Here is a 57,671-nt window from a genome sequence, read left to right as displayed (position 1 = left end):
CGGCTGCGGGAGCCACGGTCGCGGCCGCGCGAGGCGTGTCCGCATCCCTCCGGGAGGACGGACGAGTCAGCCCAGGAAGCTCAGGCGGACCTGACGGTCCGGGTTGTCGGTGTTGGTGTCGACCAGGCAGACCGACTGCCAGGTGCCCAGTTCCAGCCGGCCGCCGAGCACCGGCAGGGTGGCGTGCGGCGGCACGAGTGCCGGCAGGACATGGTCCCGGCCGTGGCCGCGTGTCCCGTGCCTGTGCTGCCAGCGGTCGTCACCGGGAAGAAGCGACCGCAGGGCCGCCAGCAGGTCGTGGTCACTGCCCGCGCCCGTCTCGATCAGGGCCAGGCCCGCCGTGGCGTGCGGGGTGAAGACATTGAGGAGGCCGTCGCGGCCCCGGGCCACTTCTCGCAGGAACGACGAACATGCCTCGGTCAGGTCATGAACGGTCTCCGCGGAGCCGGTCGTCACGTTGATGGTTCGCGTACTGAAGGTGTCACTCATAGATCCATCTTGGCGCCAAGACCCTTCCTCGCGTGCGTGGCCCGGTCGTTCCCGCGGGTATGTCGCGTGTGAGGTCCGGCAGCCCTTCATGGAGCCGGCCTGGAACTTCCCGCTCACGCATGAGGAGAGAGCACATGAGCCGTTCCCCGGCCGCCGTCGAGCCGTTCCCGCACTTTCTCGCCCGGCTCGAAGCCGTCCCGGCGGACCCCGGCGACAAGGGCCCGGCGGCCCATCCGCCGGCGGAAACGCCGCCGTGGCTGACACAGGTGGTCGCCGCGCTGTTCGAGGGACAGGAGCCCGCCGTGTCGAAGGACTGGGCGCGACGTGTCCACGGCGAGCTCGAACGCCTCGGCGGCCAGGTGCCGTTCACCGTGGTGCACGACTGGCACGCCCGTGTTGTCGTACCGATGCTGGCGGAGGCGAGCGCCCGGGACGGCGCGGACACGGGCCCGCAGCGGGCCGTGCGGCTCCTGCACGCGAAGGCGCTGGCCGGCGAGCGGATCGAGGAAGCCCGGTGGACGGCGGCGCTCGGACCGGTGGTACGGGACGCCTATCGCCTCGCCTACGCCTACGCGGACGCCTTTGCCACGGCGTATGCCGGTGCTCATGCCTATGCGACGGCCAACGGTTTCGACGAGAGCGCGGCCGTCGAGTACGCCGACACCTACGCCACGATGAACACCGGCGCCAACGTGGAGTCCTACGCCGACGCCAACGCACTGGCCAACGCGAAGGCCATGGCGCGCGCCTACGCGTCGGGAGACGCGCGGGCCTATGCCGGGACATATCCCTTCGCCCAGGTGCGGGTGTGTGCCCACGCCCATGCCGACCAGCGGCAGGCGGCAGGCCGGTCCGAGCGGCGCCGGGCGGCCTACGAGCGGCTTGCCGACGGACTGGCCGAGAGCCTGGCCCGCGCCGCGGCCTGAACACACCGCTGCCGTGGTGTGTGGTGAGAGTGGCGCCGTCCGCCCGGCGGCCAGGTGGCACTGTCACCACACACCACAGGTCCCTTACGGCGCCACCGTGCCTCCGGGCTGGGGCCGGTGACCGTTGATGGCGACCCGCTGGCCGTAGCGCGAGTGCGGATAGTAGTCCCAGGTCGCATGGTGCTGGACACAGCGGTTGTCCCAGAACACCAGTGTGTTGGGCGTCCAGCGGACCCGGCAGTTGAGCATGGGCACACGGGCGATATGAGCGAACAGCATGTCGAGTACGGCCCTGCTCTCGTCGCGCGAGAGCTGCACGATGTGCGAGGTGTAGGCGCCGTTGACGAACAGCAGCTTGCGGCCGGTCTCGGGATGGCGCGCCACCACGGGATGTTCGGTCCTGGGCACGACATACTCCGGCGGCGGGGTCTGGCCCTGCCAGGCGAGCAGGCCGTCATGGACCGCGGTCAGGCCGTCGAGGAATGTCCTCATGGCCGGCGACAGCAGCTCGTAGGCGAGATGCATATTGGCGAACAGTGTGTCGCCGCCGCTGCCGATCTCCGGCGTACGGGTGATGTAGAGCATCGAGCCGAGCGAGGGCTCGGCGTCGGCCGTGCCGTCGGCGTGCCAGCCGGCGCCGGCCACGGCGCGCGACTCCCGGGTGGCGCTGATTTCGAGGATGAACTCGTCGGAGCCGTCGGCGGCCAGTGCGACGGGATGCAGTTCGCCGAAGTGCGCGGCGAGGCGTTTGTGGTCCTCGCCCGACAGCGTCTGGTCGCGGAACACCAGCACATGGTGTGCCAGAAAGGCGCGCTTCACCTCGTCCAGTTGCTCGTCCGTCAGTTCCTTCGAGAGGTCGAGGCCGGACACCTCGGCACCGAGCAGCGGTGTCAGCGGATCGACCGCGATGGTGTCGTAGACCTCCGGCTTCCTCGTGGTGATGCGCTCGACCGCATCCAGTGCGAACTGTTCCATTGCGTCCTCCTGCGGTTGGTGTGACATCGGTCGTACGCGGCCGGCGGCCCGGCGCCGGCCGGCGGTGTCGCGGTTTCGTTCACAGCCCTCGCGCCAGCAGGTCGGCCAGGATCAGCCGGCCGAACGCCAGGTTGCCGTGGATCGCGTCGTCCGCCTCGCACAGCTCGGGACGCTGGAAGCCCGTCTCGTCAGTGACCCGGTCGCGCAGATCGACGATCTCCACACCGAGTGGGACGAGCGCGCGGCGGACGGAGTCCTGCGCCGCCATGAAGACCACCGGATCGGACTGGGCGGGCACCCGCTGCGGTGGCATCACCGCCAGCACCCGCAGGCCGAGGCCACGCGCGTGCCGGTAGAAGGCCAGCGCGTCGCGGACCATGGCGCGGACGATGTCGTCGAACAGCCGGCTCGTCAGGAATCCCGGCGCGAACCCACCACCGCGGATCCGGTAGACCTGCCAGTTCTCCGTGGTCGCGACGAAGTGGGCACTGAAGCCGAAGGTCGACACCAGCGGAACGCCGATCCGCCCGAGGCCGGACACACCCAGCTCGCCGAGAAAGCGTCGATAGAGCGTGTCCGCCTCCGGCTTGCGGAAGACGAGATCGTGCGCGGCGACGTCGAAGAACCCGGCCGTGAATTCACGCCCGGCGCCGATCGGGCCGCCGCTGAACGGGATGCCGGCCGCCCGCGCCGCCCGGCCCACCGGACCGGCGTGCGAGTCGCCCAGCAGCAGAAACCTAGCCGTGGTTGTAGTAGTCGAGTACGGCGTCTTCACACCAGAAGTCCTCTCCGCTGAAATGCCCGGCACGGCGGGACGGCCGCGGTTCGGCCGGGCGCCGGTCGAGCGCGCCGAAGAACTGGCGCATGACGAAGGCGACGCCCTCCGGTGTGACGGCGCGCAGATTCGGCTCGAAGAACACCGCCTTGAAAGGGAAGCCGGTGATGAGCTCGTACGAAGGGAAGTAGTCGACATGGTCGTGTTCCTGGGCCAGTTGACCGGCCACGGCCCGCAATACGGACTTGGAGTAGGTGGTGGCGGTGAGCGCGTGGCCGCCGGTGGCGGTCGCGGTGAGCGGTACCGGCGACACCGTGAGCAGGACGCGGAGCCCTGGATTGGCGGTGCGGGCCAGCGCGATGGCGGCCGAGAGATCGCGGTACACCTCGTCGAAGGTGTAGTTGTGGAAGACATGCCGCTCGGCGTCGAAGGTGCCGCGCACGGTGCCGGGACAGACCGGGTGGACGGTGCCGTCGGCGCGGTCCTGCCAGGCTTCGGTCAGTCCCAGAGTGAAGATCAGGCAGCTCGCCTCGGCGACGGCGCCGCGAATCGCCGCCAGGGTCGCCTGCCGGGCGGCGGACAGCGCCTCGGCGGATTCGTACCCGTCGGGCTCGACGGCCGGACGGTACGCGTCGAAGTGGCGTCCGTCCTCGCTCCAGATCCCGTCAGGCGGTGTGGCGTTGCCATAGGCCCAGGTCAGCCACTGGAGCAGGGTGGCGGCGGTGTAGATGTTGCCGGTGCGGAAGGAGAACACACCATAGTGCCGGGCCTGGCGCTCGGCCTCGGTGAGCCCCGGTGGAGCCGGTTCCGCGTCACGCCAGTTCATGCCCTGTTCGAGCAGGGCGCGGCCGATGTGGCGGGCGAAGCAGGAACCGGCGGTCAGGATGAGGTCGTCCTGCCCGATGGCGAAGGCGGGTGTCCACAGATCGCCGATGCCGAGCATGTCCGGCTCGGCGACGGCTGAGCGCCAGAACGAGCGCGGTGGCAGCGACTGGTAGGGATTCATGGTGAAGGGCCTCGGCTCGTCGGTCGAGTGGCCGCGGTGTGACGCGGCCCGCTGTCGGTGGTGGTCCGGACGGTGTCCCGGGAAGGCGGCGGACCGGCCGGCGCCGGAGAGCACCGGGGCCGGGCCGGACCATCGGGTGGGGCGTGTCCACGGCGGTTTCTTCCTGGTGTGATCCGCGTGTGCGCGTCAGTGGGTTTCGAGGACCGGCAGCGATGCCGCGTTGATGGCCTCGGCCACCGCCTGTATCCGCGGCGGCCTGACGATGTCGTAGTGCGTGGTGTCGAGGCACTGCCAGCCCGCCAGTCCGGGCAGATGCGCCTGCCACAGCCGGTGTTGCGCTTCCGGTGTTCCCAGCGCCGGCAGACCGGCCACCGGCCGGCTCGCCAGCCACAGCCGGCCGGTGGTTTCGGCCAGCCGAGGCAGCTCGTACTGAGCCATGCCGGCCAGATTGGCCCGGCAGCAGTGCGCCAGCCGCTCGGCGTAGGACCTGGCCTCCGGGCCGGTCGCCGCTCCTTCCGGGCCCTGGCCCAGCTCATGGGCGAAGACCGCTTCGAGCTGGGCCTCGTCGTAGCTCTGGAAACGCGGCCCGGCTCCCGGTGGCGGCGGGTCGAGCAGATAAAGATCGTCGACCGGCCGGCCCGCCGTCTCCGCTTCGGCGGCCATCGCTGTCGCCACCCAGGCACCGAAGGACCAGCCGGCCAGCCGCCAGCGCCATTCGCCGTGCGGGAAGCGGTTCTGGAGCGCCGCGCGGTAGCGCACGGCCCGTTCGGTCAGCGACCAGGCCGGCAGCTCCGGCCGTCGCAGCGCCGGGTCGGCGATCAGGCAGACGGTGAGCCCGGGATCGAGCGCCGACACCAGAGCGCGGTAGGCCTGGATGTCGCCGCCGACGGGATGGACCAGGCACAGCAGGTCGCGTCCCGTGCCCGCCTGCCAGACCTCCAGCGTCACCGGGTCCGCGTCGGACGGCTCCGTGGGCGCCTGTTCGGCCAGCCGCGCCAGTACCTCCGCCAGGCTGACCCGGTGGCTCAGTTGGGACAGTTCGAGGTCGACGCCGAAGCGGCGCTTCACCTCTCCGATCAGGTCCAGCAGGGTCAGCGAATCGGCGCCCAGATCGTAGAGCGAGGCGTCCGGGTCGAGCAGTTCCAGCCCGAGCCAGTGACGCAGCCAGTCGGCGAGCTGCTCGGTGGCCGACGCGGTGGCCGGGCCGGGCTCCGTGATGACCGCCGGTGCCTCGGCCGGCGCCGTGTAGAAGTCGCGGGCCCGCTCGATGGCGGTGGTGGAGACCAGCAGTTGCGGGAGTTGCAGCCGCAGCGCCTGAGCGAACAGCCGCTGTCCTTCCTCCACCGTGAGGCCCACCGCGAGATGGGCCTGGTGGCGGGTGTCCGTCGGCAGCGCGTGCCGTGCCATGCCGGCCTCGCTCCAGATGTCCCAGTCGATGCCGAGTCGCAGTGTGGTCTCGGCGTCGCCGGGCCGGTGGCGGGCGAAGCCGTCCAGGAGACCGTTGGCGGCGGCGTAGTCGAGCTGGCCGACACCGCCGAACAGCGCCGACATCGAGGAGCAGTAGACGGCGAAGGCCGGCCGGTAGCGCTCGATCAGCCGCTCGGTCAGCAGAGCGCCGCGCAGCTTCGCCGCTGTCGTATGCCGCGTCGCCGCCGCGTCGCGCCGCACGATCAGGCCGCCGGCCGCCACGCCCGCGGCGTGGATCACACCGTCGAGGCGTTGAGTGAGCCGGTCGAGCCGGGCCAGGATCGTCTCGGCCGAGGTCTCGGCCAGATCGGCCTCGATCAGCTCGACGCGGCCCGCCCATGGCGCCAGCTCGGGCGGCAACTGCGCGCGCCGCGCCAGCAGGATCACCCGGCAGTCGGCCCGCTCCCGCAGCAGCCAGGCCGCGATGGCCCGGCCGATACCGCCGGTGCCTCCGAGGATGAGATGGACGCTCCGACCGGCCGGGAGTACGGACGGAGCCGCCGCGGTGGGCGCGGTCACCGGCAGCAGCGTCGGCTGCCACCAGTAGCCCTGCCGCAGCGCCAAACGCCGGAGCGGGTCCGCCGGGACCTCGGGATCGGCCAGTATCGCCGGCAACAGCGGCGCCCAGTCGGCGAGTTCGCGGCCCGGCAGGTCCAGCCAGCGGCCGTCGAGGCCGCGTTCCTGCGGCGCCACCTCACAGACGCCGGCCAGCAGCGCCAGTTCCGGCCGCTGTACGGCGCCCTCCACCGGCTGGGCCCGGTGCGACAGCCACCAGGCCCGTACGCGCGGAGCCTGTTCCAGGCCGGCCATCGCCTGGAGCAGCGCGGCGGGCGAGTCGAGACAGGCCCAGCGGGCGAGGGTCAGCGTGTCCTCGCCCACCGGTCCGTCGACCGTCAGCGGCAGCGCGTGCAGCCAGTCGATACCGGCCCGGCCCGCGTCGGCCAGCGCGTCGAGCAGAAGCCGCAGCGAGACCGGATCGGCCGGATCCACCTCGTAGACATCGTCCGCCAGCCTCGCGAAGGTGTCGGCCGCGCTGACCCGTACGACCCGGGCCCAGCCCGTCTCGAACGGCCGCAACGCCTCCGGTGCCAGCGGCCGCGCCGTCATCACGACCAGCAGGCCGGCTGTCCGGGAGCCGGTGTCCGCGACGGCGCGGCGCAGCCGCACCCAGTGCGGCTGGTGCAGCCAGTCGGCCTCGGCCAGCCGCCGCGGACCCTGCTCTTCCGCCGGCTCCTTCTCGGGCTCCGGCGCGGCCGGCGGCGCGGCGCGCTCGAAGTCGTAGTCGGCCAGTTCGAAGGCGGGCGGCGGGAAGTCCCACGGCGCCTGCGCCGGTCCGGCCGGCCAACGGATCTCCTCACCGGCCAGCCAGGCGGCCGCCAGTGCCTCGGCCGTACGGCCTTCGGCGGAGCGGGTCACCTCGCTCGGCCGGACCGCGACGCCGGCCGCCGTACGCAGCCAGCGCACCGCGGCCGCCGCGTCGGCGCAGACCGCCGCCGCCCGTCGGCGGTGCGACGGACGGCCCGCCTGAAGGTGGCGCAGCACCTGGCCGTACGCCTCGGGCCGGGCCTCCAGATAGTCGGCGACGCGGTCGGCGTCGGCGCGCAGCCCGGCCGCACTGCCGCTGGAGAGCATCAGACACGGTACGGCGGTGGGCCGCGCGGCCGGCTCGCCCGCTTCGAGTACCACATGGGCGTTGGTGCCGCCGATACCGAAGCTGCTCACCGCCGCCACCCGCTTCCGCCCGGCGGGCCAGGGCCGGGCCTCGGTCGGTATGTAGAACGGCGTCGGGTCGGGTCCGATCCGCGGATTGAGACCGTGGAAGTCGACATTGGGCGGGATCAGGCCATGGTGGACCGCGAGCGTGGCCCGAACCAGTCCGACCACTCCGGCGGCGGCGCCCAGATGGCCGATCTGGCTCTTCACCGATGCCAGTGCGCAGCGGTCCGACTCGGCGAGGTCGAACGCCTGCCGCAGCGCGCCGACTTCGACCGGGTCACCGAGCTGCGTACCGGTGCCGTGCGCCTCGACATAACCCAGGTCGGCGGCGGCGCGGCCACTGCGGCGCAGCGCGGTCCGGATCACCTCGCGCTGGCCGGCCAGCGACGGCGCGCTGTAACTGAGCTTGTCGGCGCCGTCGTTGTTGATGGCGGAGCCCGTGATCACCGCGTACACCGTGTCGCCGTCGCGTCGCGCCGCGCTCAGCGGCTTCAGGACGACCACGCCGACACCGCTGCCACCGACGGTGCCACTGGAGTCCTCGCTGAAGGGACGGCAGTGTCCGTCCTTGGAGAAGATGTGCTGTGGCCGGTACCGGTAGCCGCCACCGAGCTGCGTGTCGACCAGCACACCGCCGACGAGCATCAGCCCGGCGTCGCCCTGGCGCAGCAGACCGGCCGCGACATGGACCGCCACCAGCGAACTGGCGCAGGCCGCCTGCACGGTGAAGGCGGGGCCCTTCAGCCCGAGGTGGTAGGCGGCCTTGGTGGCGAGGAAGTCCTTGTCGTGGTGGAGGGCCATCTGGAAGCCGTCGGGCAGTCGCGCCGGGTCGGCCTCGCGCAGCATGGCCTGGAAGTAGGTGTTCTCACCGCAGCCGGCGACCAGTCCGATGCGCTCCCGCGCCGGGTCGGCGATTCCGGCGTGCGCCAGCGCCTCCACACAGCTCATCAGCAGATGGCGCTGCTGCGGATCCATCAGCCGCGCCTCCTGCCGGCTGATGCCGAAACGCTCCGGGTCGAAGGCCAGCAGCCCGGCCATCTGGCTGCGGGCGCCGACCAGGCCGTCGGCGGCGTCGAAGTGCTCGATGCCACGGCCGCCGGCTTTCACCATCTCCCAGAAGGCGGCCAGGCCGTCGGCGCCGGGCAGCCGCACCGACATGCCGATGACGGCGACCGGCTCGTCGGCCGGGCCCGGCGCGGACGCGTCCGGCTTCGCTGATACGTCCTGGTCCGTGGTGGCAGGCCGTCCTTCGAGGAAGCGGGCCAGCCGTCCGACGGTGACATGCTCGAACAGGTCGGGGATCGTGAACCGCATCCCCAGCTCGGCGGTGCAGCGCAGATGGAAGCGCATCAGGCCGAGGCTGGAGGCGCCGGCGTCGAAGAACCGCTGCTCGGGCCCGATGGGCTTGCCGATCACCGCTTCGAACACCTCGGTGAGCTGTGCCTCGCGCGCCGAGAGGACCGGCGCGGCGGCGCCGCGCGGGCGCAGTTCCTCGCCCGGTGCGGTCAGGGCCAGGCGGCGGTCCAGCTTGCCGCTGGGAGTACGGGGCAGGGCCGCCAGCCGGCGGAAGCGGCTGATCCGTACGTAGGCGGGCAGCAGTGGCGCGAGATGGCTCGCCAGCTCCTCCGGCGCCGGAGACGCGCCACGGCATTGCAGACAGGCCACCAGGTGCTCGCCGTCGCGCACCACGACCGCGTTGACGATCCCGGGATGCCGCAGCAGCGCCGCCTCGACCTGGCCCAACTCCAGCCGGTGGCCGCTCAGTTTGATCTGCTGGTCGTCGCGTCCGAGATAGTGCAGCAGGCCCTGCCGGTCGAAGCGGGCCCGGTCACCGCTGCGGTAGAAACGCCCGAGGCCGGGCAGCTCGACAAAGCGGGCCCGGTTGAGCTCCTCGTCGTCCAGGTAGCACGGCGCGGCCATCGGTCCGCCGATCAGCAGCCGGCCGGGACAGCCGGGCGGGACGGCCTCATCGGCATCGTCGACGACCCGGAGCCAGGCGTTGGCCACGGGCCGGCCGATGGCCGGACGGTCGGGCCAGCGCGCCGGGTCGCCGTCCAGGCGGAGAGCGCTGACCACATGGGTCTCGGTCGGGCCGTAGTGGTTGAACAGACGCGCTCCGGGCAGCCCGGCGAACCAGCGCCGGATGGCGTCGGTGCACACCAACTGCTCGCCGGCGGTGACCACCTCCCGCAGCCGCGACGGGTAGCGGCCCAGGTGGACGCCGTGCTCGGCCAGGAGCTGCAGAGCGACGTACGGCATGAACACGCGCTCGACACCGGCCTCTTCGAGCTGGTCCAGCAGCGCCGGTCCGTCCTGCCGCCAGCCGGGCCGCACCAGGTGCAGCCGGCCGCCGCCGCAGAGCGTGCCGAAGATCTCCTGGAAGGAGACGTCGAAGGACAGCATCGAGAACTGCTGTGTGACGGCGGACGCAGCGAGACCGCCGGACTCGCGCTGCCACTGCAACAGATCGCACAGGGTGCGGTCGGGCACCTGCACGCCCTTGGGGGTGCCGGTGGAGCCGGAGGTGAACAGTGTGTAGAGCGGCCGCCGGCCGTCGTGCGGAGGCAGCGCCGGTGCGGTGGCGGTCGACAGTGTGACCGGATGGCGTGGGTGGCCGCTCGGCGCGATGGCGTCGAGCGCCGCCTCACCGCCGGGCGCCAGCAGGACGCACAGCGGCTCCACCTGGTCCAGGATCTGCCGCAACAGCGCCGGAGGATAGGCGGGATCGAGTGGCACGATGGTGAGGTTGAGCCGGGCCAGCGCCAGCAGTGCCACCACATGCTCCACCGACGGGTCGAAGTGGAGCGCGACACAGCGCGGACGGTCGTCCTCCGGCGGCAGTGGATGACGCGCCCGCAACTCGGCGGCCAACGCGGCGGCGTACGCGTCGAGTTCCGCGTAACTCACCTCGCGGTCGCCGGCCACCAGCGCCGTCGCGCCGGGCGTCAGAGCCACCTGGCGGGCGAAGCCCTCGGCGACCGTGGTGAATTCCGGCGCCGCCGACGGGCCCCGGCCGGGCTCGGCCAGGCCGCGCCGGTAGGGCGCCACCAGCTCGGCGAGAGTGGTCGGCGCGCCCTCGGCCAGCCGGTCCAGTCCCTGCCGGAACAGGTCGGCCATCGCCGCCACCTCGGCGGCGTCGAAGTGGTCGTCGGCGTACTCCCACAGGCAGTCGAAGCCGGCCTCGTGCTCGACCACCGACAGGGTCAGAGGGCACTTCGCCTCGGCCGGCACCAGCCATTCGGGCCGTGTCTCGCAGCCCGGCAGCGCCAGCGCGGCGAAATCGGTGTTCTCCAGAACGAACATGAAGTCGAACGGCGGTCCCTCGACGCGGAATCGCTGGTCGGCGAGTACGTCGGCCAGCGCCACGTCCTGCCGGTCCAGCACCGCCTGAACGCCGGCGCTTTGACTCCGCAGCCGCGCGCGCAGCTCCTCGTGCGGCGCCAGCTCCACCGGCAGCAGCACGGTGTTGGCGAACATGCCGACGGCGGCGTCGAAATCCTGCACCGGCCGGTTGGCCACGGGACCCGCGATACGCGGATGCGTACGGCCGGTCACGCCGTAGAGGCTCCAGGCGAAGACGCCCAGCAGCACCTGGAAACGCGTGAGCCCCAGCTCGGTGCCCAGCCGGTCGAGAGCGGCCCGGCGGACCAGGTCCAGCGAGGTGTGCAGCAGCCGGCCCTCGGCGCGGCCTCCGGTGCGGACCGGCTCCAGCGGCGCGGCCACCTCTTCCAGGCCGCCGTAGTGGGCCCGGAGGGCGGCGCGCTGCGCGAGATAGTCCGGGCGGCCGAACCACTCGGCCTGCCAGGCGGCGTAGTCCAGCGGCGTCGGCGCTCCGGCGGCCGCTTCCTCCACGCCTTCCTCCCGCGCGTCCCCGTCCAGCGCGGCCGCGTAGTCGGCCGAGATCGCGCGGAAGAGCACATTGAGCGACCAGCCGTCGACCGCGATGTGGTGCAGACGCAGCAGCAGGATTCCGCCGTCGTCCCGTGGCAGCCAGTACGCCTGGAACAGCCGTGGATCCGCCAGGTCGAAAGGCGTGGCGAGGAGCAGGTCGGCGACGGCACGCCACCGCGTCTCGTCATGGCCGGAGTCCGCGCCGGTCTCCGTCCACGGGTCGTAGGGCTCGGCCACCGTCTGGCGCAGTCCCTCGGCCGTGGCTTCGAAGGAGGTGCGCAGCGCCGGATGGCGCACCACCAGTCGCCGCAGTGCCCGCCGCAGCGCGGCGATGTCGACCGTGCCGCGCAGCCGGAAGGCCAGTCCGACGTTGTAGGCGCGGGAGTGCGGCGCCTGTTGTTGCAGGAGCCACAGCCGCTGCTGCTCGGAGGTGGCCGGCGCCGAGCGCGCTCCCGCCGGGACCGGCGGCGCCGGGTAGGGCGAGCCGCCGGCCGCCGGGTCCGCCTCGATCGCGGCGGCCAGCTCCGCGAAATCCTCTCGCAGGACCAGCGCCTGCGGCAGTTCGCGGCCCCAGCGCCGGCGGACCTCGAAGCGCAGCCGCAGGGCCTTGAGAGAGTCGCCGCCGTTGGCGATCCAGCGGTCGCCCAGACGTAGTTCCGGCACTCCGAGAATCCCGCTCGCCAGTTCGAGCAGCTCGCGCTGGCGGGTGGTGACGGCGGTATCGGCCGGTGCGGCGCTCCGCCAGGGCGGGTCGTCGCGGTCCAGCAGCGCCGTCCGGTCGACCTTGCCGTTGGCGTTGAGCGGCAGAGCCGCGACGAGATGGACCCGGTGCGGCCGCATGTACGACGGCAGAGCGGCGGCGAGATGGCGGTCGAACTCGTCGAACGACAGATCGGCACCCAGCACCAGATAGGCCAGCAACTCGTTCACTCCCGGCGCCTCGTCGCGCCGGGTGCACACATACGCCTGCCGCACCGCGGGATGGGCCAGGATCTGCCGTTCCACCTCGCCCGGCTCGATACGGAAGCCGCGGACCTTGACCTGGCGGTCGGCGCGTCCGACGTACTCGACACGGCCCGTGGCGTCGCGGCGCACCAGATCGCCGGTGCGGTAGTAGCGGCGCCGGCCGCCGTCGTGCCAGGGCAGCCGTACGAAACCGCGCGCCGTCTCGTCCGGCAGATCGCGGTAGCCGGCCGCCAACGCCTCTCCGGCGAGGTGGAGTTCGGCCACCTCACCGGGTCCGGCCGGCCGCGCGCCCTCGGCCACCAGCAGCGCCTCGGTGCCCGGCAGCGGCCGTCCGATCGGCACCACCTCGCCGTCGAAGTCGCGCGGGACGGGATGGCAGAGGGCGAAGGTGGTGGCCTCGGTGGGCCCGTAGACGTTGTAGAGCTGAGTGGCGCTCGTGGCGTTGTCCCGGTACCAGCGGCGGATCAGCCGGGCGTTGAGCTGCTCGCCGCCGACCAGCACCTGGCCGACGCCGGCGAAGCAGTCCGGCACCTTGTCGACCACCGCGTTGAACAGCGCCACGGTGATGAACAGCGTGTCGACACGCTCACGCGACAGCGCGGCCGACAGCGCGTGCGGCGACTGCGTATCGCCGTCGCCGAGGATCACACAGCAGCCGCCGGTCAGCAGCGGCACCCAGACCTCGAAGCTCAGCGCGTCGAAGGCCGGATTGGACAGACAGGCGTAGCGGGCGGCCTCGCCGAGCCGGATGTAGCCGGGCCTGGCCAGCCGCAGGATGCCGGCGTCCCGTACCTCGACACCCTTGGGCCGGCCGGTGGTCCCGGAGGTGTAGAAGAGGAACGAGACCGGTGGGGCGGCGAAGTCCGGTGCGGGACCGGCGTCGGGAGCCGGGGCCAGCAGCGCGTCGACCGCCAGCGGCCTTACGCCACCGGGCAGGCCGTCGGGCACCGCGGCCGCGTGGACCAGCGCCACACTGGCCGAGTCGGTCAGGACATGGCTCCGGCGCTCCGGCGGGCTCTGCGCGTCGAGAGGTACGACCACCGCGCCGAGCCGCAGGATGCCCAGCATGGCGCAGACAAGCTGCCAGGAACGCGGCAGACAGACCGCCACCGCCTGGCCCGGTCGCACACCATGACCGCGCAGCGCACGGGCGACGGCCGCGCTCGCGGTGTCCAGCTCCGCGTAGTCGAGAGCGCGCCCGCCGTCGGTCAGCGCGACGGCGGCGGGCGTGCGGCGGGCCTGAGCGAGCACGCTCTCGGCCAGTCCGGCGGCCGGAGATCCGGCCGGCGGGTTCGATCCGGGCTCCATCATGCCTCCTGCGCCAGGGCGGACTCGGCCTGCCGTCCGGCGGACGGCAGCGGACGGGATACCGGGAAGCGCGCCAGCTCGGCCCTGAGCAGCGCGGCCACGTTCAGTACCTCGGCGGTTTCCAGGATTTCCCAGTGGTCGCAGCGCACCGGCTCGACCAGGAAGCCGGCGTCGGCGCGGCGGCGCCAGAAGTCCCGCACCTCGGCCAGTTCGGGAGTGTCCTGCCCGGCCTCCGCGGCCTGCACCAGGACCGTCCGGGCCGCCGACGGCGGTGCCAGATAGTCGCGCGCCGACATCCGGTTGTGGTTGTAGATATGGAAGTACTGGTCCACCTGCTGATCGTCGATGCCCGGATACATGCCGTTGAATTTGACGAGCTTCTCCCGGAATTCGGCCCTGTCCACCGGCGCGGTCAGGGCACGCCGCTCCGCGTCGTCCGTGCCCTGTGTGTCGAGGAGCACCACGCTCAGCTCGGTGTGGCCGGCCAGCGCCAGCAGACGTCCCATCTCGTGGGCGACCAGGCCGCCGTAGGAGAGTCCGGTCAGCACCAGCGGTCCGTCCAGCAGCGGTTCGATGAGCCGCACATACGCCTCGGCCATGGCCTCGACCGTGGGCAGGAAGTCTTCGCCGGGATTCACTCCGGGTGACTGGATGCCGTAGACACCACAGCTCTCCGGCAGCGCCTTGGCCAGCGACAGATAGCAGAAGGCGGTGCCGCCGGCCGGATGTACGCAGACGACCCGCCGGTGGCCGTCGCCTTCGCGGAACTCGATCAGATTGCTCGGCGGCTGCCCGGAGGATCCCTGGCGCAGCCGCCCGCCCAGCGCCTCGATGGTCGGGTTCACAATGATGTCGCGCACCGGCAGGGCCACGCCGAACGCCTCACGCACGGCATGCGCCATCTTGATGGCCGAGATCGAGGTGCCGCCGATGTCGAAGAAGCTGTCACCGATGCCGATGTCCGGCTGGAGCAGCAGTCGCTTCCATATCTGATAGAGCGTCATCTCGATGTGGTCGCGAGGGCTCGCCTGGTTGACCTGGACGGGCCCGGTGTCGCGCGCCCGCCGGAGCAGCGCCGCGCGGTCCAGCTTGCCGTTGGCGGTCCGAGGCAGTCGCGGCAGCTCCACGAAGAGCGCCGGGATCATATGGCCGGGCAGCCGTCCCGACAGCGCGGTCCGCCACTCGCCGGTCGGCCGCGCCGGCGCGTCGCCTCTGCCGAGGCAGGCGACCAGCCGAGCCTCTCCGGCGGCGTCGCGGTCGGTCAGCACCACCGCCTCGGACACATCGGGCCGGTCGAGCAGCGCGGCCTCGATCTCACCGGGCTCGATACGGAAGCCGCGCAGTTTCACCTGGTGGTCGGCGCGGCCCACGAAGTCGAGCCGGCCGTCGGTCCGCCGTCGGACCAGATCGCCGGTGCGGTACATCCGGCTGCCGGCGGGACCGTACGGATCGGCCACGAACCGCTCGGCCGTCAGCCCGGCGCGACCGAGGTAGCCGCGTGCCAGGCCCGACCCGGCGACGTACAGCTCGCCGGTCACGCCGACGGGGACGGGCCCGAGGCGCCTGTCGAGGACATATACCCGGCTGTTGACCACCGGAGTGCCGATGGGCGGGGTCATGGCACCGGACAGCGGTCCGCTCATGGTGGCGCAGACGGTCGTCTCGGTCGGACCGTACGCGTTGATCATGCGGCGGCCGGCCGACCACTGCCCGGCCGTCGCCGGCGGGCACGCCTCGCCCGCCACGACCAGGGTCGTGCCGTCGGGCAGGGCGTCTTCGGGCAGCACCGCCAGCGCGGCGGGCGGCAGCGTCGCATGGGTGACACCGTGGCGGCGCACCAGGGCCGCCAGGCCCTCGCCGGGCAGCAGTTCGTCCGTCGGCGCCATCACCAGCCGCGCCCCGGACAGCAGCGCCATGCACACCTCCCAGAAGGCGGCGTCGAAGCTCGGCGAGGCGAACTGCAGCACCCGGCTCGCGGGCGTGAGACCGAGGCGCTCGCTCTGGGCCGCCGCGAGGCTCGCGATGCCCTGGTGGGTGACGACCACTCCCTTGGGCCGGCCGGTCGAGCCCGAGGTGTAGATGACATACGCCGGAGATCCCAGCAGCAGTGGCGCGCTCCGGTCGGCGTCGGTCAGATCGGTGGGATCGGCCGTCTCCGTCCGTATGCCGTCCAGTACGAGCGGATCGGCCGTGCCGGGCAGGGTGTGCGCGGTGGCCGAGTCGGTGAGAACACAGACCGGCCGCGCGTCGTCGAGCATGTACGCGATCCGCTCGGCCGGGTACTCCGGATCCACCGGCAGATACGCTCCGCCGGCTTTCATCACCGCCACCACCGCGACCAGCCACTCCACCGAGCGTGGCAGCGCCACCGCTACGATCCGCTCGGGACCCACTCCCAGCCCCGTCAGATGCCGGGCCAGCCGGTTCGCCCGCGCGTTCACCTCTCCGTAGGACAGCGACAGCGAACCGAATCGCACCGCCACCGCCTCCGGCGATCTGCGTACCCGTTCCTCGAACAGCTCCGGGAAACAGGCTCCGGGCACCTCCCGCGCGGTGTCGTTCCAGCCCTCCAGCAGCCGCTCCCGCTCCGCCTCGGACAGCATTTCCAGCGCGTCGGCCGGCCGGTCGGGACCGGCGGCCATCCGCTCCAGCACCTGTCGCAGACAGCGGCCGTAGCGCGCGATCGTCCCGGCGTCGAACAGCGCGGTGGCGTAGTCCAGGCTTCCGACGACGCGACCGTCCTCCTCAGCCAACGACAGTGTCAGATCGAACTTGGCCACGGTGTACGGCGAATCGAGCGAGGTGACCTCGACGCCCGGCAGCTCCGGCACGCCTTCCTCGTTGTTCTGCCAGGCGAACATCGTCTGGAACAGCGGCGTGTGCGCCATGCCGCGGTCCGGATTGACCAGCTCGACCACCTGCTCGAACGGCAGGTCCTGGTGTGCCAGTGCTGTCAGTGCCGTACGCCGCGTCCGCTTCAGCAGCTCGGCGACGGTCGGTGTGGCGGACAGGTCGATGCGCAGTGCCAGAGTGTTGACAAAGAAACCGATCAGCCCTTCGAGTTCGGCGCGGCGGCGGTTGGCGGTGGGAGTGCCGATCACCACGTCGGTCTGGCCTGACAGCCGCGAGAGCACCAGTGCCCAGCCGGCCAGCAGGGTCATGAACAGGGTGCTGCCGTGCTGACGGCTCAGGGACTTGAGGGCCGTGGTCAGATCCCGGTCGAATTCGAGCCGTAGCCGTCCGCCGCGATAGTCCTGCTCGGCCGGACGCGGTCGGTCGGCCGGCAGTTCGAGCAGCGCCGGGGCACCTGTCAGGGCTTCCTTCCAGTAGTCGCTCTGCCCGGCCGGTCCGCCGTCGGCCAGCCACTTCCGCTGCCACGCCGCGTAGTCGGCGTACTGCACCGGCAACGGCGGCAGCGGATCGGCCTCACCACGGTGGAAAGCGGCGTACAGCGCGCCGAGTTCCCGGGTCAGCACACCCATCGACCAGCCGTCCGACACGATGTGATGCATCGTCAGCATCAACACATGATGGTCCGCCGCCAGTACGGCCAGACGGCCCCGGGCCAAGGGCCCTCGCGCGAGGTCGAAGGGCGCGGTGGCCTCCTCCTGCCGCAGGGCGGCCAGTCGCGCCTCGGCATCGGGCCGGCCGGTCAGATCGTCGATCCGGCAGGCGAAGCCCACATCGGCCGGGTCGATCCGCTGAAACGCCTCGCCTTCCATGGTGACCAGACGGGTACGGAGCACCTCGTGGCGAGCGACCAGCGCGTCCAGCGCACGGGTCAGTGCCTCGCGGTCCAGCGGGCCTCGCAGACGGAGCGCCAGCGGCATGTGGTATGCCTCGCTCGCGCCCTGCATCTGAGCCAGAAACCACAACCGCTGCTGCGCGAAGGACAGCGCCAGTGGCGCGTGGCGGTCCGCCAGTGGCTCGACAGGCGTCTGCTTCCGTATCGCGGGTGATTGCTCGGAGACCGAATTTCGAAACGTCTGATTCGCCGGCAAAGCTGGGTCTTCCCCTCTGGAGGAGGCTTGTTCACAGGGGTGACTGAAGGTGAGCGGCACGAGCGGCCGGGACGGCTCCGGCCCGGCCTGAGAGCTGGTTTCACCTGGGCGAGTGCGCGGAGCGCCGGCCCGGGCAGCGCGGAACATGATCCGGGAGTGGGGGAGGCCGGAAAACGCCCGGTCATCGGTGCGCGTCGGCGCGCCGCTTGTCGATGCCGGTCCGGGTGCGCGTACGGGATCGGCGTCCGGGCGGTGTCCGGCCCGGTGGTTCATGACGCCTGTCGAGGTCGCCGAACGCCGGTCGAGGTGGTCAGAACGCTGATCACGGTGGTCAGGACTGGTGCGGCAGAGGATACGGGCCTGATCCGGCCCGGCCGTGAGGATGACTGGGGCACCGAGGCGCCGTCCGTGCTCCGTACGGCGTGCCGGGCGTGCTGGTGCGAAACCGATGACCACGCCGTGAGCGGCGCACGCTGATCGGTCACGCGGACGGCGGCGGACGCGGAGGGTCGTGCGCGGTCGGAGAGTGCGGGCCGCGGCGTCGGCCGGTGTCGGTCCGCCCACCACCCCATACGGTCATGATGCGCACCAACTTCCTTGTCCGCCGGACTGAACAGATGGGTGAGCCGTGGTCACCTCCAGGTGCTTCTGACGGCCACCTGGAGTGCACCGCGATGATTGATCAAGGCTTCGGAACCTGTCAATGGCCAGTTGTTCCGGCACCGCTCCCAACTGGGCGATCGGCCGGGCGAGTTCGCCGTACGGGTGGTCAGCGGTCGGCGCGGCCCGGGCCGGAGATCCCGGATCCGGCACGGTTTGGGGCCGGCGTCCTTGGAAATGAAAAAAGGTAGTCAAGATCCATCGCGACATTGCATATTCCGATCAGCCTCAGGCAGATTGAGTGAGCAGATCGGCACGGAGAAAGCTCCCGGCCGCAGTACCCGGGACAGCTCTCTCCGTCCGGACCCACCATCCCCACGACGGTGACAGGACGTGTTCGATGTCCGATGCTCCTGCCGGTCCTCACACCGCGATCCAGACACGACCGGAGGCGCGTCCCGCCACCGCCGCGCAGAGCGGTATCTGGTTCAACGAGCTGCTCGACGACTGCGGAGCGGTGCACCACGTCCCGTTCATCGTGAGCTTCGACGGTGATCTCGACATCGAGGCGCTCCACCGCGCCTGCGCCGCTGTGCTGCGCAGGCATCCCAGCCTCACCAGCGTCGTCGAGGACCGGTCCGGCGCGCCTTTCCTGATCCCGGGCTCGGCACGGCCCGAGCTGGTGGTCGAGCGAAGGACCGGACAGGACAGCGTCCAGGCCACACGGCAGCACATCCTGGCGCCGTTCGACCTCGCCCGGGGGCCGCTGTGCCGTCTCACGCTGCAGATCGTGGGCCCGCGCGAACACCGGCTGCTCGTGGTCGCCCATCACCTGGTCTTCGACGGCCGCTCGATGGAGCTGTTCGCGGCCGACCTCGCCACGTTCTACGGAGCGGAGCTCGGCGGAGGCGGACACGGCCCGGCCGGACCACCGGAACTTCCACCCGGCGAACCGGTGGGCGCCGAGGAGAAGCGGATCGCCGCCAACCTGCCGGCGGCGCGGCGGTACTGGGCGGAGCATCCGCTCGGCGGCGACGAGGTGGTGCTTCCCGGCCTGGACCGGACCGCCCGAGGAGTGCGGGCCGGCGAGTCGGTGGAGTTCAGGTTTCCCGAGGAGCTGCGGGCCCGACTCGGACCGACGGCGGAACGGATCGGTGTCACGCGGTTCGAGCTGATCGTCGCGTCCGTGCACGCGCTCCTGTTCCGTTACGGCAACAGCGCGCCGGTCACGGCGCTCGACCTCGGCACCCGGACACCGGATCAGCGGGACCGCGTCGGGGTGTACGTCAATGAACTGCCCTTTACCTCCGAGCCGGAGGGCGGGACACCGTTCGCCGGCTTCGCCCGCGAGATCAGGACCGCGCTCCGGGAGCTGTACCGGGTACGCGACGTGCCGCTCGGACGCGTCGGCGCCGGAGTGAAGCCGGGCGTCGCACTCGCGCCGGTCTCGCTGTCGTACCGCCGGCCGACGGCCGCGCCGGAGTTTCCCGGAGTCGCCGCGTCGGTGGACTGGGGACCGTCCAACCACACCGCCCGCAACGCGCTGCGCCTCGAACTGGTCGACGGACGCGATGAGTTCAGCGTCCTTCTGCAGTATCCGCCGCGGTCGATCGCGCGCGCGGAGGCCGAGAGCGTCGGCCGGCACTGGCTGACCGCTCTCGGCCATGTCACGGCCGCGCCCGAGACCACGCTGGCCGAGCTCTCGCTGCTCGGACCCGACGAGCGCGACAGGACGCTTGCCGACTGGAACGACACGGCGGTGGCGTATCCCGGGCCGACCGTCCCGGAACTGGTCGCGGAACAGGCCGCACGGACACCGGACGCCACGGCCGTCATCCACGCGGACCGCCGCCTTACCTACGCCGAGCTGAACACCGCCGCGGACCGGCTCGCGGACCGGCTGCGCGGCAAAGGCGTCGGCCCGGGCGCGCTTGTCGCGGTGCGGGCGAAGCGCTCGGAGCGCCTTGTGGTGGGCCTGCTCGGAGTCCTCAAGGCCGGTGCCGCCTACATTCCACTCGATCCCGGCTATCCGGCGGCACGCCTTGAGTTCATCGCGGCCGACTCGAAGGCCGTCCTCGACCTGGGCGACGCCGACCTGGCGATCGACACCATGTCTCCTGACGGATCCGGTGAAGCCGGCGAATCCGGCGGGCCGGCCGTGGCACCGGGCCCCGGCGACCTGGCCTATGTCATCTACACGTCCGGTTCGACCGGCCGTCCCAAAGGCGTGCGGATCGAGCACCACTCGCTGACCAACCTGCTCCTGTCCTTCCGGGACCTGCTCGACGCCGGACCCGCCCACCGCTGGCTGGCGCTGACCTCGGTGTCGTTCGACATCTCCGCTCTGGAGATCTTCCTTCCGTTGATCACGGGCGCCACGGTGGTCGTGGCGACCGAAGGCCAGACGCGTGACGGCGAAGCGCTCCGCGAACTGGCCGCCCGGCACGGTGTCAGCCATATACAGGCGACGCCGACCGGCTGGGCGATGCTCCTGGACGCGGGCTTCGACGCGCCCGCGGTCACCGCGCTCACCGGCGGCGAGGCGCTCCCGCTGACGCTCGCCCAGCGGCTGCGACCGAGGGCCGGAAGGCTCCTCAACGTCTACGGTCCTACGGAGACGACGATCTGGTCGACGGCGGACGAGGTCGGGCCCGATCCGGACCGGGTGACGATCGGCCGTCCGCTCGCGAACACCAGGATCCGGGTGCTCGACGAACATCTCGCGCCGGTCCCGGTCGGCATACCCGGTGATCTCTTCATCGCCGGAGCCGGGGTCGCCCGGGGCTATCTCGACAGGCCGGAACTGGACAGCGAGCGATTCCTGCCCGATCCGTACGGGCCGCCGGGAGAGCGGATGTACCGGACCGGCGACCGGGTGCGCCGTCGCGGCGACGGACGGCTGGAGTTTCTCGGCAGAGCCGACGACCAGATCAAGCTCCGGGGCCACCGGATCGAGCTCGGTGAGATCGAGTCGCGGCTGCTCGCCGTGGACGGTGTCCACCGGGCCGCCGCCGCGGTGCGCGACGGCAGGCTGATCGGCTATCACACCGGCGGCGCGGACGCGGGCGCACTGCGCAGAGAACTGGCGGCGGCGCTTCCCGCGTACATGGTGCCCGAGGTCTTTGTCGCTCTTGACGCGCTGCCGGCCACACCGAACGGCAAGCTCGACAGAGCCGCGCTTCCGCCGCCGCCCGAGGCGGCACCCGCGCCGTCGGCGGGCTCCGAGACCGTACGGGAGACGGTGCGGGAGATCTGGTGCGAGGTACTCGGCCTGCCCGGCGTGGGCGACACCGAGGACATCTTCGACCTGGGCGGCCACTCGATCACGATGACCCAGATCTCGACCCGGATACTCGACCGGCTCGGCGTCGACGTCCCGTTGTACGCGTACTTCGAGGAACCGACCGTCCGTGGCATCGCCGAGGTGGTCGACGACCTGCGCACACGGATGTGACGGTCTCCGGCTCCCGCCGGCCCGGCGCGGAGCCGGACGGCCGCCTCACTCCGCCGTACGTGCCCTTATTCGATGGAGCGTGGTGTCCGGCCCGTGCCGACGGTGCCGGGTTCGTCACACTGCTGATGACCGGCGACGAAGGGCTGAGCGACATGGTGCTCGGAGATCTGGTGAAGCTGCGGGCCATGGCGCCGTCGGACGCCGAGGCGCTGTGGCGGTGGAATCACGACCCGGACGTCATGCGCTGGATGAACGACGGTTACGCACAGTCGCCGGCCCAGGTCGAGCGGTGGATGGCCGAGCGGCCGCGCAACACATACGGCGATGTGCTCCTCGGTATCGAGGTGCTCTCGGACACGGAGCTCATCGGCCTCGTCCGGCTCCGCGGCGCCGAGCCGGAGACCGGATGCGCCGAGCTGGACGTCTACCTCGGTGAGAAGGGGTACTGGGGACGCGGTTACGCCACCGACGCGATGCGGGCGGTCTGCCGCTACGGCTTCGAGGAGATGCGGCTGCACAAGATCACGCTGACCGTCGTCACCGAGAACCACGCCGCTCACCACGTCTACCAGAAGGTGGGCTTTGTCGACGAGGGCAGACTGCGGCAGGTCTTCCGGCGCGACGGCCAGTGGTACGACATGTTCACCATGGGCCTGTTGGAGGACGAACTCCGCTGAGGACTGTCCGGTAACTCCCGGTGAGCGCAAGCGGATTGGCCAAAGTTATTGCTGCGTCCACCCTGGCGTGGTCCTGGCGACTCGGGCATCCTCCGGACATGCGTTCTCTTCTCGCCCGGTGCCGGCGATCCGCGGTGAACTGGCTGATCGCCTTCGGCCAGATCTGGGTCTACATTCCGCCGACGGCTCCTCCGGCCTCGCCGGCGCCCACCGGTCCCGCTCCGGGCCATCCCGAGCGGCTCTGTCCCGAAGTGCCTCTCAGCGAGGTGGAGATGGCATTGCTGCGACAGTTGCTCGGCGTCAGCGGCGAGGAGTCGTACGGCGCGCCGGGCGACGAAGCCGGTCCAGGGCGGCCGCGGCGCGGCACGGAAAGCGGCGGGACACGGCGCGGCCCGGATCCGATCCCCGGCGTGGACACCACCGGCCACCACCGCACGGCGCCCCGGACACCCAGGCCGCCGGCGGCATAGGCGCGCTGTCCGCTCCTCGGGCCCTCAAGGCTGCCCGCCGGTCGGACATCCCTCCGCGCGGCGGCAGAGCGCCGCAGGTCACAAGGGTCGTACCGGCGCGCGCGCACGGACTCTTCCGGCCGCCGCGCGGGCCAGGCGACACGTTCGCGCCGTCGGCGGGACAGGGCCCTGTCGAAAGGTGCTCGAACAAGAGATATCTTGATGTCAAGCAATGTTGCGGACGTGGAGCGGAGCACCCGGGTGACTGACTCGACCATCATCTATACACACACCGACGAGGCCCCGGCCCTGGCAACGTATTCGTTCTTGCCTGTGATCGAAGCGTATGCCTCGACGGCCGGGGTCACGGTGGAGAACCGTGACATCTCTCTCGCCGGGCGGATCATCGCCAGCTTCCCCGAGCGTCTTGAGGAGAGCCGGCGGATCGATGACGCGCTCGCGGAGCTCGGCGAGCTGGCCAGGACTCCCGGCGCGAACATCATCAAGCTGCCGAACGTCTCGGCTTCGATTCCGCAGCTCAAGGCCGCGATCGCCGAGCTTCAGCAGCAGGGCTACGCGCTGCCGGACTATCCGGACGACCCGAAGTCCGACGAGGACCGGGATGTCCGCGCGCGCTACGACAAGGTCAAGGGCAGTGCCGTCAACCCGGTGCTGCGCGAGGGCAACTCCGACCGCCGCGCGCCCGCTTCGGTGAAGAACTACGCCAAGGCGCACCCGCACTCGATGGGCGCGTGGGAGGCCGGCTCGAAGACGAACGTCGCGCACATGGACGCGGACGACTTCCGCTCCACCGAGAAGTCCGCGGTCATCGCCGAGGCCGGCTCGCTGCGCATCGAACTGGCCGGCGACGACGGCAGCACCACCACGCTGCGTGAGTCGGTGCCCGTGCTGGCGGGCGAGATCGTGGACGCCTCGGTGATGCGGGTACCGGCGCTGCGCGAGTTCCTCACGGCGCAGATCGCCCGGGCCAAGGCCGAGGGCGTGCTGTTCTCGGTGCACCTGAAGGCCACGATGATGAAGGTCTCCGACCCGATCATCTTCGGCCACGCGGTGCGGGCCTTCTTCCCGAAGACGTTCGCCGAGTACGGCGAGGCGCTCGCCGCGGCCGGCCTGAGCCCGAACGACGGGCTCGGCGGCATCCTCAAGGGCCTGGAGTCGCTGCCCGAGGGCGCGAAGATCAAGGCGTCCTTCGAGGCCGAGCTCGCCGACGGTCCCGCACTGGCGATGGTCGACTCCGACCGGGGCATCACCAACCTGCACGTACCGAGCGATGTCATCGTCGACGCCTCCATGCCGGCCATGATCCGCACCTCCGGTCACATGTGGGGCCCGGACGGCCAGGAGGCGGACACCCTCGCCACCATCCCGGACAGCAGCTACGCCGGCATCTACCAGGTCGTCATCGACGACTGCCGCGCGAACGGCGCCTTCGACCCGGCGACGATGGGCTCGGTGGCCAACGTCGGCCTGATGGCGCAGGCGGCCGAGGAGTACGGCAGCCACGACAAGACCTTCGAGATCCCGGTCACGGGCACGGTGCGGGTCGTCGACGACCGCGGCGACGTCGTGCTCGAACACGCGGTGAGCGCCGGCGACATCTGGCGCATGTGCCAGACCAAGGACGTACCGGTTCAGGACTGGGTCAAGCTCGCCGTCACCCGCGCCCGCGCGACCGGCGACCCGGCGGTGTTCTGGCTCGACGAGGGACGCGCGCACGACGCGAACCTCATCGCGAAGATCAAGGACTATCTGCCCGAGCACGACACCGACGGTCTGCGCATCGAGATCATGACGCCGGTCGACGCGATCGCCTTCTCCCTGGAGCGGATCCGCCGCGGCGAGAACACGATCTCGGTCACCGGCAATGTGCTGCGCGACTACCTGACCGACCTGTTCCCGATCCTGGAGCTCGGCACGAGCGCCAAGATGCTCTCGGTCGTTCCGCTGATCAACGGCGGCGGACTGTTCGAGACCGGTGCCGGCGGCTCCGCGCCCAAGCACGTCCAGCAGCTCGTCAAGCAGAACTACCTGCGGTGGGACAGCCTGGGCGAGTTCCTCGCACTCGCTGTCAGCTTCGAGCATCTCGCGCAGAAGACCGGCAACGCGCGCGCTCAGGTGCTCGCCGACACGCTCGACCGCGCCACCGGCACCTTCCTCAACGAGGACAAGTCGCCGAGCCGCCGGCTGGGCGGCATCGACAACCGTGGAAGCCACTTCTACCTGGCGCTCTACTGGGCGCAGGAGCTGGCGAAGCAGAATGACGACGCGCAGCTCGCGGAGGCGTTCGCCGGGCTCGCCAAGACCCTGGCCGATCAGGAGCAGACGATCGTCGACGAGCTGATCGCGGTGCAGGGCTCGCCGGCCGACATCGGCGGCTACTACCGGCCCGACGCGGCCAAGGCGTCGGCGGTCATGCGTCCGTCGGCGACCTTCAACCGGGCCATCGCGACCCTGGGCTGAACGAACGCCGCAGGCGGCGGCCACCGCCTCGCGCAATGATCTCGCCCCGGCCGGACACGCTGTCCGGCCGGGGCGAGATCGTGTGCACGGGCAGCAGGCGGAAGGCGCGCGCCGGCCTCACCGAGGGCCTTTCGCACCGCCGGCCGGAAAGCCTGGACGCTGCCACGGGTCAGGCGGTGCTCGCCGTCGGACGTACGACGATCTCGTTGACGTCGACCTCGGCGGGCTGGTCGACCGCGAAGGCGATGGCAGCGGCCACCGCGTCCGCCGGAATCGAGATACGCCGGTACTCGCGCATCTCCTCCCGGCCGACCGGGTCGGAGATGCTGTCCGCCAGCTCCGATTCCGTCACTCCGGGAGAGATGACCGTGACGCGGATGTGGTCGGCCTCCTGCCGCAGGCCGTCGGAGATCGCCCAGACGGCGTACTTGGTGGCGGAGTAGACCGCGCTCGTCGGCACCACCTCATGGGCGCCGATCGAGGCGACATTGACGATGTGCCCGTGGCCTCGCGCCCGCATGAGCGGCAGTACGCCGGCGATGCCGTGCAGTACGCCCCGGACATTGACGTCGATCATGCGGTTCCACTCGTCGAGTCTGAGCGCCTCCAGCTTGGACAGCGGCATCACACCCGCGTTGTTGACCAGGACGTCGACGCGGCCGTGTTCCTTGTGCGCGGCGTCGGCGAACCGCTGGACCTCACCGGCGTCCGTCACATCGAGCGGATGCTGCTCGGCGCTGCCGCCCGCCGCGCGGATCTCCTCGGCAAGGGTCTTCAGCCGGTCGGTGCGGCGGGCGCCGAGGACGACATGGTGTCCGGCCGCGGCCAGCCGCCGGGCCGTGGCCTCACCGATGCCGCTGCTCGCGCCGGTGATGAGAACGATCTTCTGCTCCGGGGTCGCGCTGGTCATATGGAGTCCTTCTTGTCGCTGGTCAGTGCGTCGGTGCGGAAGGCCGCCGGTCTTCGCGGTACAGGACCAGGTGCTCGTGGTAGAGCACGCCGTCCCTGATGTCGCCGGTGGCGGTGAAACCGGTGTCGTCGACGTAGTCGATATGGCTGCCGGTGACCGTGTACCGGCCGGTGTACGCGTTCGCACGGTCGCCGCGGGCCTCGTTGTAACGCCCTTCGGGCCGGAGTTCCTGGCGGATATGACCGTCGGCGGTCACCCACACGCCGACATGGGGATGGGGAGCGTGGCTCGTCATGTCTCCACCATCGGCCCCGCCGACCGCGCCAACCAGGCCGTCATTTCCCCAGGTGAACGGTTACTGGGTGTGGCGCACCCAGGCTCCTTGGGCTTGATCCGCTTTGTCTGCTTTGGCGGACATCCGAGATCAGGGGTGCTGCCCCGTGATGGACGGCCCCGGTGTCGGGGCCCCGCGTCAGGAGGCGGCGACGGCCGCCGGCCTCCGCCGTACCACGAACCAGGCCGTCCCGAGGGCCAGACCGGTGGCGACGGCCGCCAGACCGGCGAGACCGGTGGCGAACCAGGCCACGGGCGCGCTGTTGTCGTCGAGTACGCGGAAACGCACCGCGGAGAGCGGGACCGTACCGTCCTGCCGCGCGAGATACATGCGCGAATCCATGGAGTCCCGGCGATTGTCGCCGAGGACGAAGAGCCGCCGGGACGGCACGGTCACGTCGTATCGCACACCGAGTCCGTCCGCGATCCCGTGGGCCACATACGGCTCGTCGAGCCGCTCGCCGTTCAGAGTGAGCTTCCCGCGTGCGCAGCAGACCAGGTGATCCCCGCCGACGGCCACGACGCGCTGCATGGACATCCCGTGGGACAGGCGCTCAGGAGCGTCGAAGAGGACGACATCTCCTCGTCGGACCGCGGCGCCGTCGATTTTCTCCGAGAAGACCACCGAGTTCTTCCGGTACGCCGGCTCCATCGAGCGGCCCGGTATCCGGGCGGTGTTGTACATCGTCCACGACACACCGAGACTCACCGCGATCGCCACCACTCCGAGCCCCAGCGCCAGCAGCGCCGCGATGCCCAGCCGTCTGCCGGCTCGCATGATTCCCCTCCCTCGCCCGCCCGGGACAGGCGGAGCGGCCGACATACGGCAGCCGTCCGCCCCGCATATCAGGGCCCATGATCGCGCAACCGTCGCGGCGGTTCGCGGGCGGGTTCGAAGGACGCGGGACCCGCCGGTGCGACGTCGGTTGTCGCACGGGACACGAACCGGCGCAGCGCTCCGTGCCAGAGCACGGCGCCTGCCGTGGCGCCCACGACGACTCCCATGGCCGCCGCGACCCGCGCCGGACGAGTGGCCAGGGCGGCGGCCGTACAGAGGTACGCGACAAACGGTCCGCCGAGAAACAGCACACTCCGCCCGCCCCGGCGGACGGTGTCCGCCATGGTGTGGCGCAGCAGCGGCCAGACCGAGAGGACCAGAGCCGCCGCTCCGGCCGAGCGCAGGGCCGTTCCGGTGCCGGCCGTCACCAGGGCCAGCACGCAGAGCGCCGACATCAGCGCATGGGAGATCAGCACCGCCAGCCGGAATCGCCGCGTGGTGGCCGCGCCGTTCTCGGCCGCCGTCAGCCCCAGCAGGACGCCGGTTGTTCTGATACCCAGTCTCAGATCGGTCTCCAGATCCTTGAGGTCGGCGCCGGACGCGTCGAATGTGGCGAGGAGCAGGGCGAACGCCATGACGGCCGTCACCTCGGCGATACCGGGAACGGCGATGAAAGCGAGCAGCGGCATGGACACACTGAGGCCCCACAGAAGATCGGAGACCGGTGCCGGGACGCGCGAACGCTTCTGGCGCACATTGCCCCAGAGCGTGATGGCGAGTGACACATACAGATAACCGGGATGCTCCGAGGGAAGGAAAACGCTCCCGACGACGAAGAGAGCGCCCAGCAGGACCGTGAGGGCGACGGCGTGACGGACGGGCAGCCGTCCTGAGGTGAGCGGCCGGTTGGCGCGCCTCGGGTCCTGTGCGTCCAGATGACGGTCGGCGATGTCGTTGCTCGAACAGCTCAGCGCGTGGAGAGCGCAGCCGACGCCGAACCAGGCGAGTGCCGTTCCCGAGACCCTCTGTGCCGCGATGACCGGTCCCAGCAGGAACGGCGTGGACATCAGGGGCAGATACTCCAGACGAATCAGCGCGGAATAGTCCAGAAGCCTCTGTGCCGTACGTGACAACGCACCGCGCACCGGCGCCGCGTGTGTGGTCACAACGCGTCCAGTGCGTCCTGCAGGCGCTGACGGGCCCGGTCCACCGAGAGCCCCGGCGCGGCGAGGGCCTCGTAGGTGACGGGAGAGCCGGCCCGGAGCCGCACCGCGCTGAACGGACGTGGTACGAGCTGTCCCTGGAACTCCAAGGCGCGATCGGCCCGAATACGCAGTGGCACGGCGTCGCGCTTCGATTCCCGTGCGAGTCCGACGAGTGAGCGGCGCACTCTTCCGTCGCGGCGTCCGCCGTCCGTGAAGATTCCCACCGGCCCCGGGTGCTGGACCAGGAAGTCCCGTACCTGTTCGTAGGGGCTTCGCGGGCCGCCGCGGCCGATCCGGAAGACATCGATACCGGATGCCAGCGCGGGCAGCGCGCCGGCGTAACCGCCGAGAGTGTTGTCGTTGATCCAGGCGCAGTGCCGGAAACTGCCGGCGGCGAAGACTCCGGGAATCAGATCCGAGTGCGGTGAGTAGTACAGCCGGCGGTCGGCCGGAAGAATGTCCCGCGGCGCTCGGACGGACGGCCTGAAGAGCCCGACGCAACCGGCGTAGTAGACGCCGTAGCCGTAACCGAGCAGCCGGATCCGGAGCGACGGCTTGATCCGGTCACCCCAGATGAGCATGGTCCGAGTCCCTGGCTTCCGCTCTTGTGAGCTGCGCCCGCGCCGTCGCCGTCCACTCGCGCGCGATCTCCTGGAGCACGGTGGCGTCGGTCCGCGCCAGCGCCTCTCCGGCGCGTGCCAGGCAGCGGAGCGCGATTCGGAGTGTGCCGGCGGCTCCGCCGCTGAGATAGAGCGCGTTGAGCACATCCTCCGCGGTGAACTCGTCGAACGGCGCGAGGTCCCGGTCCGGACGGGGCAGTGCGGCGAGTCCCAGTGACACAGGGAAGGTCACATTGTGCTCGGCCCAGTCGTCCCGCAGATCCTGCAGGTCGTCGAGGAGCTGGAGCGCGGAACACATGACGGTGACGGCGGACGACAGACCGGGCACCTGGTCGGCGCGGCGGCATCGCGTGGCGACCACCAGCAGAGCGAGGTTTCCGGGCGCGGCCTTCTCTCCCAGCCGGAACACCTCCTCGGCGGCATAGGGGAGTTCGGGACGCTCGTTGTGGACGATGTCCCGCAGCAGCGCACCGGCGTAGACCGACGCCTCCGCCTGGTGCGCGCGGACGAAGGCGTCGGCGCCGGTGCCCAGTTCCGAACCGGTCCGGAGGTAACACGCCAGCGCGGTGTCCATCAGCACCGCCGAGCGCGGGCTGAGGGCGCCGACGTCGACCAGCCGGTCGTGCAGCACGTAGTACAGGTGGCCCAGGCCGAAGACGGTAGCCACCCGGTCGAGCCACTCCCGGTCGCGCTCGCCCCACTCCAGGGCCTGTGCGATGGGCATGTAGAAGAAGCCGGACTCGACACCGAAGGCCGCTCTGGGGAGTTGGGCGACCACGCTCTCCAAGGCCGGTTCCATCCGGGTGATGTTGTCGCGCACCTGGTCGACGACTTGCTGCCAGGGCACGGTCGCGCGTGCTGTGCCGACTGCGGTCATGGACGCTCGCTCCTGATCAGGTGGCTCGGGGTCGTCACCAGCGGACGCGTCAGAGGCAGCCAGGCGGCGGTGACAACCGCGACCACCAGTACGGGTACGGGTGCCCATGGCGAGGAGGCGAGCATCAGGGACAGAAAGTTCAGTCCGAGAGAGGCTTCACGGCCGTTGGGCGAGACGGGCCGGTGCCCGGTCAGGAGCGTCCGGACCGAACGGGCGGTCAGGAGATGCAGCAGACAGACGGCGGCCGACAGAGCCACTCGTTGAGGCAGTGGCACCGGCGCGAGCAGGGTCAGGGCCAGGAGAGAACCGAGTGAGCCCGCGACGAGCAGCGCCACGAGCCGCCGGTGGACGGGTGTGGAGAGGACGAGCCGGTCGTCCGTCAGCCGGACGCGCAACCGCAGAGCCGTGGTGTCGTCTCCGACGGCTCGGTCGTGCTCAAGGTCCTTGAGATTTCCGGCCACGACATTGAGCAGCACCATATGGATCGCGAAGGCGGCGCCGACGAGCAGAGCCGGAGTGAGATCCACCGTCGGCAGCAGGGCGCAGCACAGAAGCGCCGGTACTCCCATGTTGAGTCCGAACAGTGTGTCCATGGCGAGAGGATGGGCGATCCGGCGTTTTTGGAATACGTTGGAGACGGTCACGGAGATGAAGAGAGCGGCGGTTCCGGCGACGAAATACCAGCGTGCCTCCAGAATTACCACCGCGAATACCGCGAGCCCCTGGGCCGCGGCCAGTTGCACGACGAGTGCGGTCCGTGCGGACCTCGGACTGATCGCTCCCGTCACGAGAACACTTGCCTTTCGTGACGCGTTGAGCCTGTCGCTCTCGATGTCCGCCAGATCGTTCGCCGTGCAGCCATAGGTGTGACTGAGAATTCCGATCAGGGACACGAGAGCGAGCGAAACGGCAGGAACATCGCCGCCCCGCGCCACCAATGGGCCGAGGGGATAGACGAAGGCCGCGGCGCTCGCCGCGTGCACGCGCGTCAGCCGGCTGTATCGCCGCACGCCCCAGTCAGTTACCAAGTGACGCCTTGGTCGGCGCGGGGTTCGAGCGGACGCCGGCGCTCTCGTACCTCCTCGGCGCTCTCGTCCGCGCGGTGCCAGCCCGTACCGACCGAGCCCACCACGTCATCGAATAATTCGCGGTCCTCCGAGGAGAGAGTGTCCTGACGCAAGATCGGCCCCCATATTGATGGTAAATCGTTCAAGCATTGTGTGTCGCTCCTCGTGACGTGTCCAGGGATCGGCGTGAAGTACCTTGGCGGTGGCCGATATTGAGCGATTCTGGTCACTTCCGTAAGGTGTCGCCGGGATTTCCTTGATCGCGCCGAGCGCATAAAAGAAGAGGCAGGCGCGGGCGTCAACCTTTTTCGCGTAAAGAACGGCGGACATGACCTTGAGCGCGCTGGGAGCATTCAGTCGGGAGGCGATACGCCGTACGGACCGGCTCCGGTTACGGCGGGCGCCACCGCCGGTGTGTCAGCGACTCTCCCGCGCCGTCCGGCCGGTGCGCAGGGCGTCACGTGTCAGCACCGCGACGGTGATCGCGGCGCACACGATCTGCAGCGGCGCTCGCATGGCCAACCTGACCGCGAGCAGCAGATCCACATCCCCGTGGACGTACAGCACCGTCATGACCGCGGCCTCCACCAGAAACCTGGTCGCCCAGAGCAGTGTGAGCAGCATGTGGGCCCTGGCCGATCCGGGTGGCCGGAAGAGCCAGCGGCCGGCGACCGCTTTCAGGACCACACCGATCAGCGGCCGCCGCACCAGCGCGCTGCCGAACAGGACAGCCGCGTAAGCCGAGTCCACCAGGATCCCGGGGACGAAATAGTCGCGGGCCTCTCCGGTGAGGGCCGCGGCGGACACCGACACCGCCAGCAGCGCGAGCCCGAGAAGCTGCGCGCGCACCCGCTTGATCGGCACGGCGGCCAGGACGGCGAGCATTCCGGTGAGCAGTGCCGCTGCCGCCGCGGTGACGAGCGAGGTACCGGCGAAACGCCAGAGGCCGTACCACACCAGTGTCGGCAGACCGAGCAGGGCGACGAGCAGGCAGTCGCGCACGATCAGGGAGCGTCGTCTGAGCCTCAGGGCATCGTCTTGTGGATCAGGACCTGACCGAACGTCGTCGGACATGGCGAGCATTCTGGCACGGTGCGGCTCTCCGGAGGCGAAAAGCTCCCGGCGGACTCAGGCCCGGCGGAACGCACTGAGCGGAACGCGCTGCGCGGAACGCACCGCGCCGTCCGCCGGGGCCGTTACACGGCGCCGGGCCGTCCGCCGTCCGCTCCGAAGATCCACGCGTACGCGGCCTGGGCCGTGAAGTCGCGCCGGCCGCCCGGGAAGAGCAGCCCGGCCGTGCCGTACGCCGGGTCGGAGGCCGTGTCCGGCAGATAGGGGATCGCGACGCAGCGCATCCCGGCGGCGTGCGCCGCCAGCACTCCGGGCACGGCGTCCTCCACCACCACACAGTCCGCCGGCCGCGTTCCCAGCCGGCGCGCGGCGGCCAGGAAGACATCGGGCTCCGGCTTGCCGTGAGGGACCTCGTCGGCCGAGACGGTTGTGGCCATGTACGCGTCGAGGCCGGTGACGGACAGTGCGGCGTCGATGGCGGCGCGGGACGAACCGGACGCCACGGCCATGGGCACGCCCCCGGCGTGCAGCCGCTCCACAAGCTTCCGCATCTCCGGGAACACCTCCGTCGACGCGCGTACCCGCTCCAGATAGAGACGGTCCTGCCGAGGGAGCAACTCATCGACGGGCGCGGTGATCCCGTACTCCGCGCGCAGTGTCTCCAGCGTCTCCCGGGTGCTGATGCCGATGAAACGGCTGTGCTGCTCCCAGTCGAAGTCGAGCACGCCGTACTGGGCGAGGAGCTGACGACCGGCTTCGTAATAGTTTGGCTCGCTGTCGACGAGTGTTCCATCGAGATCGAAGATGACCGCTTGGCTCCGCGCATTGCTCATACGTCTCAGCATGTCAAGCCGTCGTCGGCAGGACGGCGCCGGCAGGCGCCATGAACGGCCGTGAACGACGCGAACACCGTGAGCCGGCTGCCGGCTGCCGACCGCTGCGGCGCCCGGACGAAAGCCGTCTCCGGTGCGGCGAATTGGTCCAGACCGCCTGCTACCGTCGGCCGGACAGCGGCGCGGACCGTTGACGATCAGCCGAAGAGGGGACACACACTGTGAGCGGCAGGAACGACGGGCGGGCCTTCATCGGATCGTTCACCTCGGCGGGCGGACGCGGGATCATCGCCGCGGCCGTGGACGCGGAGACCGGGGCCCTGACCGAGCGGGCAGCGACCGACGCCGTCGCGGACCCGTCCTTCCTCGCGCTCGCAGCCGACGGCTCCGTGCTCTACGCGGTCTCCGAGCAGGAGGAGGGCGCGGCGGCGGCCTTTCTGGCACCGGCCATCGCCGCCGTGGACGCGGCGCCCCGGCTGATCGGAGAGCCCGTACCGGTGTGCGGCGCGGGCCCCACACATCTCGCGCTCGCGGCCGGCCATCTGCTGACCGCCAACTACGGTTCGGGCAGTGTCTCGGTGCTTCCCGTCGGCGACGACGGCGGTCTCCGCGCCGTGAGCGGTGTGCTCCAGCACGAGGGCGGCGGACCGGATCCGGACCGGCAGCGCGGCCCGCACGCGCATCAGGTGACCGCCGATCCGAGCGGACGCTGGATGCTGAGCACGGACCTCGGCACCGACTCGGTCCGGATCTGCTCTCTTGACGCCGTCTCGGGAGAACTGACCACGCACGGCGAGACGGCGCTGCGCCCCGGTACCGGTCCGCGCCATCTCGCCTTCCACCCGGCCGGCGGCCACGCCTATGTGCTGTGCGAGCTGGAACCGACGCTCACCGTCTGCCGCTGGGACGCCGGGAGGGGGGTGCTCGAACCGGTGGGTGAGACGTCCGTCCTGCCCGACAGCGTGGCCGTCGAGAGCTTCGCCTCCGAGGTGGTCGTGGCGCGGGACGGCAGGTTCGTCTGGGTGGCCAACCGTGGACACGACAGCATCGCCGTCCTGGCGCTCGACGAGACGTACGAGAAGGCGGAACTGGTCACCACCGTGCCGTGCGGCGGCCGCTGGCCGCGCGATCTGGCACTGGACCCGGCAGGACGCCGTCTCTACGCGGCGAATGAGCACTCCGGCGACGTGACCTGGTTCGACATCGACCAGCGCACCGGCGTCCCGGTCCGCGCGGGCTCCATCGAGGCCCCTGCGGCCTCCTGTGTGATCTTCGGCTGACCGGGAGGCCGCGCGGTGCCCCGCTCCGTACGGCGCGGGCGCAGAGAGCCGTACACGCCCGATGGAGCGCGCGCCGCGGCCAGGTCGCGGAAGGGCCCGCGCCGGAGCGATCCGGTGCGGGCCCTTTCCATGCGTACGGGTGAGTCGCCTCTCCGTAGGCAGGGGCATGTCCCCGGGTCCCCGTGCGGGGACATGTCAGTTCGCCGACGTGCCCTGCGGCTGCGGCGCGATGCCCAGCGCGGTCGTGTACTTCGACAGCACGAGTTTGCCGATCGCGGGATAGGCGCCGAGCGGCTCGGCCGCGGCGCAGTCGGCCTCCTTGAGAGCCGCGTCGAGCAGGCCCTCCGGCAGCTCGGGACCGACCAGATACGGAGCGAGCGCGAGCTGGGTCGCACCGGCGTCGCGAAGCTGCTCGGCGACCGCGGTGACCGAGCCCTCGACATCGAGCGCGGCGGCCATCACCGGCACGGCGAGGCGCGCGGCCAGCAGCATCCCGGTGATCCCGGCGGTCTTGACCGCCTCCTCGCCACCCACCGTGACCAGGATGATTCCGTCGGCGGCCGTGGCGACCGTGAACAGCCGCGCGCGGTCGGCACGGGCCAGACCGGCTTCCGAGAGGCGCACATGCAGACCCTCCGCGAGCAGCGGGTGCGGGCCGAGGACATCGGTCAGCTCCGCGGCGGCGGAACTGTCCGCGACTGCCTGATGTATCCGCCCGGCCAGCCCGCTGTCGGGGCCGGCGAGCAGCGGTACGACGACGGCCGCGGGGCCCTCGGGCTCGGCGACCTCACGGCCCGCGGCCTTCGCCAGCTCATAGCGTTCCGCACGCTGCGTCGCGGTCCGGGTCAGGACGCTTCCCAGCGTGGGGTACTCGGCGTCGTCGCCGTCCAGGAAACCGATGGCGGCGTCCAGGCCGGGCAGCTCCGAGCGGGCGATGCTGACGACCTCCTCGGCCAGGCCGCGGACGGCGGGCGAGGGGGTGCCGGGAACGGCGAGGATCAGCGCGGGCGCACCTTCGGGCGCCGCCACGGGTTCGGGACGGCGGTGGCGCCCCGACTGGCGGGGTCGCGGCATTCGTACGGGCAGGCCGGATGCGGGCCCAGTGGGGGTGCTCATGGCGCCGAATGTTACTGGTTTTGTGGGAGCGACTGTTCGGGGAGGGGGCGGTCGCGAGCCTTCTGTCCTCATTTATCCGTTAGGTATTTTTCTGCTCATCTATCGTGTTGTGTCGGGACGTTCAGCATGCGCGGATCCTGCGGCAGCCGCAGCGAGTCCGTGGCGAGCGCCGCCGCGATGAGCAGCGCTCCGGCGAGCGGATCATGAGCCGCGGAGACCGTCGTGGCGTGCCGGAGCTGATCGGTCAGCTCCGCCCGCAGCGGTACGAGCAGCGGGTCGCCCAGCTCGAACAGCCCGCCCGTGAGGGCGACTTCGCACTCGACGGACGGCGGGCAGACGGCTGCCGCGGCCTCCGCGATATGCCGAGCCGCTGTCGCGAGGATGCCTTCCGCGACCGGGTCGTCGGCCGCGCACCGGGCCACCTCCGGTGCGAACGAGGCGAGCACGGCGGGCCGGTCGGTGCGTGGATAGAGCAGTCCCGGCAATTCCATGGCGGGTCCGAACGCCAGCTCCATTCTGGAAAGCAGCGCGGTCGATCCGCCGCGACGGCCGTCGTAGGCGCGCATGGCCGCCTCCAGTCCGGCCCGGCCGATCCAGGCACCGCTGCCGCAGTCGCCGAGCAGATGACCCCAGCCGTCCGCGCGGCGCCAGCGCCTCAGATCCGTGCCCAGCGCGATCATGCCGGTACCGGCGGCGACCACCGCACCGGGACGCTGCCCGAGCGCCCCGGCGTATGCCGTGACCGCGTCCGCGGCGAGTGCCAGCCGGCGTACGCCCAGGGCGCGCTCCAGTGCCATCGGCAGTTCGGCGCGGAGTCCGTCGCCGAGCGTCGCCATTCCGGCAGCGCCGATCGCGACCGCGGACAGGGCGTCCGCACCGGACCGCGCCAGCAGCGCCTGCGCCGCGGGCAGTAGCTGACCGAGCAGGTGACCGGCGTCGATGCCGGTGGGACCGGTGCGCACCGGCTCGGTGGAGACGATGGTTCCGGCCGTGGTGACGGCGACCGCCGTGGAATCGGCCGTCCCGGTGGGAGCCGTGGAGCCGAGCGCGATCCGCACGCCGGAACCGCCGGAGTCCACACCGAGCACCCAGCTCACGGCAGTTGCCAGTCCACCGGCTGTGCTCCCTGGCGGATCAGGAGGTCGTTGGCGCGGCTGAACGGACGCGAGCCGAAGAAACCGCGGTCCGCCGACATGGGAGAGGGATGGGCCGACTCGACCGCCGGAAGGTCTCCGAGAAGTGGCCGCAGATTGCGCGCGTCACGCCCCCACAGCACGGACACCAGCGGCTTGCCGCGTGCGACCAGGGCGCGGATGGCCTGCTCGGTCACCTCTTCCCAGCCCTTGCCGCGGTGCGCGGCCGGCTTGCGGGGCGCCGTGGTGAGCGCCCTGTTGAGCAGCAGAACTCCCTGCCGTGTCCAGGGAGTCAGATCGCCGTTGGCGGGACGGGGCAGGCCCAGGTCCGTGTGCAGTTCCCGGAAGATGTTCTCCAGGCTGCCGGGCAGATTCCGCACCTCGGGCGCGACCGAGAAACTGTGTCCAACAGCCATTCCCGGAGTGGGGTAGGGGTCCTGACCCATGATCAGGACACGTACCTCGTCGAAGGGTTGCTGGAAAGCACGCAGTACGTTCGCTCCAGCGGGAAGGTAGGTGCGGCCGGCCGCGACCTCGGCCCGCAGAAAGTCCCCCATCGCCGCAACGCGTCCGGCCACGGGGGCCAGCGCCTCTGCCCATCCGGGCTCAACAACTTCACTCAAAGGTAGTCCCGCCACGACGCGCCACTTTACCCGTGCGCGGACGATGCTTTCCCAGCCGGCCATCGCGGGGTCCGCTCGCCCGCCCGGTCCCGGACCAGCACCGCACTCGGCCGGCACCGTACGGTCCGGCCTCCTCGCGGCCGGTAAAGCTGCTTTCCTTTCGTTGTGCGCTTACGGTTGCCGAGGCGGACTCTGGAAGTGCGAGGCGGGCAGACGATCATTCCGACCGAACCATCCGAAGGAGCCCATCATGGCCAGGCAGATGATGCACGCGATCGCCAGCTACAAGGGATTGCCGATCGATGACCCGGAGAGCCTGCGGAACGTCGAAGTGCCCGTCCCGGAACTGAGGCCGCGCGATGTCCTGGTGCGGGTCCAGGCTGTGTCGGTGAACCCGGCGGACGTGAAAACGCGGGCCGGACTTGTGGAGGCCGAGGAACCGCGGATTCTTGGGTTCGACGCCGCGGGAGTGGTGGAGGCCGCCGGGCCGGAGGTGACCACGCTCTCGGTCGGAGACGAAGTCTGGTACGCGGGTGACATCACCCGTCCCGGGGCCAACTGCGACCTGCACGCGGTGGACGAGCGGATCGTCGCTCACAAGCCCGCCTCCCTCGGCTTCGCGGAAGCTGCCGCGATGCCGCTCACGACGATCACGGCGTGGGAGACGCTCTTCGAGCGCTTCGGGCTGACCGCGGACTCCACCGGCACACTGCTGGCGCTGGGAGCGGCCGGCGGTGTCGGATCGATCATGATCCAGCTCGCCAAGGAGCTCACCGGCCTGCGAGTACTGGCTTCGGCCAGCCGGCCCGAGTCCCGGGAGTGGGTGAAACAGTTCGGCGCCGACGATGTCGTCAACCATCATCAACTCGTCGCGTCCACGAGTGCGGTGGCTCCCGATGGCGTGGACTATCTGTTCAGTCCGCACTCGCGCGGCAACATCGCGGCGTTCGCCGAGATCGTCCGGCCGTTCGGGCACATCACCGCCATCGACGAGCCGGAGGGCCTGGACCTGCTGCCGTTGAAGTCCAAGAGCATCGCCTGGCACTGGGAGCTGATGTTCACCCGGTCCATCTACCAGACCGAGGACATGATCGAGCAGAAGAAGCTGCTGGAGGCGGTGGCCGCGCTGGTCGACGACAAGCGGATCCGTACGACCCTGAACACGTCCATCGACGACTTCTCCGCCGCCGGCCTGCGTGAGGCCCATCGCCTGGTCGAGGCCGGTCGCTCCACCGGCAAGGTCGTCGTCGTCCGCTGATTCCCTCCAGCACGGGCCGTACTGTCCGAACTGTCCGAGCGGCTTCTCCCGCTACCGGGACGCGGCCACGGCGCGTTCATGGTTTGGCCGGGCCGGCTTCCAGCGGGCTGTCGGGAGGCGTAGGGGCCACGCGCATGCCGTACCGGGCCCACAAGGTGCGCTGCAGCAGCAGCGTAAGAGTGCCGGCGATGAACATTCCGGCGAGGTTGACGCCGAGCTGTACGAGTGAGGCGTACACCTCGTGCCAGCGCGCGAGCGCGACCGCCACGGCGATGTTTCCCGCGGCCGGGACCGTGGTCACGGAGATGAAGACGCCGATCAGCGCGGACGATTTCCCGGCTGTCAGGGACAGGATCCCTGCCACACCCGCGAGGACCGCCACGATGAAGGACCACTTGTCCGGGTGGATGATGAAGTCGCTCAGTGGTCTGTTGTCGAGCATGTCCGGCGTGATCCAGCCCAGCAGGCGGCTGACGGCCGCGCATGCCAGCGTGATCGCGATCGCCACGGTGAAGCCGACCACCAGTGCTCGCACGGCCGCGCCGATCAGGAGCCAGTCCCGTCGCAGGAGTCCGAAACAGATGGCTGCCACCGGACCGAACTCCGGTCCGAGCACCATCGCGCCGACGATGAGGATCGGCTGGTCCAGCAACGTGCCGATCGCGGCGAGCTGCGTCGCGAGCGCGAGGAACGCCAGGAATCCCCAGGTGATGCGCGTATCGGTCGCTGTCCTGGCGGCCAGTTCATGCCACACGACGGCGTCGTCCGGGTCTCCGGGAGCTACTTTCTCGGCCACTTCGGATGCCGTGGAGATGGACAGCGCCAGTTGTTCGACCGTGATGGCACCGGTGTCCTTGAGGCCGAGAGCGCTCAACTGCTCAAGTACGCCGTTCGCGGCCTCTCTCGCCACGTCGAACTCCACGAAGTCACCGGCGGGCGCGTAAGCGGCACCGACGATCTTGATCACGTTGACGATCGCGGGATGGTCGTCGGTGATCCGCAGTACCTCGTCGGTACGGGCGGCGGGACTGATCACTCGGACATGTAGCACGAGAGGCATTGTGCCGGGCCTCGCTCCGGGCCGCGCGGATACATCCGTTATGGAGATCCGATCAGTCCGATGCGCGTGAGCCGGAGCGCGGAGCCACACCGGGCCGACGGCCGCCGGTCCGGTGTGGCTCCTCCGCGCCTACGGCCGCAGGCCGCGGAGCACGATGTCGAGATAGGTGTCGGCGGTCGCGCCGTGTTCCGCGTGCTTGGGCAGGCCGGCGACCATGGTCAGGATGTGCACCGCCGTGATGTCGGCGCGCACCGCTCCTTTCTCGCGGGCGCGGTCGAGGAGCTGAGCGAAGCTCGCCTTCATCGGGGCGCAGGCGGCGGCCACCGGTGACGCGTCGTCGGCGAGGCCGTCCCCGACGCGGGCGCTCAGGCCGCGGTACTCCGTCGCGCTGCGGTCGTACAGGCGCAGCCAGTGCGCGAGGGCCTGCCAGGCGTCCGGTGCGCCGAGGAGCTCGCGTGCCTGCTCATCGAGCAGGTCGACGCGCTCCTTCATGATGGCCACGAAGAGATGCTCGCGGCTTGGGAAGTGCCGGTAGAGCGTGCCCTGGCCCACGCCCGCCTCTTTGGCGACATCCTCCATCGGCGCTTCCGCTCCGGCGTGCGTGAAGACCCTCTTTCCCGCGGCGAGCAGCGCCTCGTAGTTGCGTCGCGCGTCCGCGCGCAACGGCTTTGTCGTGGGGCTCGGAACGCTCATGCGACCACTCTATTTGACAAGCGGACACAGTGTCCATATCGTCGGACGAGTTAACCGGACACTCTGTCCGGATGGAGGTGCGCAGTGAAGTCAGCGAGCGGCAAGCCCGTCGTGGCCGTGGTCACCGGAGCGAGCAGAGGAGCGGGCAGAGGCATAGCCCAGGCGCTGGGCAGCCAGGGCGTGATCGTCTATGTGACCGGCCGCAGCCGGTCTTCGTCCGACTCTCCCTACGGCGGAACCGTCGCGGAGACGGCCGCACTGGTGGACCAGGCCGGCGGCAAGGGCATCCCGGTGATCGTCGACCATGCCGACGACGAGGCCGTGCGGGACCTGTTCGCCACCGTCCGACGGGACTATGGACGCCTGGACCTCCTGGTGAACAACGCCGCCAAGCTGGTCGCCACCACGTCGCCCGGCGGCTTCTGGGAGAAGCCGCTGGAGACGGCCGACCTGTTGACTGTCGGACTGCGCTCGCACTACGTCGCGAGTTTCCACGCGGCGCCGCTGCTGATCGGCAACGGTCGCGGACTGATCGTCAATACCGGTCATTACGGCGCGGTGTCCTACTACCACGGCGCCGCGTACGGAGCCCAGAAGGCGGGCGCGGACAAGATGGCCGCCGACATGGCCAAGGAACTGCGGCCGTACAACGTCGCCGCCGCGTCGATCTGGATGGGCGGACTCGACACCGAGCGCGCCCGCGCCTATATCGCCTCCCTGCCGGCCGAGGCCAGGCCCACCGCCAGAAGAGAATCGCCGCAGTTCACAGGCCGCGTGATCGCCGCCCTCTACGCCTCGGAGGAGTTGATGAACTTCTCGGGCAGGGCCCTGATCGGAGCCGAGCTGGGTGCCTACTTCGGCATCACCGACATCGACGGCAGCGCGCCTCGGTCCCTGCGCTACACGCTGGGCGGACCGCCTCAGCTCCATCCCAGCCTTCGCTGAAATCCAGCATCGGCTCCCTCCGTGGACAGAACACCTAGTCGCCGATGGCCGCCGCCCTGACGCACAGGACGTCCGGCAGATGCGAGGCGAGCCGCTGCCAGTGGTCTCCGTCGTCCGCGCTCGCGTAGACCTCGCCGTTGCGATTGCCGAAATACACGCCCGCGGGATCGGCGTCGTCCGTGCACATCGCGTCCCGCAGCACCGTGCCGAAGTGGTCTCCTTCGGGCAGTCCCGCCGACAGCGGCTCCCAGCTTCCGCCCGCGTCCTGCGTGCGGTAGACCCGGCAGCGCCGCCCGGCCGGGACCCGGTCGGCGTCGGCGTTGATCGGGAAGACATAGGCCACATCGGCGCGGTGCGGATGTGCCGCGACCGTGAAGCCGAAGTCGGACGGCAGGCCGGCGCCGATGTCGCTCCACCGCGCTCCCGCGTCGTCGCTGCGGAACACGCCCCAGTGGTTCTGCAGATACAGCCGGTCCAGATCGCCGGCGTCCTGCGCGATCTTGTGGACGCACTGGCCGAACTCCGGATGCGGATCGGGCAGGAAGACCGCCGACACGCCCTTGTTGGACGGGGCCCAGCTCCGGCCGCCGTCGCCGGAGCGGAAGACCCCGGCCGTGGACACCGCGACGGTCAGCGCGTCCGGATCGCGGCGGTCGGTCACCACGGTGTGCACCGCTTCGCCGCCGCCGCCCGGTACCCAGCGCGCACGCGTCGGATGCTCCCAGAGCGGCCGGACCAGCTCGAAGGTCTCGCCTCCGTCCTCGGAACGGAACAGCGCGGCGGGCTCGGTGCCCGCGTACACCACGTCCGGCGCGGACGGACCGGCCGGATGGAGCTGCCACACCCGCTCCAGCGACGCGCCCGTGTCCTGGGGAAACCTGACCGCCGGTTCGGTCGGCTCCGTCCAGCTCATCCCGAGGTCGTCGGAGTGGAACACGGACGGACCCCAGTGCGCGCTGTCCCCGCCGACCAGCAGCCGCGGCACGGACCGGCGCGTGTCGATCGCGATCGAATAGACCGCCTGCGCGTTGAAGTGCGGTCCGTCGAACCGCCATCGGCCGCCGTGTCCGCGGCCGATGAAGAGCCCTTTACGGGTGCCTACGGTGAGCAGTACGTCGGTCATGACCGACACCTCCAGGACGACGTTGTCTCGGACGGAGGCCAGTCTGTACCCGGCCACTGACAGTGGCCCTCGCCGTGGTCGTCCGTGCAGGCCGGACGGTATGTCGGCACTCCGGCGACGGTCGGCGGCGGTCGGGTGGCGATCCTGGATCCGGACGGCCGGGCCGGAATGATTCGTCCCGCGCGAGGCTTCTCGTAATTTGGCGAACGTCGTAGTACGACGTGTACCGTACTAAGAGATTCAGTCGCGAGAGCCGAAAACGGAGCCCGGAATGAGCGCTGCCCTTTTTGAGCCGTACACGCTGCGGTCCCTGACGATCCCCAACCGGGTGTGGATGGCGCCCATGTGCCAGTACACCGCCGCGCCGGACGGCCCCGAGCAGGGCGTGCCCACCGACTGGCACTTCCAGCACCTGGCCGCGCGTGCCGTCGGCGGTACGGGCCTGATCCTCACCGAAGCCACCGCCGTGAGCCCCGAGGGACGTATCAGCCCGTATGACCTGGGGCTGTGGAACAGCGCGCAGACCGACTCGTTCCGCCGGATCACCTCCTTCCTCAAGAGCCAGGGAACCGTTCCGGGAATCCAGATCGCGCATGCCGGGCGAAAGGCGTCCACCGAGCGGACCTGGGTGGACCGCGGCGCGCCGATCGCGCCCGGAGACGGCCACGGATGGACCCCGGTGGGCCCGAGTCCGCTCGCGTTCGGCACGACCTCCACCGTCCCGGAAGAGCTGTCCACCGAGCGGATCGAGGAGATCGTGGAGCAGTTCGCCGCGACCGCCCGCCGGGCCCTCGCGGCGGGCTTCGAGGTGGCCGAGATCCATGGCGCCCACGGCTACCTGATCAACCAGTTCCTCTCGCCGTACACCAATCACCGGACGGACGAGTACGGCGGCTCCTACGAGAACCGCATCCGGTTCGCCCTGGAGGTCGTCGACGCCGTACGCGCCGTGTGGCCGCGGGAGCTGCCGGTCTTCTTCCGTATCTCGGCCACCGACTGGCTCACCGAGAACCCGGACGACGAGCGCGAGGGCTGGACCGCCGAGGACACCATCCGGTTCGCCGGTGACCTGTCCGCACACGGCGTGGATCTGCTGGACACCTCCACGGGCGGCAATGCCCCGAACGCCAAGATCGTCGCGGTCCCCGGCTACCAGGTGCCGTTCGCGGAACGCGTCAAGAAGGAGACCGGCCTGGCCGTCGGCGCGGTCGGCCTGATCACCGAGGCCCAGCAGGCGGAAGAGATCGTCGCCCATGGGCAGGCGGATGCCGTGCTCCTCGCCCGGGAGCTGCTGCGTGATCCCAACTTCGCCAGGCGCGCCGCGCGGGAGCTGGGCGTCGCGATCCCGGGTCCGGACCAGTACCACCGGGCGCTCTGACCTGCGCGGCCGTCCGGCTCCTTCCGGAACAACGGCGGAGGCCGCGCGGGAGCGCGTACGGGATCCGCGGCGCGGTGTGGGACGCGAGTGATGTTGTGCTGACCGTCCTCGGTGATCCGCGCACCGCCGCCGGCCGTAAAGAATCTTTACCGGTCCGCTCCTCGCACTCGAAGAGGATCGCGCGGCGGGGATACGCTCGTAGAGAGAGCCGTCTCGCCCAATGCCTGGCTGGGACGAAGACCTGGCGAGTGCGCGGGTCACGATGCCGTTCACAACGGGTCCGTTCGAAACGGCTCTCCGCCTCTCGCGGTGCGACGGCCACGGCCGGCCCGGGCGCCGCGGGTGAACAGCCGCAGATGTCGTCGGCGCGACCGGTGGATCCGGCCGTGGCGTGCTGCGGGCCACTTGGCGAGGAGGTTCGCGACCATGGCTTCCCCAACGCGTCTGATGACGGTGCTGCCCGTCGGTCATCGCGAACTCCTGATGGGAATGGCCCGCGACGTCTTCTTCCCGCAGGACACCCGGATCTTCGAGGAGGGAAGCCCGGCGGACAGGTTCTGGATCATCCACACAGGGACGGTCGCACTCGATCTGTACGTTCCCGACCGGCGGCGCGTGATGGTCGATACGCTCGGCATGGGAGAGCTGCTCGGCTGGTCCTGGCTCTTTCCGCCGCACGAGTGGCATTTCGGGGCCGAGGCGTTCAGTCCGGTCCGGGCCCATGAATTCGACGGAATCGCGGTGCGGACCCTGTGTGAGGACGATCCGGCTCTGGGCTTCATCCTGACCCGCTCCATCGCCGCGATTCTCGCGGGACGGCTTGAGGTGGCCCGCGCGCACCTGCTCGACCGGTACATGCTCCACGGCGGCCCGGGGCTGTGACGAGGCGGGCCGTTCGCCGGCCCGACGACCCGCATGGGCCGGGACACCCCAATGGCCGCATGTCCGCGTGGCCGTCCGGCCGAGTGAACAGAGCCGAGAACGGACGGACGGCCGACGATTGACCTGGGGCGGCGCCTTTCGCGCCGCTCTCCGCCGAAAGCCTTCCCGCGCGGTCGCGCGTCGCGGAACTCCTGTGCCCGGCACAGAATGCCGATGAGACGCAGCACAATCGGTCCGCGGATCGGCAGAAGGCGGGATCCCATGACGGCAAGCGCGGAAAAGCGAGGTCTTCTCGGCGAGCTGTCCGCGGAATTCGCGGGCACCATGATCCTCATTCTCTTCGGGTGCGGTGTGGTGGCGCAGGTGGTGGCCGCTGGTGTCGGCGACCATGACAGCATCGCGTGGGCCTGGGGGCTGGGCGTCACCTTCGGTATCTATGTCGCCGCCCGGATCAGCGGCGCCCACATCAATCCGGCCGTCACCCTGTCCCTGGCGATCTTCAAGGACTTCTCGTGGCACAAGGTCGCTCCTTATGTGGTCGCGCAGACCGCCGGTGCGTTCGTCGCCGCGCTCCTTGTGCGCTGGAACTACACAGAAGTCCTGGCCAAGGCCGACCCCGGACACACCGACAAGACACAGATCGTCTTCTCCACCCTTCCCGGCAACGGCACGCTGCCGGTGAGCGAGTGGGGAGCTCTGCGCGACCAGATCATCGGGACCGCCATCCTGGTGCTGGTCATCTTCGCCGTCACCGACCTGCTCAACACGCCGCCGGGGGCCAACCTCGGCGCGCTGATCGTCGGTCTGGTCGTCGTGGCGATCGGGATGGCCTGGGGCGCGGACGCCGGCTACGCCATCAACCCGGCACGCGACTTCGGCCCACGGCTGGCCAGCTTCATCACGGGCTACGGAGGCGCGTGGCGGGACCAGTACGGCGGCATCTACTTCTGGGTGCCGATCGTCGGCCCGCTCGTGGGCGGTCCGCTCGGCGCGGCCCTCTACCGACTGCTGATCGGCCGGCACCTGCCGACGCGAGGCAAGCAGGAACCCGGACGTATCCCGGTGACCGACTGACCCGAAGGCGTGACGCCGCGCCGCTTCTCGCCACCGGCGGTCGTCCCGTACGCGGGAGTCGCACATCACGGCATGCTCCGGCGCCTCGTACGACGTCCATCGTAGTAAAGACAAAAGGCAAACTACGATGGATCTCGTACGATGAGGCTTCCGGCCAAGGAAGTGGAGCCGCTGTGACCACCGCGACCAGTACCCGCGAACTCGCTCATCCACCACGCGAGGAGATCCGCCTGGAGGGAGTGCTCCACGCCCTCTCCGACCCGCTGCGCCTGCGCCTTGTCCGCGAACTCGCCGCGGAGGGCCGGGAGCTGTCCTGTTCGCACTTCGATCTGCCGGTCACCAAGTCCACCACCACGCACCACTTCAGGGTGCTGCGCGAGAACGGCCTGATCCGGCAGACCTACCGGGGCACGACAAAGCTGAACGGGCTGCGCGGTGAGGATCTGGACGCTCTCTTCCCGGGACTGCTCGACAGCGTCCTGGCGGCGGCCAGGATCCAGACGGAGCGCCTCGGCGACGCCTGACCGGTGGGCTGGGCTGACACGCCTCCCGGGGTCCTGGCTTCAGCGCCCGACCCGCTGGGCTCGCAGCGCGGCCTCCAGCAGGCCCTGCCAGTCGGCGATCTTCACCGACCGCCGTCCCAGTGACTGCCCGAGCGCCGCTTCGGCCTCCTCGATCGCCAGCCAGCCCGGCCACTCCACCGGCGTCTGGTCCCACGCGCGCAGCGCGGCGACCGGATCCGCCGCCACCCGGCGAGCGGCCAGCGCGGGCGCGTCGGTGAGCAGCGAAGCGACCGTCTCCTTGGCATCGGACCGGTTGGTACCGATCACTCCGGTCGGACCGCGCTTGATCCAGCCCGCGACATACTCGCCGAGAGAGGGCGCGCCGTCCCTCCGTACGCGCCCCGCCGCGTGCGGCACCGTCCCCGTGCTCTCGTCGAACGGCAGTCCCGCCAGCGGTACGCCTCGGTAGCCGACGGCTCTCAGCACAAGCTGTGCCTCGATCTCCTCGTATGTGCCGGTGCCCCGTACACCTCCGGCCCCGTCCGGCGCCGTACGTTCGAACCGCACTCCGGCGGCCCGGCCGCGCGCTTCGAGAATCTCCACCGGGCGCAGGAAGAACCGCAGGTGGATACGGCGTGGCTTGTTCCCGGGAGGCAGCGCGGCCCAGCCGCGCACGACCTCCAGATTGCGCCGGTTCACGGCCGGCAGAGTGATGTCCGCCGTGTACGCGGGGTCGAGTGCCAGGTCCGCCTGGTCCACCCTGATCTCCGCCGCCGGAAGTGAACCCAGCTCCCGCAGCTCCTTGGTGGTGAACTTCGCCTGCGAGGGACCGCGCCTGCCCACCATGTGCGTGTCGCGTACACCGCTGGCGGCCAGCGCGCCCAGTGCGGCATCGGGCACATCGGTGGCCCTGAGCTCATCTGCGCCACGCGCCAGAACGCGGGCCACGTCGACGGCGACATTGCCCGCGCCGATCACCACGGCCGAGCGTCCGTGCAGCGCGAAGTCCCGGCTCGCGGCGTCGGGATGGGCGCTGTACCAGGAGACGAAGTCGGTGGCCGAGAAGCTGCCGGGCAGTGCCTCGCCGGGCACATCGAGTGATCGGTCCCTGGCCGCTCCGACGCAGTAGACGACCGCGTGGTACAGCTCCCGCAGACGCTCGGGCGTAAGGCCGCGCGCGCCCACCTCCACATTGCCGAGAAAGCCGACCCGCTCGTGCTCCAGCACCGTACGGAGACTGCCCTGGAGGGATTTGATCTTCTCGTGGTCGGGTGCGACACCGTAGCGCACCAGCCCGTACGGGCACGGGAGCCGGTCCAGGATCTGCACCTGGACATCCGGCACACGGGTCTGCTCGACCAGGGCCTGAGCGGTGTAGACGCCACTGGGACCCGATCCGACAACGGCGACGCGCAGCATTGCGCACTCCTTCCCGCCGGGACTCCAGCATCGCACCGGCGCGCGGATCCGGTGCGATGAGCCGACAGGGTGCCGTACGGGCCGGGCGCGTGCGCGCCATGGCTATAAGGGCGGATTGCCTTATTAAGTTGTGAATGTGTCGGAACACGAATTGATTTCCGCCCAGGAACCCGATGAGAGTGACGGGTACGAGTGGCCCATGTGGGAGGTGCAGGGGCACGGCACCGTGACCGGTGCCGGCGATCCTCGCGACGGCGCCGCGCGGCGCGAGATCCTCCCGCCCTGGGTCGATGTCCGGCTGACCTTCGCGGACGGCGCCCGGCTCGATGTGCTCGCGGTGGTACGTGACGGCCGTATCGCCATCGAGGGCGCGCAGGCCGATCCTCCGCTGGCCCTGGACGGCTTCGCCGCCCTCGCCGAGGCGATCGAGACACCTCTGCAGAACGCCTGCCGGATGGTCATCGGCCAGCTCCGCCCGCCCGCGCCGGAGGCCCTCCTCGGCGAGCCCGCCGCTGGTGAGCCGGCCGGGCGCGCGATCGAGCCTGTCGGCACCGGGTCCGCGGACATCGAGCAGTCCGCGGCCGGAGTCCCTGGTGGCGAGGCGGCCGGCGGCGTCGCGGAAAGCGCGCCGACCGTCGATGAGCCGACGGTCCACGAGTCCACCGCCCAGGAGCCGGCGGCCGCTGAATCAGCCGGCGCCGAGCCCGGCGCCGAGCCCGGCATCGAGCAGGGAGCCGTCACACCCGCCGTGGAACCGGCCGCGGGCGAGCCGGCCGGCTGCGATCCGGCCGACTCGTCCGCCGGCTGCGGCGAGGACCAGGAGCCGTCCGGCAGGCATCGGGCCCGGCCGGCCGCGCCGCGCGGCAGCGCCGCTCGGCGGAGCGTCGCCGAGATCTACCGCGCGGCCCAGCGGGAGGGCCGGGACCCGGTGCTCGCGGTGATGTCCGCGACCGGATTCAGCCGCCGTAAGTCGCTCAGGCTGATCGCCGGGGCCCGCGACGCGGGACACCTGACGCCACGTCACCACCGGCGCTGACACCACGTCATACATGCTCCGACCGCACGGCGTTGTCCTTACATGGAGCGCATACGGTTCATCTCGGAGGTCTGCTGGGCGATGACATCGGACGCCATCTCCTCGATCAGGACGTTGTTGCCCTGTGAGAGCGCATCGGTGGCCATGGTGATCGCTCCCTGGTGGTGAGTGATCATCAACTTGAGGAAGAGTTCGTCGAAGGCCGCGCCCCGGGCCGCGCGCAACTGCGTCAGTTGGGCCTCGGTGGCCATTCCCGGCATCGTGCCGTGGTCATGTCCCTGCTGCCGCTTCGCTCCGCCATTGGTTTCCAGCCAGCCGTTCATCGCGCCGATCTCGGGCTTCTGCGCGGCGACGATCCGCTCGGCGAGCCGCTTCACGGAGTCCGATTCGGCCCGTTCGCCGGCGAGTCCGGCCATGTCCAGCGCCTGGCCGTGATGCACGATCATCATCTGCGCATAGGTGAAATCAGCGGAGTTGGGACTGTCGTCCGGCGCCTCCTTGGCCGCCTCTTCGGGTGAGAGGGTCCGCGCGGGCTGGCCAGGCTTACCGGGAGCCACCACGCCGGGACCCTTGCCGCCCTCGGCCTTCGCCTTACCGTCGCCTCCCGACTCACAGGCTCCCAGGGCGAGTAGGGCGACAGCGACCGCTGCCGCGACGGCGGACCGGCGGACACGCGGGCTTCTGCGGTGGATCAACACAGCGACCTCCAGCGGCACATGGTGTGGTGGAACACCGTCCTAACACGCTTACGCATGTGGTTGATCAAAAACTTTCATTACGTCTGTGTTGCCGTCTGTTGAGATGTACATGAGAAGGACGATACTGCCGAGGTCCGAGACTCGTTCAACTCTGAACGGTTACTAGGGAGGACGTAGTGATCTCGTTGCACACCACCCGCGTGCGGCGCAGACGTCTGGGCGTGGCGGCAGCCGCGGCCGGGCTCTTCGCCACTCTGCTGACAGCCGGACCCGCGGCTGCCACACCCGACCCCGGCACCGGCCCGGCCAAGGGAAGGATCTCCTCCGGCCAGGCCGCCGAGGTGAAGGCCGCCGTCCAGGAGGGCGAGATACCCGGCGTGGACGAAGTCGTCCACAGCCGTAACATCACGCACCTGAGCAACACTCCGAAGGACGCGCTGGCCGGACTGAACTCGGACCTGACCTTCCAGGGCAAGTACGCTTTCGCCGGTAATTACGACGGTTTCCGGATCTTCGACCTCAGCAACCCGAAGTCCCCGAAGACGGTCGCCCAGGTCCTCTGTCCCGGATCGCAGAACGACATCTCCGTCTCCGGCGATCTGCTCTTCCTCTCCACCGACTCCTCGCGCAGCGACAACTCCTGCACCAGCGCCACGCAGCCCGCGTCGGAGAAGTCCTCGTGGGAGGGCATAAAGATCTTCGACATCCGCGACAAGCGGAACCCGAAGTACGTCGCCGCTGTCGAGACCGCGTGCGGCTCGCACACGCACACAGTGGTACCGGAGCGCAAGGACGTCTACGTCTACGTCTCCTCGTACTCGCCCAGCACGTCCTTCCCGGACTGCCAGCCGCCGCACGACGGCATCTCCATCATCAAGGTGCCGCGCAAGGCCCCGCAGCGGGCCGCCGTCGTGGACTTCCCGGTGCTCTTCCCGGACGGTGGAAACCCGGGCGCGCCGACCAACCCGGGTGTCTCCGCGACCACCGGTTGCCATGACATCACCGTGCTGCCCTCCAAGGACCTGGCGGCCGGTGCCTGCATGGGTGACGGCATCCTCTTCGACATCAAGAACCCGGCACGGCCCAAGGTCATCGACCGGGTCCAGGACAACACCAACTTCGCGTTCTGGCACTCGGCCACCTTCAACCAGGACGCCGACAAGGTCGTCTTCACCGACGAGCTGGGCGGCGGCGGCGCCGCCACCTGCAACGCCGAGATCGGCCCGAACCGCGGCGCCGACGGCATCTACGACATCGTCGGCCGGGGCGACCACCGCAAGCTGGTCTTCCGCAGCTACTACAAGATCCCCCGTCACCAGGCGGACACCGAGAACTGCGTCGCCCACAACGGCTCGCTGATCCCGGTCAAGGGCCACGACATCATGGTCCAGGCCTGGTACCAGGGTGGCGTCTCGGTGTGGGACTTCACGAACTCCTCGAAGCCGAAGGAGATCGCCTACTTCGAGCGCGGTCCGATCTCGACCACGACCATGACGACCGGTGGTTCCTGGTCGGCGTACTACTACAACGGTTACATCTACTCGAACGACATCGCCAAGGGCTTCGACGTGCTGAAGCTCGACGACCGCAGGACGGACGCCGCGAAGCGGGTACGGCTGGACGAGCTCAACGTGCAGACGCAGCCGGACTACTTCCGCGGCCTCGGTCACTGAGGGACGATGCGCTGATCTGTTCCGCCGGACGGCTCGCCGTCCGGCGGAACACCCAACTCCCAGTCCAGCCCGTACCGTTTGAACAGCTCGGCACGCAGCCGCTCCGGCGGCATCGGCGCACCCGGCATCAGCATCGCGAAGACCGCGCCCATCAACAGCGCGCGCAGCATCGGATAGTCGCTGTCCGGATCCGATGATCCGTAAGCCGCCATCGTCTCGTGCAACAGCCGTGCGAGCCGCTGCTGTTCGGGGCACTGCACGAAACCCTCGGCCCCCAGGATGCCGGCCATATGTGTCCGCATCAGTACGGGACTGTCGGCGGCGAGCCCGAGAATGGCGTCGATCGCACGCGCCATCAGCTCCCGGCCGTCATCCGTCGACGGCTCACGCCGCAGGCCCGCCTCCAGTGTGCGGTGCATCAGACGGTGCACGGCGGACTGCAGCAGTTGGCGTTTTCCCGGGAAGTAGTACGACACGAGACCGCGTGCCGAACCGGCCCGGTCGGCGATGTCCGCGAGTGTCGTGGCCTCGTAACCACGCTCGGCCACCAGCTCCACCGTCGCCTGCAGCAGCCGCTCGCGGGAACGCCGACGGAGCTCTTCATTGACCGATGCGCTCCGCGGGGACATGCTTGACTCCTGCGTTGACTGGCGTTCAGCCAATATACTCAGTGCGTCCCGCCGCAGACCCCTCCGGGCCTGGTCAGCGGGGCTGCCGCCTGCCTTGGGCGACGCGGGGGATCGTCCAAGTCAGGCGGCTTCGGCATGCCCGGACGCTCCGGGCCGCCCGTTCCGGCGGCCCCGAGCGCCCGTTTCCGGCGTTACGGCAGTGGTTTTGTCCGGGGCTCGGGCAGCGGCCCCTGGCCCGCGAGGGTGACGACGGGCCGCAGTCCCGCCGGCCGCTCCTCCACCGGCAGATGATCGACGAAATGCACCGAGCAGCCCAAGTCGGCCGCGCCGCCGTCCGCTTCCCGGTTGTCGCCGACCATCAGCACATCGTGGGGATCCTGTCCCAGCGCCTCGCAGGCCGCTCGGAAGAGCCGTATGTCCGGCTTCTGGACGCCGTGCTCGTACGAGAGCACATAGGCGTCGATGAACGCGTCCAGCCCGTGTGCGCGGAAAACCGGCCGCAGATCCCAGCCGATATTGCTCACCACCGCGATGCCGACGCCTCCGCGCCGCAGCGCGCCGAGCACATCGGCCGCGTCGGCGTATGGACGCCAGGCCTCGGGCGTCATATGGCGGTCGTAGAGCGCGTCGTACAGGGCCGGATCGGGCAGCGGCACCTGCCGGGCGAGTCCGGTGTACACGGCCCGGTGCCGCTCGGCGCTCTCGTCGCGAGTCGCCCACAGCCGCGCCAACTCCGGCGGCATCTTCTGCGGGGAAGAACCGCCGGGCAGCGCACCGGCGACGGCCAGTCGCATCGCGTACCGCCGCAGCTCGTGGGGCGGCATGGCCAGACCGGCCTCGTCGAGCACCGCCCGCAGCCAGGAGCCGGCCGACTCGATACGGAAAAGGGTTCCGGAGAAATCGAAGAGCACACCCTTGTAGGTCATGTGCTCGATCCTTCCGGTGGCAGCGCTTCCCAAACAAGGCATGCGCCCGTACGCGGAGCGGGAGTTGCGGCCACGCGCTCGCCGAGCGGCCGGCCGTGAAGCGCCGTTGGTGGCCGGACGCGGAGGCGGCGGCGTGAGCATCCAGGTCCACAGGACGGACCTGCCTCGGGACGTGGAGGAGAGTGTGATCTCCGGAGCGGCGTGGACGGCCGGAAACGACGTCGCGAGTGGTGCGAGAAGGCTGTGAGTGGTGCAAGACGAAGGAGCTTGGCCTCGTCTGACCGCACGACGAGCCCCCTGTCTCAAGCACGAGGCAGGCGGCTCTTGGTGCCGACATCGCGCAGACCCCGGGGCCGGGTCGGGTACGCCGATTTTGTGGTCCCGGACATGCAGAGCAGTGGCGCCGGCGAGTGGCCGCTTGCGTGTGGTTGTGACGTCACTCCGGCCGACGGTTGTACTTGTCCAAGGTCGCCTTCGCGGTGGACGCATCCTTGAAGACCAGCTCCCACGGGCCTGTGTTGATGTCGAACTCCTTGCCGAAGCCGACCCACTTCCCGGCAATGCGCCGACCCGTGGGATCCACGAGCATCTGAATCGCGCCGTGGTACCTCGCGCCGGAGTAGTAGCCTTTCAGCGCCGTTTGTTCGGTCCATGTGCCTGTAATGACTGCTCCGTCCAACTCCAGGTCCATGGTCAGTGGGGAGTCGGAAGAGTTGGGCAGGCTGCGCACAGTAAGGCGGTTGGCGTGCTGTAGCACTACGACATGGTGGAGCCCGGTGTAGGTGTCTCCCCGACTACTGGAGAAGTACTCGTATCTGCTCAGCCACACGCCGGAGTAGGTGCCGCGGGGCGCACGGGGCTCCACACGCGGAGTTGCGGCGGGGCCGACTCCTTCGGACGAGGGCGTCATGTCGTGCCCTCCCGCGCCGTCATCGGACACACGTCCTGTCATGGCAACGCCGTCGATCCCAGACTCTCGATTGGGAGTCCGGTCACGGACTCCAGCGCCCGCGCGTAGACCGGCCTGGGGTTGACGATAGTTCCGGATTCCCAACGCTGTACGAGCCGTTTGGAGGCGTCGTTGGGCTCCCCTGCGCGGTCACCCGCACTGCGGAGGGCGCGGGCCATGTCGTCCTGCGACATGAGGAGTCCCATGCGTACAGCTCGCAGTTTCGCGTTCGGTGCGCTCATGGTTCCAAGATAGGGCCCAGCACGGGCTTACGACACCAAATTGGCGCCTCAAATGACCCCGGAATGACGCCTTGACAGCCGCCGCACAAGGATATGACGCCCCGTCATGCTTGCTGCACTGTCGACGTCAGAGGTGCATGAATATGGCGTATGAGCGAACCATCAGAGGTCCAGTGGTCCTCACGGAGAACCCCGCACCCAGCGAGCCGAAGCCTCGTCCGGGATGCGACGTCTGCGCGGCGTTAGCTGGGCAATGGCGACAGGCGATGAATCATCAGAGTCCTGCCTACAACCCGTCTCAGGCCGTGGACATCGGTGTTGAGATCAGTCGGCATCCTCACACAGGGCGGCGGCTTCGGTGAGCCCTCGTACCATCATGCGCTCCGTTGTGTGGACCGTGCGGCCGGACACGGAGAAGGGCGCCCCGCAGGCCCCCGTCTTTGAGGCGCGGTGCACGACATGTGACGAGCAGTCGGAGGCCGAAGAAGGATCCCGCGTCGGGCCAGAGGTGTGGGCGCTGCTCCACACCGGCCAGAACCCTTCTCACCGCTCGTACCGTGCGGTGGAAACCACTTTCTGGTGCGTCCGCCCCGCAGAAGGGTCTGGCGTCGCGGACGTGCCGGCGGCGGGGTCCGACAGTGCGGCGAAGTGACCATCAACCGGCAAAGTGCTGCGGTGCGGTCGCCACGGTGTACAGCGGAGTCGCGGACAGCTTGGCGGAGATTCTGGTCATCGACGTCAGCCGACTGATCGTCCCCTGTCTGATCCAGGATCCGGAACATCCTCTGCCCCATATAGGTCCGATTCCAGGGGTTGGCAATTACGCCTGGGAATGATCTCCGCAGAGCGCTCCACCTGACTGTTCTCCCGGACAGCGTGGCAGCCGGGCGGGGTGCTGGACCTCCGCGCACTGGACGTCACAGCAGGTGCGCGGAGGCGGAGCGGTCCTGGTCGGACTGGCATACCGATTTCGGAGCGCTCGCCGAAGCCCTGGTCATCATCCCCACAGGGTGGCGAGATGGCCGGGGCTTTTTCGTGTGTCAGTCCGTTCGAACCGCTTGCACGGTTGCGGCCCACCGTCCGGAGAAAGCTCGTATACGACTGCCGTCCCGACCGGCTCGGCGGCGTACTGGAAGAAGGCGTCCAATCCTTCGGCGTCATCGCGCTCCGGACAGGGCCAAGCGGCCGTACGCGGCCAGCGAGAGTGCGACGACGCAGCCGCCGAGCAGCCAGCCGGCCAGCACGTCCGAGCCCCAGTGCACTCCCAGCCACAGCCGGGTCAGGCCGGCCCCGGCCACCGAGACGGCCGCGAGAGCCAGCGCCGTACGCCACACCCGAGGGCCCGTCCCATGGCCGCGCAGCAGCCACAGCAGCAGCCCGCAGGTGACCGTGGCCGTCATCGCGTGCCCGGACGGGAAGGCCCCGAAGTCGGCGGAGTCGACCGGGTCGGGCCAGCGCGGACGCTCCCGGCCGACCGTGGACTTCAGCGCCATGGAGACGGCCGCGCCGACCGCGCTCGTCGCCGCGACCCACAGCGCGAGCAGCCGGTTCCCGCGCAGCCACACGGCGATCACGGCGGCCGCCGTCAGCAGACGCATCGTCCACGGGTCCCAGACCCAGTCGGTCAGCACCCGGTTCGCCCAGGTCGTCCCCGGCTCCGCCACGGCCCGGTCGTGCAGTCTCTCGGCGAGCGTACGGTCGAAGAGGAACAACGGATCCCATCCCGCCACGACGAGTGTCACCAGGACGACCGAGACAGAGGCCAGCAGGGCGGCCGTACGGGCGGGTGTGACAAGCGCGGGACGTGGCGGGGGAGTGGGCGCGGGTGAGGGAATCGACGGCGGACGCATGAGGTGATCCTTGCCGAAGAGACGCCCGTCAAGCTATCCCAGCGCGCGGAGTCCCGGCACGAAGGCGATCAGCAGCGGTACCACCGGCACCAGCGCGGCGGCGGCGGTCAGCCGCAGCCGGCGTCCCGCCGTCAGCCGCTCCACCGGCGACAGCAGCCGGCTCACCCGCTGCGGGAGCTGTGCGTCCGGTGCGGTGCCCGGACCGAACACCCCACGGTCCTCGTTCAGTTCGACCAGGGCCAGCGCGATCGTCCGCCGGCCGAAGCGCCGTGAGGCGGCGTCGTCCGCGGCCAGTTCGACCAGCCGGTGCATCTCGTCACGGAACGCCGCGAACACCGGCACCTGCGGGAAGCCGTTCGCGAGTGCTCCGGAGCAGTGCAGCAGCCAGTCGTGCCTGGCGCGCGCGTGACCCTGCTCATGGGCGAGGACGGCATCGAGCTGACGGCCTTTCAGCCGGCGCAGCGCGGCGGTGGTGACGACCAGTTGTGGCGTGGCGCCCGACAGCCACCAGGCGTCGGAGCGCTCGCTCTCCAGGACGACGAGCGGATCGCAGCCCGGTGCCTCGCCGGGCAGCGCGGGGGAGCGTACGAGCAGTTCCGCGCGGCGCGTGCGGCTCCGGCGCCGCGCCCGGTGGATCTCCCGGGTGAGCATCGCCGCCGTCCACAGTCCACCGCTCGCCAGAACCACCGCGAGCACCGCCGACCACGGCCGGTTCGAGCCGAGAGAGTACGCCTCCATCACACCGTGCGGCGCGGAGGCGAAGACATGTCCGCGTACGGCCTGCCAGGCGGCGGCCGCGCTGAAGGTCATGGAGAGCGCGAAACTCAGCAGGACGGCCGCCACGACGCACTGCCACACCCACAGCGCCACTACGGGCTCGCGCTCCGGCCAGTCGGCGCGCGACAGGAGCCGGGGCGCGACGACGGCGGCCAGTGCGCCGAGCAGCAGCAGCGCCAAGGAGACCATCATGGCTACCAGACTATGAGGGCTGGGTCACCAGGGGTATGGGCTTGCCGGGCAAGTGACCCACGACACGTTTCGGACGGTGCGGTCCGATACGGCCGCGCTCTGCGCGCTCTCGGAGCGTGCGATGTCAGAGCGTGAAGCGTGAGACGTCAGAGCGTGAGCAGCATCGCCAGCATGGCGAGCCCCATCGAGAGCCGGCAGACCAGCGCCAGCTCCGGACGGTCGCCCCAGCCGGCCCCGGCCGCGACGCCCACACCGGCTCCGGACCCGGCCGGGAAGCCGATACCAGCCCCGGCCGAGACGCCGCCCTCCGCCGCCGAGGGCAGAGGCAGCAGGCGTCCTCCCGTCCACAGCACATATCCCGCGTAGTAGATCAGCAGCAGCCCGGTGATCAGCGGAGTGCCGCCCGCCAGATGCGCTCCGTGCGCGCCGGCAGGAGCCTGGGCCATGGCCCAGGCCATGTAGACCATGGCGAGCGTCCCCAGGAGATGGTGCAGATGGTGCGGCGCGCCACGGGCCGACGCCATCGCGTACAGCGCCGCACCGCCGAACACCACCACATACACCGGCCAGACCCACCGCGGTGGTGTCACCACGGCGGTGGGCACGGCCATGACCGCCATCCCGAAGGCCATCAGGGCTTCGCCCCCGGCCGAACTGCGCTGTTCGTCGACGCTGCTGCGCAACCGGAGCAGACAATAACCTCCGGCCGCCGCGCAGAGCGCGACAAGCAGCCAGCCGGCCGTCGCCGGTCCGTGCACCGCGCACCTCCCCCGCTCAACGGTGTCAGGGAGGTGATGCCCGCCATGGCCCAGGCGCATACGAGCGCAGAGGGACACAAGGGGAGCGCACCGGGGTGAAAACGCCGGGTCCGCGGGCGCCCCGCACTAATTCATATTCGCTGGAAAAGGAAAGTGTAAAGAAAATCGGCTGACAGTCCAGGTAATTCTTGGCTGAATTCCTGATGTCCGCGGCCTTGTGTCGGTCTGCCGGGTCCGACTACTTTGCACAGGCGTGCCCTTGGGAGCCGGGCGGGCTGCCGCCGCCTGTAAATCCCCCCACTCCCGGGGAATTGCGCATTTCTGGCAGATATCTAGTGGGAGGAAATCCTCCATGAGTGTGTCACGACGGTCGGTCATCGCTTCCGCGCTGGCCGCATCGGCCGCGATCGGTGGCGTCAGCGCTGCCCAGCAGGCCACAGCCGCGTCCGGACCGAGACGCCGCGTGAATCCAGGCCCCTTCGCGTCTCCTCCGGGTGATGTGGTCGGTAAAATCACCGTGGGTTATCAGGGCTGGTTCGCGTGTATCGGTGACGGTGCGCCGATCAACAGTTGGTGGCA

42 protein-coding genes and 2 pseudogenes are annotated in these 57,671 nt (G+C 70.3%); 15 read left to right on the top strand and 29 right to left on the bottom strand.

The genetic code is table 11. The annotated features are described in order from the left end of the window. Positions 1 to 66: 66 nt before the first annotated feature. Positions 67 to 489 (bottom strand): secondary thiamine-phosphate synthase enzyme YjbQ, encoded by a 423-nt coding sequence (locus tag PV679_RS29740; protein WP_319683654.1) that lies wholly within the window; start codon positions 487 to 489, stop codon positions 67 to 69. 134 nt (positions 490 to 623) lie between these two features. Here PV679_RS29740 and PV679_RS29735 point away from each other — a divergent pair, with 134 nt between their 5' ends. Then, positions 624 to 1,415 (top strand): SpcZ, encoded by a 792-nt coding sequence (locus PV679_RS29735; RefSeq protein WP_319683653.1) that lies wholly within the window; start codon positions 624 to 626, stop codon positions 1,413 to 1,415. A gap of 84 nt (positions 1,416 to 1,499) precedes the next feature. Here PV679_RS29735 and PV679_RS29730 read toward each other — a convergent pair whose 3' ends face one another. The 5 genes from PV679_RS29730 to PV679_RS29710 all read right to left on the bottom strand — a co-directional run bounded on the left by PV679_RS29730 (position 1,500) and on the right by PV679_RS29710 (position 17,520). Further along, positions 1,500 to 2,390, bottom strand: coding sequence for a TauD/TfdA dioxygenase family protein (locus tag PV679_RS29730; RefSeq protein ID WP_319683652.1), 891 nt, complete (start codon positions 2,388 to 2,390; stop codon positions 1,500 to 1,502). Positions 2,391 to 2,469: 79 nt separating this feature from the next. Next, the gene (locus tag PV679_RS29725) at positions 2,470 to 3,165 is read right to left on the bottom strand and encodes a hypothetical protein (RefSeq protein ID WP_319683651.1); all 696 of its coding nucleotides are present in this window, start codon (positions 3,163 to 3,165) and stop codon (positions 2,470 to 2,472) included. Further along, the gene (locus PV679_RS29720; protein WP_319683650.1) at positions 3,128 to 4,171 is read right to left on the bottom strand and encodes a GSCFA domain-containing protein; all 1,044 of its coding nucleotides are present in this window, start codon (positions 4,169 to 4,171) and stop codon (positions 3,128 to 3,130) included. The genes PV679_RS29725 and PV679_RS29720 overlap by 38 nt, the downstream gene beginning before the upstream one ends. A 186-nt stretch (positions 4,172 to 4,357) precedes the next feature. Further along, complete coding sequence (locus PV679_RS29715) at positions 4,358 to 13,522, bottom strand: non-ribosomal peptide synthetase (RefSeq protein ID WP_319683648.1); 9,165 nt, start codon at positions 13,520 to 13,522, stop codon at positions 4,358 to 4,360. Continuing rightward, positions 13,519 to 17,520 (bottom strand): amino acid adenylation domain-containing protein, encoded by a 4,002-nt coding sequence (locus PV679_RS29710; RefSeq protein WP_319683647.1) that lies wholly within the window; start codon positions 17,518 to 17,520, stop codon positions 13,519 to 13,521. Before PV679_RS29710 ends, PV679_RS29715 begins: the two co-directional genes overlap by 4 nt. A 1,000-nt stretch (positions 17,521 to 18,520) precedes the next feature. Between PV679_RS29710 and PV679_RS29705 the strand changes: the two genes are divergently transcribed. The 4 genes from PV679_RS29705 (at position 18,521) to PV679_RS29690 (ending at position 25,181) form a co-directional block, all read left to right on the top strand. Then, positions 18,521 to 21,574 (top strand): amino acid adenylation domain-containing protein, encoded by a 3,054-nt coding sequence (locus PV679_RS29705; protein WP_319683646.1) that lies wholly within the window; start codon positions 18,521 to 18,523, stop codon positions 21,572 to 21,574. 125 nt (positions 21,575 to 21,699) lie between these two features. Further along, on the top strand, positions 21,700 to 22,251 hold the full coding sequence (locus PV679_RS29700) for a GNAT family protein (protein ID WP_319683645.1): 552 nt from the start codon (positions 21,700 to 21,702) through the stop codon (positions 22,249 to 22,251). 98 nt (positions 22,252 to 22,349) lie between these two features. Then, complete coding sequence (locus tag PV679_RS29695; protein WP_319683644.1) at positions 22,350 to 22,721, top strand: DUF6059 family protein; 372 nt, start codon at positions 22,350 to 22,352, stop codon at positions 22,719 to 22,721. A gap of 240 nt (positions 22,722 to 22,961) precedes the next feature. Next, a complete protein-coding gene (locus tag PV679_RS29690) occupies positions 22,962 to 25,181 on the top strand; it encodes an NADP-dependent isocitrate dehydrogenase (protein WP_319683643.1) in 2,220 nt (739 codons plus the stop codon). 169 nt (positions 25,182 to 25,350) lie between these two features. Here the strand turns inward: PV679_RS29690 and PV679_RS29685 are convergent, their stop codons facing one another. The 9 genes from PV679_RS29685 to PV679_RS29645 all read right to left on the bottom strand — a co-directional run bounded on the left by PV679_RS29685 (position 25,351) and on the right by PV679_RS29645 (position 32,875). Next, positions 25,351 to 26,091: an SDR family oxidoreductase gene (locus PV679_RS29685; RefSeq protein ID WP_319683642.1), complete on the bottom strand. Its 741-nt coding sequence runs from the start codon at positions 26,089 to 26,091 to the stop codon at positions 25,351 to 25,353. Between the two features lie 22 nt (positions 26,092 to 26,113). Next, positions 26,114 to 26,386 carry an Atu4866 domain-containing protein gene (locus PV679_RS29680; protein WP_319683641.1) on the bottom strand — a complete coding sequence of 91 codons (273 nt, stop codon included), beginning with the start codon at positions 26,384 to 26,386 and terminating at the stop codon, positions 26,114 to 26,116. A 177-nt stretch (positions 26,387 to 26,563) separates the two neighbouring features. Beyond that, the gene (gene lepB, locus PV679_RS29675) at positions 26,564 to 27,202 is read right to left on the bottom strand and encodes a signal peptidase I (RefSeq protein ID WP_319683639.1); all 639 of its coding nucleotides are present in this window, start codon (positions 27,200 to 27,202) and stop codon (positions 26,564 to 26,566) included. 68 nt (positions 27,203 to 27,270) lie between these two features. Further along, positions 27,271 to 28,368, bottom strand: a complete 1,098-nt coding sequence (locus PV679_RS29670; RefSeq protein ID WP_319683638.1) for a UbiA family prenyltransferase — start codon at positions 28,366 to 28,368, stop codon at positions 27,271 to 27,273. Next, positions 28,365 to 28,988 carry a hypothetical protein gene (locus PV679_RS29665; RefSeq protein ID WP_319683636.1) on the bottom strand — a complete coding sequence of 208 codons (624 nt, stop codon included), beginning with the start codon at positions 28,986 to 28,988 and terminating at the stop codon, positions 28,365 to 28,367. The genes PV679_RS29670 and PV679_RS29665 overlap by 4 nt, the downstream gene beginning before the upstream one ends. Further along, positions 28,972 to 29,904: a hypothetical protein gene (locus PV679_RS29660; protein WP_319683635.1), complete on the bottom strand. Its 933-nt coding sequence runs from the start codon at positions 29,902 to 29,904 to the stop codon at positions 28,972 to 28,974. Before PV679_RS29660 ends, PV679_RS29665 begins: the two co-directional genes overlap by 17 nt. Further along, positions 29,901 to 30,839, bottom strand: coding sequence for a UbiA family prenyltransferase (locus PV679_RS29655; protein WP_319683659.1), 939 nt, complete (start codon positions 30,837 to 30,839; stop codon positions 29,901 to 29,903). Before PV679_RS29655 ends, PV679_RS29660 begins: the two co-directional genes overlap by 4 nt. 549 nt (positions 30,840 to 31,388) lie before the next feature. Further along, on the bottom strand, positions 31,389 to 32,045 hold the full coding sequence (locus PV679_RS29650; protein ID WP_319683633.1) for a DUF3159 domain-containing protein: 657 nt from the start codon (positions 32,043 to 32,045) through the stop codon (positions 31,389 to 31,391). Positions 32,046 to 32,167: 122 nt separating this feature from the next. After that, on the bottom strand, positions 32,168 to 32,875 hold the full coding sequence (locus tag PV679_RS29645) for an HAD family phosphatase (protein ID WP_319683632.1): 708 nt from the start codon (positions 32,873 to 32,875) through the stop codon (positions 32,168 to 32,170). Between the two features lie 221 nt (positions 32,876 to 33,096). On the opposite strand from PV679_RS29645, the gene PV679_RS29640 reads away from it, so the two are divergent. After that, complete coding sequence (locus PV679_RS29640) at positions 33,097 to 34,155, top strand: lactonase family protein (RefSeq protein WP_319683630.1); 1,059 nt, start codon at positions 33,097 to 33,099, stop codon at positions 34,153 to 34,155. Positions 34,156 to 34,350: 195 nt separating this feature from the next. Here the strand turns inward: PV679_RS29640 and PV679_RS29635 are convergent, their stop codons facing one another. The 3 genes from PV679_RS29635 to PV679_RS29625 form a co-directional block, all read right to left on the bottom strand. Continuing rightward, entirely contained in the window at positions 34,351 to 35,271 is a 921-nt protein-coding gene (locus PV679_RS29635; protein ID WP_319683628.1) for a hypothetical protein, read from the bottom strand. Between the two features lie 95 nt (positions 35,272 to 35,366). After that, positions 35,367 to 36,368, bottom strand: a complete 1,002-nt coding sequence (locus PV679_RS29630) for an N-acetylglucosamine kinase (RefSeq protein WP_319683627.1) — start codon at positions 36,366 to 36,368, stop codon at positions 35,367 to 35,369. After that, complete coding sequence (locus PV679_RS29625) at positions 36,365 to 37,090, bottom strand: uracil-DNA glycosylase (RefSeq protein WP_416069833.1); 726 nt, start codon at positions 37,088 to 37,090, stop codon at positions 36,365 to 36,367. The genes PV679_RS29630 and PV679_RS29625 overlap by 4 nt, the downstream gene beginning before the upstream one ends. A gap of 187 nt (positions 37,091 to 37,277) precedes the next feature. Here PV679_RS29625 and PV679_RS29620 point away from each other — a divergent pair, with 187 nt between their 5' ends. Next, complete coding sequence (locus PV679_RS29620) at positions 37,278 to 38,285, top strand: zinc-binding alcohol dehydrogenase family protein (protein WP_319683625.1); 1,008 nt, start codon at positions 37,278 to 37,280, stop codon at positions 38,283 to 38,285. Between the two features lie 76 nt (positions 38,286 to 38,361). Here the strand turns inward: PV679_RS29620 and PV679_RS29615 are convergent, their stop codons facing one another. Both PV679_RS29615 and PV679_RS29610 read right to left on the bottom strand, forming a co-directional pair. Beyond that, positions 38,362 to 39,336, bottom strand: a complete 975-nt coding sequence (locus tag PV679_RS29615) for a DUF389 domain-containing protein (RefSeq protein WP_319683623.1) — start codon at positions 39,334 to 39,336, stop codon at positions 38,362 to 38,364. Between the two features lie 138 nt (positions 39,337 to 39,474). Next, positions 39,475 to 40,038: a helix-turn-helix domain-containing protein gene (locus PV679_RS29610; RefSeq protein ID WP_319683621.1), complete on the bottom strand. Its 564-nt coding sequence runs from the start codon at positions 40,036 to 40,038 to the stop codon at positions 39,475 to 39,477. 84 nt (positions 40,039 to 40,122) lie between these two features. Here PV679_RS29610 and PV679_RS29605 point away from each other — a divergent pair, with 84 nt between their 5' ends. After that, positions 40,123 to 40,983: an SDR family NAD(P)-dependent oxidoreductase gene (locus PV679_RS29605; RefSeq protein ID WP_319683620.1), complete on the top strand. Its 861-nt coding sequence runs from the start codon at positions 40,123 to 40,125 to the stop codon at positions 40,981 to 40,983. 34 nt (positions 40,984 to 41,017) lie between these two features. Here the strand turns inward: PV679_RS29605 and PV679_RS29600 are convergent, their stop codons facing one another. Next, entirely contained in the window at positions 41,018 to 42,106 is a 1,089-nt protein-coding gene (locus tag PV679_RS29600; protein WP_319683618.1) for an exo-alpha-sialidase, read from the bottom strand. Positions 42,107 to 42,377: 271 nt separating this feature from the next. On the opposite strand from PV679_RS29600, the gene PV679_RS29595 reads away from it, so the two are divergent. The 4 genes from PV679_RS29595 (at position 42,378) to PV679_RS29580 (ending at position 45,964) form a co-directional block, all read left to right on the top strand. Beyond that, positions 42,378 to 43,484, top strand: a complete 1,107-nt coding sequence (locus tag PV679_RS29595; protein ID WP_319683617.1) for an NADH:flavin oxidoreductase/NADH oxidase — start codon at positions 42,378 to 42,380, stop codon at positions 43,482 to 43,484. A gap of 426 nt (positions 43,485 to 43,910) precedes the next feature. Continuing rightward, positions 43,911 to 44,366, top strand: a complete 456-nt coding sequence (locus PV679_RS29590) for a cyclic nucleotide-binding domain-containing protein (protein WP_319683616.1) — start codon at positions 43,911 to 43,913, stop codon at positions 44,364 to 44,366. 261 nt (positions 44,367 to 44,627) lie between these two features. After that, positions 44,628 to 45,440: an MIP/aquaporin family protein gene (locus tag PV679_RS29585; protein WP_319683614.1), complete on the top strand. Its 813-nt coding sequence runs from the start codon at positions 44,628 to 44,630 to the stop codon at positions 45,438 to 45,440. Between the two features lie 173 nt (positions 45,441 to 45,613). Continuing rightward, complete coding sequence (locus PV679_RS29580; RefSeq protein ID WP_319683613.1) at positions 45,614 to 45,964, top strand: ArsR/SmtB family transcription factor; 351 nt, start codon at positions 45,614 to 45,616, stop codon at positions 45,962 to 45,964. Positions 45,965 to 46,003: 39 nt separating this feature from the next. Here PV679_RS29580 and PV679_RS29575 read toward each other — a convergent pair whose 3' ends face one another. Continuing rightward, the gene (locus PV679_RS29575) at positions 46,004 to 47,362 is read right to left on the bottom strand and encodes an FAD-dependent oxidoreductase (RefSeq protein WP_319683612.1); all 1,359 of its coding nucleotides are present in this window, start codon (positions 47,360 to 47,362) and stop codon (positions 46,004 to 46,006) included. Between the two features lie 199 nt (positions 47,363 to 47,561). Between PV679_RS29575 and PV679_RS29570 the strand changes: the two genes are divergently transcribed. Further along, a complete protein-coding gene (locus PV679_RS29570; protein ID WP_319683611.1) occupies positions 47,562 to 48,398 on the top strand; it encodes a DUF6214 family protein in 837 nt (278 codons plus the stop codon). Between the two features lie 38 nt (positions 48,399 to 48,436). Here the strand turns inward: PV679_RS29570 and PV679_RS29565 are convergent, their stop codons facing one another. Further along, positions 48,437 to 49,114 (bottom strand): DUF305 domain-containing protein, encoded by a 678-nt coding sequence (locus tag PV679_RS29565; RefSeq protein ID WP_319683610.1) that lies wholly within the window; start codon positions 49,112 to 49,114, stop codon positions 48,437 to 48,439. Positions 49,115 to 49,272: 158 nt separating this feature from the next. Between PV679_RS29565 and PV679_RS29560 the strand changes: the two genes are divergently transcribed. Next, complete coding sequence (locus PV679_RS29560; RefSeq protein ID WP_319683609.1) at positions 49,273 to 50,769, top strand: hypothetical protein; 1,497 nt, start codon at positions 49,273 to 49,275, stop codon at positions 50,767 to 50,769. On the opposite strand, the gene PV679_RS29555 is transcribed toward PV679_RS29560, so the two are convergent. The 6 genes and pseudogenes from PV679_RS29555 to PV679_RS29530 all read right to left on the bottom strand — a co-directional run bounded on the left by PV679_RS29555 (position 50,763) and on the right by PV679_RS29530 (position 57,092). After that, positions 50,763 to 51,398 (bottom strand): helix-turn-helix domain-containing protein, encoded by a 636-nt coding sequence (locus PV679_RS29555; protein ID WP_319683608.1) that lies wholly within the window; start codon positions 51,396 to 51,398, stop codon positions 50,763 to 50,765. The genes PV679_RS29560 and PV679_RS29555 overlap by 7 nt on opposite strands. Positions 51,399 to 51,589: 191 nt before the next feature. After that, on the bottom strand, positions 51,590 to 52,324 hold the full coding sequence (locus tag PV679_RS29550) for an HAD-IA family hydrolase (protein WP_319683606.1): 735 nt from the start codon (positions 52,322 to 52,324) through the stop codon (positions 51,590 to 51,592). A gap of 436 nt (positions 52,325 to 52,760) precedes the next feature. Then, positions 52,761 to 53,515: pseudogene (locus tag PV679_RS29545) on the bottom strand (XRE family transcriptional regulator). Between the two features lie 1,157 nt (positions 53,516 to 54,672). After that, the gene (locus PV679_RS29540; RefSeq protein ID WP_319683604.1) at positions 54,673 to 55,365 is read right to left on the bottom strand and encodes a phosphatase PAP2 family protein; all 693 of its coding nucleotides are present in this window, start codon (positions 55,363 to 55,365) and stop codon (positions 54,673 to 54,675) included. 33 nt (positions 55,366 to 55,398) lie between these two features. Next, the gene (locus tag PV679_RS29535) at positions 55,399 to 56,334 is read right to left on the bottom strand and encodes a M56 family metallopeptidase (RefSeq protein WP_319683602.1); all 936 of its coding nucleotides are present in this window, start codon (positions 56,332 to 56,334) and stop codon (positions 55,399 to 55,401) included. A gap of 146 nt (positions 56,335 to 56,480) precedes the next feature. Continuing rightward, positions 56,481 to 57,092, bottom strand: coding sequence for a DUF5134 domain-containing protein (locus PV679_RS29530; protein ID WP_319683600.1), 612 nt, complete (start codon positions 57,090 to 57,092; stop codon positions 56,481 to 56,483). A 352-nt stretch (positions 57,093 to 57,444) separates the two neighbouring features. Between PV679_RS29530 and PV679_RS29525 the strand changes: the two are divergent. Then, positions 57,445 to 57,671: pseudogene (locus PV679_RS29525) on the top strand (xylosidase); the annotation flags it as partial.

The sequence above is a fragment of the Streptomyces sp. AK02-01A genome (assembly GCF_033795305.1).
GTDB lineage: Bacteria > Actinomycetota > Actinomycetes > Streptomycetales > Streptomycetaceae > Streptomyces.
This window is presented reverse-complemented; position numbering and strand designations above follow the sequence as displayed.

What these genes read in the sequence shown, in the direction of transcription:
- PV679_RS29740 (WP_319683654.1), bottom strand. Translation starts at nt 489, where the DNA reads ATGAGTGACACCTTCAGTACGCGAACCATCAACGTGACGACCGGCTCC.
- PV679_RS29735 (WP_319683653.1), top strand. Translation starts at nt 624, where the DNA reads ATGAGCCGTTCCCCGGCCGCCGTCGAGCCGTTCCCGCACTTTCTCGCC.
- PV679_RS29730 (WP_319683652.1), bottom strand. Translation starts at nt 2,390, where the DNA reads ATGGAACAGTTCGCACTGGATGCGGTCGAGCGCATCACCACGAGGAAG.
- PV679_RS29720 (WP_319683650.1), bottom strand. Translation starts at nt 4,171, where the DNA reads ATGAATCCCTACCAGTCGCTGCCACCGCGCTCGTTCTGGCGCTCAGCC.
- PV679_RS29715 (WP_319683648.1), bottom strand. Translation starts at nt 13,522, where the DNA reads ATGATGGAGCCCGGATCGAACCCGCCGGCCGGATCTCCGGCCGCCGGA.
- PV679_RS29705 (WP_319683646.1), top strand. Translation starts at nt 18,521, where the DNA reads ATGTCCGATGCTCCTGCCGGTCCTCACACCGCGATCCAGACACGACCG.
- PV679_RS29700 (WP_319683645.1), top strand. Translation starts at nt 21,700, where the DNA reads ATGACCGGCGACGAAGGGCTGAGCGACATGGTGCTCGGAGATCTGGTG.
- PV679_RS29695 (WP_319683644.1), top strand. Translation starts at nt 22,350, where the DNA reads ATGCGTTCTCTTCTCGCCCGGTGCCGGCGATCCGCGGTGAACTGGCTG.
- PV679_RS29685 (WP_319683642.1), bottom strand. Translation starts at nt 26,091, where the DNA reads ATGACCAGCGCGACCCCGGAGCAGAAGATCGTTCTCATCACCGGCGCG.
- PV679_RS29680 (WP_319683641.1), bottom strand. Translation starts at nt 26,386, where the DNA reads ATGACGAGCCACGCTCCCCATCCCCATGTCGGCGTGTGGGTGACCGCC.
- lepB (WP_319683639.1), bottom strand. Translation starts at nt 27,202, where the DNA reads ATGCGAGCCGGCAGACGGCTGGGCATCGCGGCGCTGCTGGCGCTGGGG.
- PV679_RS29665 (WP_319683636.1), bottom strand. Translation starts at nt 28,988, where the DNA reads ATGCTCATCTGGGGTGACCGGATCAAGCCGTCGCTCCGGATCCGGCTG.
- PV679_RS29660 (WP_319683635.1), bottom strand. Translation starts at nt 29,904, where the DNA reads ATGACCGCAGTCGGCACAGCACGCGCGACCGTGCCCTGGCAGCAAGTC.
- PV679_RS29650 (WP_319683633.1), bottom strand. Translation starts at nt 32,045, where the DNA reads ATGTCCGACGACGTTCGGTCAGGTCCTGATCCACAAGACGATGCCCTG.
- PV679_RS29645 (WP_319683632.1), bottom strand. Translation starts at nt 32,875, where the DNA reads ATGAGCAATGCGCGGAGCCAAGCGGTCATCTTCGATCTCGATGGAACA.
- PV679_RS29635 (WP_319683628.1), bottom strand. Translation starts at nt 35,271, where the DNA reads ATGAGCACCCCCACTGGGCCCGCATCCGGCCTGCCCGTACGAATGCCG.
- PV679_RS29625 (WP_416069833.1), bottom strand. Translation starts at nt 37,090, where the DNA reads ATGGCCGGCTGGGAAAGCATCGTCCGCGCACGGGTAAAGTGGCGCGTC.
- PV679_RS29620 (WP_319683625.1), top strand. Translation starts at nt 37,278, where the DNA reads ATGGCCAGGCAGATGATGCACGCGATCGCCAGCTACAAGGGATTGCCG.
- PV679_RS29610 (WP_319683621.1), bottom strand. Translation starts at nt 40,038, where the DNA reads ATGAGCGTTCCGAGCCCCACGACAAAGCCGTTGCGCGCGGACGCGCGA.
- PV679_RS29600 (WP_319683618.1), bottom strand. Translation starts at nt 42,106, where the DNA reads ATGACCGACGTACTGCTCACCGTAGGCACCCGTAAAGGGCTCTTCATC.
- PV679_RS29595 (WP_319683617.1), top strand. Translation starts at nt 42,378, where the DNA reads ATGAGCGCTGCCCTTTTTGAGCCGTACACGCTGCGGTCCCTGACGATC.
- PV679_RS29590 (WP_319683616.1), top strand. Translation starts at nt 43,911, where the DNA reads ATGGCTTCCCCAACGCGTCTGATGACGGTGCTGCCCGTCGGTCATCGC.
- PV679_RS29585 (WP_319683614.1), top strand. Translation starts at nt 44,628, where the DNA reads ATGACGGCAAGCGCGGAAAAGCGAGGTCTTCTCGGCGAGCTGTCCGCG.
- PV679_RS29575 (WP_319683612.1), bottom strand. Translation starts at nt 47,362, where the DNA reads ATGCTGCGCGTCGCCGTTGTCGGATCGGGTCCCAGTGGCGTCTACACC.
- PV679_RS29570 (WP_319683611.1), top strand. Translation starts at nt 47,562, where the DNA reads ATGTGGGAGGTGCAGGGGCACGGCACCGTGACCGGTGCCGGCGATCCT.
- PV679_RS29555 (WP_319683608.1), bottom strand. Translation starts at nt 51,398, where the DNA reads ATGTCCCCGCGGAGCGCATCGGTCAATGAAGAGCTCCGTCGGCGTTCC.
- PV679_RS29550 (WP_319683606.1), bottom strand. Translation starts at nt 52,324, where the DNA reads ATGACCTACAAGGGTGTGCTCTTCGATTTCTCCGGAACCCTTTTCCGT.
- PV679_RS29540 (WP_319683604.1), bottom strand. Translation starts at nt 55,365, where the DNA reads ATGCGTCCGCCGTCGATTCCCTCACCCGCGCCCACTCCCCCGCCACGT.
- PV679_RS29535 (WP_319683602.1), bottom strand. Translation starts at nt 56,334, where the DNA reads ATGATGGTCTCCTTGGCGCTGCTGCTGCTCGGCGCACTGGCCGCCGTC.